The organism is Psychrosphaera algicola (assembly GCF_028401425.1).
Taxonomy (GTDB): Bacteria; Pseudomonadota; Gammaproteobacteria; order Enterobacterales; family Alteromonadaceae; genus Psychrosphaera; species Psychrosphaera algicola.
Map to the genome: position 1 here is coordinate 4,382,597 of NZ_JAQOMS010000002.1, position 57,671 is coordinate 4,440,267.

Annotated in this window: 50 protein-coding genes and 11 pseudogenes (2 of these 61 running past the window's edge); 43 read left to right on the forward strand and 18 right to left on the reverse strand. The window is 41.0% G+C overall.

The features are described 5' to 3' along the window. The 18 genes from PN838_RS24150 to PN838_RS24235 all read left to right on the forward strand — a co-directional run. Positions 1–271, forward strand: the 3' portion of a protein-coding gene (locus PN838_RS24150) for a hypothetical protein (RefSeq protein ID WP_272182290.1). Its footprint begins 242 nt before the window's first position; the window shows 271 of its 513 coding nt (coding positions 243–513); its start codon lies off the left edge, out of view; the stop codon is at positions 269–271. Between the two features lie 212 nt (positions 272–483). After that, a complete protein-coding gene (locus PN838_RS24155; protein ID WP_272182291.1) occupies positions 484–735 on the forward strand; it encodes a hypothetical protein in 252 nt (83 codons plus the stop codon). A 5-nt stretch (positions 736–740) separates the two neighbouring features. After that, positions 741–2,048: a TonB-dependent receptor domain-containing protein gene (locus tag PN838_RS24160; RefSeq protein ID WP_272182292.1), complete on the forward strand. Its 1,308-nt coding sequence runs from the start codon at positions 741–743 to the stop codon at positions 2,046–2,048. A gap of 87 nt (positions 2,049–2,135) precedes the next feature. Continuing rightward, positions 2,136–2,669 carry a hypothetical protein gene (locus tag PN838_RS24165; protein WP_272182293.1) on the forward strand — a complete coding sequence of 178 codons (534 nt, stop codon included), beginning with the start codon at positions 2,136–2,138 and terminating at the stop codon, positions 2,667–2,669. Beyond that, a complete protein-coding gene (locus PN838_RS24170; protein WP_272182294.1) occupies positions 2,650–3,726 on the forward strand; it encodes an Ig-like domain-containing protein in 1,077 nt (358 codons plus the stop codon). Before PN838_RS24165 ends, PN838_RS24170 begins: the two co-directional genes overlap by 20 nt. Beyond that, a complete protein-coding gene (locus PN838_RS24175) occupies positions 3,720–3,905 on the forward strand; it encodes a hypothetical protein (RefSeq protein WP_272182295.1) in 186 nt (61 codons plus the stop codon). Before PN838_RS24170 ends, PN838_RS24175 begins: the two co-directional genes overlap by 7 nt. Positions 3,906–3,964: 59 nt before the next feature. Beyond that, the gene (locus PN838_RS24180) at positions 3,965–4,972 is read left to right on the forward strand and encodes a family 16 glycosylhydrolase (RefSeq protein WP_272182296.1); all 1,008 of its coding nucleotides are present in this window, start codon (positions 3,965–3,967) and stop codon (positions 4,970–4,972) included. A 95-nt stretch (positions 4,973–5,067) separates the two neighbouring features. Then, on the forward strand, positions 5,068–5,799 hold the full coding sequence (locus PN838_RS24185; RefSeq protein ID WP_215964100.1) for a hypothetical protein: 732 nt from the start codon (positions 5,068–5,070) through the stop codon (positions 5,797–5,799). Positions 5,800–5,842: 43 nt separating this feature from the next. Next, complete coding sequence (locus PN838_RS24190; protein WP_272182297.1) at positions 5,843–6,553, forward strand: DUF6445 family protein; 711 nt, start codon at positions 5,843–5,845, stop codon at positions 6,551–6,553. A gap of 26 nt (positions 6,554–6,579) precedes the next feature. Then, positions 6,580–6,780, forward strand: a complete 201-nt coding sequence (locus PN838_RS24195) for a hypothetical protein (protein WP_272182298.1) — start codon at positions 6,580–6,582, stop codon at positions 6,778–6,780. Next, the gene (locus PN838_RS24200) at positions 6,781–7,062 is read left to right on the forward strand and encodes a hypothetical protein (RefSeq protein ID WP_272182299.1); all 282 of its coding nucleotides are present in this window, start codon (positions 6,781–6,783) and stop codon (positions 7,060–7,062) included. 51 nt (positions 7,063–7,113) lie between these two features. Continuing rightward, a complete protein-coding gene (locus PN838_RS24205) occupies positions 7,114–9,279 on the forward strand; it encodes an Ig-like domain-containing protein (RefSeq protein ID WP_272182300.1) in 2,166 nt (721 codons plus the stop codon). A gap of 63 nt (positions 9,280–9,342) precedes the next feature. After that, positions 9,343–10,842, forward strand: coding sequence for an FG-GAP repeat domain-containing protein (locus tag PN838_RS24210; RefSeq protein WP_272182301.1), 1,500 nt, complete (start codon positions 9,343–9,345; stop codon positions 10,840–10,842). An 11-nt stretch (positions 10,843–10,853) separates the two neighbouring features. Continuing rightward, positions 10,854–10,973, forward strand: a complete 120-nt coding sequence (locus PN838_RS24215) for a hypothetical protein (RefSeq protein ID WP_272182302.1) — start codon at positions 10,854–10,856, stop codon at positions 10,971–10,973. An 8-nt stretch (positions 10,974–10,981) separates the two neighbouring features. Further along, positions 10,982–11,230, forward strand: coding sequence for an ASPIC/UnbV domain-containing protein (locus PN838_RS24220; RefSeq protein ID WP_272182303.1), 249 nt, complete (start codon positions 10,982–10,984; stop codon positions 11,228–11,230). Position 11,231: 1 nt separating this feature from the next. Next, entirely contained in the window at positions 11,232–11,969 is a 738-nt protein-coding gene (locus PN838_RS24225; RefSeq protein ID WP_272182304.1) for an FG-GAP repeat domain-containing protein, read from the forward strand. Next, positions 11,966–12,208, forward strand: a complete 243-nt coding sequence (locus PN838_RS24230; protein ID WP_272182305.1) for a hypothetical protein — start codon at positions 11,966–11,968, stop codon at positions 12,206–12,208. Before PN838_RS24225 ends, PN838_RS24230 begins: the two co-directional genes overlap by 4 nt. Positions 12,209–12,234: 26 nt before the next feature. Beyond that, positions 12,235–13,128 (forward strand): CRTAC1 family protein, encoded by an 894-nt coding sequence (locus tag PN838_RS24235; RefSeq protein WP_272182306.1) that lies wholly within the window; start codon positions 12,235–12,237, stop codon positions 13,126–13,128. A 136-nt stretch (positions 13,129–13,264) separates the two neighbouring features. On the opposite strand, the pseudogene PN838_RS24240 reads toward PN838_RS24235, so the two are convergent. Both PN838_RS24240 and PN838_RS24245 read right to left on the reverse strand, forming a co-directional pair. Next, a pseudogene (locus tag PN838_RS24240) lies at positions 13,265–14,804 on the reverse strand (AbgT family transporter). Between the two features lie 230 nt (positions 14,805–15,034). Beyond that, a complete protein-coding gene (locus tag PN838_RS24245) occupies positions 15,035–15,943 on the reverse strand; it encodes a hydrogen peroxide-inducible genes activator (protein ID WP_272182307.1) in 909 nt (302 codons plus the stop codon). Positions 15,944–16,101: 158 nt separating this feature from the next. Between PN838_RS24245 and ahpC the strand changes: the two genes are divergently transcribed. Next, positions 16,102–16,611 carry an alkyl hydroperoxide reductase subunit C gene (gene ahpC / locus PN838_RS24250; protein WP_272182308.1) on the forward strand — a complete coding sequence of 170 codons (510 nt, stop codon included), beginning with the start codon at positions 16,102–16,104 and terminating at the stop codon, positions 16,609–16,611. 180 nt (positions 16,612–16,791) lie between these two features. Continuing rightward, a complete protein-coding gene (gene ahpF / locus PN838_RS24255; RefSeq protein ID WP_272182309.1) occupies positions 16,792–18,342 on the forward strand; it encodes an alkyl hydroperoxide reductase subunit F in 1,551 nt (516 codons plus the stop codon). Positions 18,343–18,435: 93 nt separating this feature from the next. On the opposite strand, the pseudogene PN838_RS24260 reads toward ahpF, so the two are convergent. Both PN838_RS24260 and PN838_RS26755 read right to left on the reverse strand, forming a co-directional pair. Further along, positions 18,436–19,375, reverse strand: a pseudogene (locus PN838_RS24260) (cation diffusion facilitator family transporter). A 64-nt stretch (positions 19,376–19,439) separates the two neighbouring features. Beyond that, positions 19,440–19,769 carry an FKBP-type peptidyl-prolyl cis-trans isomerase gene (locus PN838_RS26755; protein WP_334313442.1) on the reverse strand — a complete coding sequence of 110 codons (330 nt, stop codon included), beginning with the start codon at positions 19,767–19,769 and terminating at the stop codon, positions 19,440–19,442. A 488-nt stretch (positions 19,770–20,257) separates the two neighbouring features. Between PN838_RS26755 and PN838_RS24270 the strand changes: the two genes are divergently transcribed. The 7 genes and pseudogenes from PN838_RS24270 to PN838_RS24300 all read left to right on the forward strand — a co-directional run bounded on the left by PN838_RS24270 (position 20,258) and on the right by PN838_RS24300 (position 28,004). Next, a complete protein-coding gene (locus PN838_RS24270; RefSeq protein ID WP_272182310.1) occupies positions 20,258–22,381 on the forward strand; it encodes a TonB-dependent receptor plug domain-containing protein in 2,124 nt (707 codons plus the stop codon). A gap of 175 nt (positions 22,382–22,556) precedes the next feature. Then, positions 22,557–23,612: an HmuY family protein gene (locus PN838_RS24275; protein ID WP_272182311.1), complete on the forward strand. Its 1,056-nt coding sequence runs from the start codon at positions 22,557–22,559 to the stop codon at positions 23,610–23,612. Positions 23,613–24,007: 395 nt separating this feature from the next. Beyond that, a pseudogene (locus PN838_RS24280) lies at positions 24,008–25,144 on the forward strand (cobaltochelatase subunit CobN). After that, positions 25,138–25,860, forward strand: a complete 723-nt coding sequence (locus PN838_RS24285) for a cobaltochelatase subunit CobN (protein ID WP_272182702.1) — start codon at positions 25,138–25,140, stop codon at positions 25,858–25,860. The pseudogene PN838_RS24280 and the gene PN838_RS24285 overlap by 7 nt, the downstream one beginning before the upstream one ends. A gap of 44 nt (positions 25,861–25,904) precedes the next feature. Continuing rightward, a complete protein-coding gene (locus PN838_RS24290; RefSeq protein WP_272182703.1) occupies positions 25,905–26,837 on the forward strand; it encodes a cobaltochelatase subunit CobN in 933 nt (310 codons plus the stop codon). Beyond that, positions 26,824–27,096 (forward strand): cobaltochelatase subunit CobN, encoded by a 273-nt coding sequence (locus tag PN838_RS24295; RefSeq protein WP_272182312.1) that lies wholly within the window; start codon positions 26,824–26,826, stop codon positions 27,094–27,096. Before PN838_RS24290 ends, PN838_RS24295 begins: the two co-directional genes overlap by 14 nt. Beyond that, positions 27,081–28,004: a cobaltochelatase subunit CobN gene (locus PN838_RS24300; protein ID WP_272182313.1), complete on the forward strand. Its 924-nt coding sequence runs from the start codon at positions 27,081–27,083 to the stop codon at positions 28,002–28,004. Before PN838_RS24295 ends, PN838_RS24300 begins: the two co-directional genes overlap by 16 nt. 106 nt (positions 28,005–28,110) lie before the next feature. On the opposite strand, the gene PN838_RS24305 is transcribed toward PN838_RS24300, so the two are convergent. From PN838_RS24305 to PN838_RS26770, 5 genes are all read right to left on the reverse strand, one after another. Beyond that, positions 28,111–30,561 (reverse strand): DUF2339 domain-containing protein, encoded by a 2,451-nt coding sequence (locus PN838_RS24305; RefSeq protein WP_272182314.1) that lies wholly within the window; start codon positions 30,559–30,561, stop codon positions 28,111–28,113. A 22-nt stretch (positions 30,562–30,583) separates the two neighbouring features. Continuing rightward, on the reverse strand, positions 30,584–30,919 hold the full coding sequence (locus PN838_RS24310; RefSeq protein ID WP_272182315.1) for a hypothetical protein: 336 nt from the start codon (positions 30,917–30,919) through the stop codon (positions 30,584–30,586). A 91-nt stretch (positions 30,920–31,010) separates the two neighbouring features. Then, positions 31,011–31,241 (reverse strand): substrate-binding domain-containing protein, encoded by a 231-nt coding sequence (locus tag PN838_RS26760; protein ID WP_334313443.1) that lies wholly within the window; start codon positions 31,239–31,241, stop codon positions 31,011–31,013. Continuing rightward, complete coding sequence (locus PN838_RS26765) at positions 31,231–31,614, reverse strand: substrate-binding domain-containing protein (protein ID WP_334313444.1); 384 nt, start codon at positions 31,612–31,614, stop codon at positions 31,231–31,233. Before PN838_RS26765 ends, PN838_RS26760 begins: the two co-directional genes overlap by 11 nt. Before the next feature lie 213 nt (positions 31,615–31,827). Then, complete coding sequence (locus PN838_RS26770) at positions 31,828–32,022, reverse strand: LacI family DNA-binding transcriptional regulator (protein WP_334313445.1); 195 nt, start codon at positions 32,020–32,022, stop codon at positions 31,828–31,830. A gap of 214 nt (positions 32,023–32,236) precedes the next feature. Here PN838_RS26770 and PN838_RS24320 point away from each other — a divergent pair. The 6 genes and pseudogenes from PN838_RS24320 (at position 32,237) to PN838_RS24345 (ending at position 38,492) form a co-directional block, all read left to right on the forward strand. Further along, positions 32,237–33,281 (forward strand): annotated as a pseudogene (locus tag PN838_RS24320) (UDP-glucose--hexose-1-phosphate uridylyltransferase). After that, entirely contained in the window at positions 33,281–34,429 is a 1,149-nt protein-coding gene (gene galK / locus PN838_RS24325; RefSeq protein ID WP_272182316.1) for a galactokinase, read from the forward strand. Before PN838_RS24320 ends, galK begins: the two are co-directional and overlap by 1 nt. Positions 34,430–34,665: 236 nt before the next feature. Continuing rightward, positions 34,666–35,706, forward strand: a complete 1,041-nt coding sequence (gene galE / locus PN838_RS24330; RefSeq protein ID WP_215964117.1) for a UDP-glucose 4-epimerase GalE — start codon at positions 34,666–34,668, stop codon at positions 35,704–35,706. Then, on the forward strand, positions 35,690–36,562 hold the full coding sequence (locus PN838_RS24335) for an aldose epimerase family protein (RefSeq protein WP_272182317.1): 873 nt from the start codon (positions 35,690–35,692) through the stop codon (positions 36,560–36,562). The genes galE and PN838_RS24335 overlap by 17 nt, the downstream gene beginning before the upstream one ends. A gap of 298 nt (positions 36,563–36,860) precedes the next feature. After that, positions 36,861–37,345: pseudogene (locus PN838_RS24340) on the forward strand (acyl-CoA thioesterase). A 424-nt stretch (positions 37,346–37,769) separates the two neighbouring features. Then, a complete protein-coding gene (locus PN838_RS24345) occupies positions 37,770–38,492 on the forward strand; it encodes a cytochrome b/b6 domain-containing protein (protein WP_272182318.1) in 723 nt (240 codons plus the stop codon). Positions 38,493–38,602: 110 nt separating this feature from the next. Here PN838_RS24345 and PN838_RS27700 read toward each other — a convergent pair whose 3' ends face one another. From PN838_RS27700 to PN838_RS24360, 4 genes are all read right to left on the reverse strand, one after another. Then, entirely contained in the window at positions 38,603–38,737 is a 135-nt protein-coding gene (locus PN838_RS27700; RefSeq protein WP_370661131.1) for a cytochrome c, read from the reverse strand. 94 nt (positions 38,738–38,831) lie between these two features. Beyond that, complete coding sequence (locus tag PN838_RS27705; RefSeq protein WP_370661065.1) at positions 38,832–39,071, reverse strand: cytochrome c; 240 nt, start codon at positions 39,069–39,071, stop codon at positions 38,832–38,834. Between the two features lie 112 nt (positions 39,072–39,183). After that, positions 39,184–41,211, reverse strand: coding sequence for a winged helix-turn-helix domain-containing protein (locus PN838_RS24355; protein WP_272182319.1), 2,028 nt, complete (start codon positions 41,209–41,211; stop codon positions 39,184–39,186). Between the two features lie 258 nt (positions 41,212–41,469). Continuing rightward, positions 41,470–42,459, reverse strand: coding sequence for a hypothetical protein (locus tag PN838_RS24360; protein ID WP_272182320.1), 990 nt, complete (start codon positions 42,457–42,459; stop codon positions 41,470–41,472). 191 nt (positions 42,460–42,650) lie between these two features. On the opposite strand from PN838_RS24360, the pseudogene PN838_RS24365 reads away from it, so the two are divergent. Beyond that, positions 42,651–43,834 (forward strand): annotated as a pseudogene (locus PN838_RS24365) (acyl-CoA dehydrogenase). Between the two features lie 95 nt (positions 43,835–43,929). On the opposite strand, the pseudogene cysZ reads toward PN838_RS24365, so the two are convergent. Continuing rightward, a pseudogene (gene cysZ / locus PN838_RS24370) lies at positions 43,930–44,650 on the reverse strand (sulfate transporter CysZ). A 215-nt stretch (positions 44,651–44,865) separates the two neighbouring features. Between cysZ and PN838_RS24375 the strand changes: the two are divergent. Together PN838_RS24375 and zipA are read left to right on the forward strand one after the other, a co-directional pair. After that, positions 44,866–48,354: a chromosome segregation protein SMC gene (locus tag PN838_RS24375; RefSeq protein WP_272182321.1), complete on the forward strand. Its 3,489-nt coding sequence runs from the start codon at positions 44,866–44,868 to the stop codon at positions 48,352–48,354. A 15-nt stretch (positions 48,355–48,369) separates the two neighbouring features. After that, positions 48,370–49,497, forward strand: coding sequence for a cell division protein ZipA (gene zipA, locus PN838_RS24380; RefSeq protein ID WP_272182322.1), 1,128 nt, complete (start codon positions 48,370–48,372; stop codon positions 49,495–49,497). A 973-nt stretch (positions 49,498–50,470) separates the two neighbouring features. Here the strand turns inward: zipA and PN838_RS24385 are convergent. From PN838_RS24385 to flgA, 4 genes and pseudogenes are all read right to left on the reverse strand, one after another. Then, the gene (locus tag PN838_RS24385; protein ID WP_272182323.1) at positions 50,471–50,611 is read right to left on the reverse strand and encodes a hypothetical protein; all 141 of its coding nucleotides are present in this window, start codon (positions 50,609–50,611) and stop codon (positions 50,471–50,473) included. Then, a complete protein-coding gene (locus tag PN838_RS24390) occupies positions 50,602–50,910 on the reverse strand; it encodes a flagellar export chaperone FlgN (RefSeq protein ID WP_272182324.1) in 309 nt (102 codons plus the stop codon). Before PN838_RS24390 ends, PN838_RS24385 begins: the two co-directional genes overlap by 10 nt. Positions 50,911–50,912: 2 nt before the next feature. Then, positions 50,913–51,011: pseudogene (locus PN838_RS27710) on the reverse strand (flagellar biosynthesis anti-sigma factor FlgM); the annotation flags it as partial. 279 nt (positions 51,012–51,290) lie between these two features. Next, positions 51,291–52,001, reverse strand: a complete 711-nt coding sequence (gene flgA, locus PN838_RS24395; RefSeq protein ID WP_215964130.1) for a flagellar basal body P-ring formation chaperone FlgA — start codon at positions 51,999–52,001, stop codon at positions 51,291–51,293. Positions 52,002–52,229: 228 nt separating this feature from the next. On the opposite strand from flgA, the gene PN838_RS24400 reads away from it, so the two are divergent. The 7 genes and pseudogenes from PN838_RS24400 to PN838_RS24430 form a co-directional block, all read left to right on the forward strand. Beyond that, the gene (locus PN838_RS24400; RefSeq protein ID WP_215964131.1) at positions 52,230–53,159 is read left to right on the forward strand and encodes a chemotaxis protein CheV; all 930 of its coding nucleotides are present in this window, start codon (positions 52,230–52,232) and stop codon (positions 53,157–53,159) included. Positions 53,160–53,186: 27 nt separating this feature from the next. Then, entirely contained in the window at positions 53,187–54,026 is an 840-nt protein-coding gene (locus tag PN838_RS24405; RefSeq protein WP_272182325.1) for a CheR family methyltransferase, read from the forward strand. A 154-nt stretch (positions 54,027–54,180) separates the two neighbouring features. Beyond that, positions 54,181–54,580: pseudogene (gene flgB / locus PN838_RS24410) on the forward strand (flagellar basal body rod protein FlgB). Positions 54,581–54,582: 2 nt separating this feature from the next. Continuing rightward, positions 54,583–55,002: a flagellar basal body rod protein FlgC gene (gene flgC, locus PN838_RS24415; RefSeq protein ID WP_215964134.1), complete on the forward strand. Its 420-nt coding sequence runs from the start codon at positions 54,583–54,585 to the stop codon at positions 55,000–55,002. A gap of 11 nt (positions 55,003–55,013) precedes the next feature. Continuing rightward, on the forward strand, positions 55,014–55,697 hold the full coding sequence (locus PN838_RS24420) for a flagellar hook assembly protein FlgD (RefSeq protein WP_215964135.1): 684 nt from the start codon (positions 55,014–55,016) through the stop codon (positions 55,695–55,697). 75 nt (positions 55,698–55,772) lie between these two features. Next, positions 55,773–57,247, forward strand: a pseudogene (flgE, locus tag PN838_RS24425) (flagellar hook protein FlgE). A gap of 176 nt (positions 57,248–57,423) precedes the next feature. Then, positions 57,424–57,671, forward strand: a pseudogene (locus PN838_RS24430) (SulP family inorganic anion transporter) (it continues 1,318 nt past the right edge of the window).

Here is a 57,671-nt window from a genome sequence, read left to right on the forward strand (position 1 = left end):
TTACGTCACTGGCGTCGAATTTGGTATCAAAGCTTCAAAACGTGTTAAAGACGTTTATACCCAAAACCAAACTATCAACACGGGAACGGCAGTTGTTGATAACTCAAATCCAAATGTGTCATACGCTACAACAGGCATGGGCTCAATTGGTGTTGTTGATATGTTATCTGGTGAAGCTTTCCCATATGACAACTTTGGTGAAGGATTATTCAAAGATACCAGTGACTTTTATTTTGATGGCTGGCCAATGTTAGATGCGAAAAAGCATTAGCAGAGTTTGCTGGTCGTGACCCAGATACCGTTGGTATCGCGGTTAACCCACAGGGCACACGCGAAATTTCAACGGAAACGCAATCGGCTTATGTAAAACTAAACTTTGAAGGTTTTGACGGTCGTTTAACCGGTAACATTGGTGTTCGTTTTGTTAAAGATTCTAATGAATCAAGTGGTTATGGTGGTATCAATTACCATCGTCCACCTCATTTGGTTGACCCTTATAACCTACTTATCGAACGTGGTTTAGGTGACATTGAAGGCTCTGAAGCTTGCCCAGACGCACAAATGAACTTTAGACGCGACGGTGATGACAACGTAATGGATGTTTACGACACACGTTGGGCGCCACAAAATGAATCTGAGTTGGCAGGTTGCTTTGCATGGCAGCTAACTCACGGTTATAACTTCGACAATGACGATACAATCCCTTATGTAGACGGTGCTTGGGTTTTACTATAGGCGGTATGGATACAAACCGTTTAGTGTTTATTGATTACACAGGCGCTTCACCGGTGATCAATGACTTAGTTCCATTACCAAATACGGTAGTGGATATAAATGGTAATGAAGTTGATGCGCCTCGCTCTAAACACCGACATTTTGGTGCCGCAGGTGAAATTTGGCCATTCCTTGACCGTTCAACATCATTTGTCGGACCAAACGGTAACAAAGATAATTCTACTATCCGTTCAGCTGCAAATAGCGGTTCTGCAACACATACATTGTTATTGCCTAGCTTAAATCTTAACTATGCAATCAATGACGAAATGATCGTTCGTTTTGCGACATCAAAAACAATGACACGTCCAGAGTTTGATTTCTTAAATCCTCGTTTACAAATGAACGAAAATCCTTGGGGACCAACGGCATTAGGATCAGCGGGTAACGCTAATCTTAAACCGTTAAAATCAACAAACGTAGATATTTCATTTGAGTGGTATTTCAACGAGTCTGGTTTAGTGTCCGCTGCGGTATTCCACAAAGATATTGTCGATATGGTCGAAAATGTCGTAACACCATTCCATTATAAAGATGTCAGAACCGAATACGATTTACAAAGCGCAAACCTATTGTTGGATTATGACGAAACCCGTATGCCGGGTGAAGGTGAAATGCGCGGTGAACAAAATTGTATGCCACATCGTTATTATGCCGGATTCTCTGCGAGTGAATGGGAAATCGAATGTCATGTTGCCAATATCAACATCTACAAAAACGGTAATAGTACGGTTGTTTCTGGTCTTGAGCTAGGTTACACCCAAAACTACGACTTCCTTCCTGGGGCGCTTAGTGGATTAGGTTTAAGCATCAACTATACATATCAACATTCAGAAAAAGAAGCTGAAGAAATTGGGACATCAGGTGTATTCATGGATCCATTGCCAATGGATTACACACCAGAACACGCTTATAACGCCACTGTATTCTATGAGTTAGATGGGTTGTCGTTGCGTTGGGCACAGCGTTACACCGGAGTTCAATTATTGAATGATGGCTTAAATGGCGGTGCAGTTTGGCAAGACGAAACACATAGAAGTGACTTTAGCGCGAGTTATAACTTATCTAAAAACGTCAGCATGACGTTCAATATTACCAACGTACTAGAAGACACTCGACGTGAATTCTACACAAGTAATATGACGAGAACAGAAGATCAAGAAGTGTATATGAACGAAGGGAACGTCTTTGAAAATGACGTGACTGACGAACGTACACTCGCGATTAGCAATACTGGTCGCCAGTTCCGTTTAGGTATTCGTGCCAATTTCTAATCAGGCACAGATAAGTTAGTAACAAATTAAGTGTGTAGGTTGGGCGGAGCCTGACCTACCCAAAAAGAGACTTTTGGAGTCGAAGAGATGAATAAATTATTTAAGCAAGCATTGCTTAGCGCAATGATTTCTACCGCGGTTGCAAGCTGTGGTGTTGATGAAGGTTTGGATTACAATTTTTCAAGTAGCAAGCCTGTTACATTTGACGAAGCACCATTTAGCAAATCTTATCCAGAGCTGTCTGGTGTCGTTGAAATAGATTTACTTGAAGGGGCCATGGTAGATGGGAAAGCATTGTCAGTAGATTCTTATCCATCACCAATTTTTATCCGCGAATTTCAATTTGCGGCTGTAAACACCGCCTTTAATACCCCTCAAGGTGAAGGTAATCAAGGGAACAATAACGTTTCGCCATTTACTATGTCTGAGGACGGCACTAAGTTGGTATTGGATACCGATGCCTTTGACCAAGCCCTTCGCATGTGTGATGAAACTGATGTCCGTGGTGGTACGAATGACGATGGAACACCTGCGCCTGACGGCCTACGAGATTTCCCAACCTCGATTACCTACAACATTTCTTATATTGTCGATGTTGGCCATGAACTTGCGCCAAGGTGAAGAAGTTGATAGAAGAACTTTATCATTAACGGTAAATGCCATATCGGATCCAGTTACAAGCGTTCAAGCGTTTGACCTTTCTTTGGCGTCAGGTGCTGTAGAACCTATGTTATCTGCAACATCTCCAGCTTATGCCTGTAACTCAAATTTAACCTATTCAATCGCTGATACATCTGTTGCAACCGTCGATGCCGATGGCAACGTAACCGCTGCGAATCAGGGTGAAACGGTAATTACCGTAACCAGTGAAGAAGACTCGTCTCTATCCGCACAGGCAACCATTACGGTAACACCTGGATTCAATCTTGAGATTGTGAACCAAGACTATAACGAACTAGGCGCTCCACTAGGAACAAAAACGGTTCCAACATGTACATCAATCGGTGCCGAAGTTAAACCAAGCATAGTCAATGACACGCTATCTGGTGTTTATAGTTATGACTGGAGTGCGTCCGACCTAACGACGGAATTTGCTATGTCTGAAAGTGACGGTGAATTTGGTGCAACTGGTCGTTATACCAATACACTGGCGGTTGGCGAAAGTTCAACATTAACGGTTGGCTTAGATTCAGGATATACCGGCGCAACAAGTGCAAATGATGTTGCAGAGCAAAACATCACGGTTACCGCTGAAAGTAATTTGGCCTGTGATCCAGGAGAACCTGTTGATTCTAACTGGATCATTGACTTTAAGTTAGACGGTAATGTTGGGCCTAATTGGTGGGGCGGTACAACCGTTTCAGCAGATGCGCTGTCTGGCAATGCTATCGAGATCAGTGGTGGTCAAAACATCGACCCAGCAAATGGCGCTGGTCGCCTTATCGTTCAGGGCGCTTGGAATAATGATAAAAACTGGTATACCCAACGATTTGGTCGTCCAGACACGTCGACAGGCAAAAAATACAAATTTACAGTATGGGCTAAGTTGAGTGATGTACCTGCAGATGATATTGAGTTGTCTCATGTATCGATAAACTGGAACTACCCAGCTGGTATCACTGGGCCTATAGTTATGACCGTCGTTTGCCAAGCGCAGGTATTCAGTCAGCCGTGCTAAAAAGGACTACGGACTGGCAGTTAGTTGAGCTTATCGACAAGTTATCTGGTACACCGGTTTGGACAGTACCTGCGGAGTGGGATGCAAATGCCCCGGTATTCCCTGGCTTCAAAGTGACTGGTTTACCTGAAGGCCAAACATTGTTAATTGATGAACTATCGATAGTTGAAGTCAATTAGTTGAGTTTAAAACATGAAAAGCCACCTGCTTAGGTGGCTTTTTTATAAGGGGCAATTCTATGAAAAACCGATTATTTTGTTATCTAATTATTACCGCCAATTTAATGGCGATGGCATCTTGTTCGACGGCAACAAAACAAACATTTGAACATGCGCAACCGCAGAATAAAGGGCAAACGACACCGTTACCGACGTTAAAAAACACAGATAACACAAAGTGGCAATATGTTGCTTCACTTTCGGACGAGTTCAACTCAACGAAAGTAGATGAAGGCAAGTGGACAAATAGCCCGGAAGGCTGGGGTCCTTGGTCTTGGACAAAAGACAATGTAACGGTCGAGGACGGCAATTTAAATATTGCACTTACTTATGAAAAACACCAGGCCGTGCGCCGCGCTTACAAAGATGGAGGCAGAAAAGTCACGACTGATCTGTTTTATAAATCAGGGATCATTCGCTCCCATGAATACCAAACCTATGGATATTATGAAGCGAGGATGAAAGGTATTCCGACATTTCATGGTTCGAGTCCCGCGTTTTGGATCTACAGTTTAAATGACGAGATTTCAAAAATGGGATTAAAAGGAAAACATGAGGGCGAAGCTACCTATTCAGAGGTGGATATTGTTGAGTTACAACAGGCCGAATGGGACAAAAACGCGCCATTAGGCTATGACGGTGCCAACGTCATCGATATGAATTTACATACTCGAATTATTGAGAATGGCAAAGAAATATGGAAACGCCCAGGAAAATACCCAGAACTCACCCGGAATAAGATCCATGCAGACTTTGACGCAAGAGACGACTTCCACATTTACGGGGCTGAGGTGACGCCAGAGGTCATTCGCTGGTTTATTGACGGCGTACAGGTGGCAGAAAAACCAAATCTACACTGGCATTTACCGATGCACGTCACGTTATCTTTAGGTCTTAGGTATCCGCATGTTTCATACAATAATTGCCCAAATGGCTTTGTTCGATGCACTGTGCCTGAAAAAGCGACAGCAGAAGGTTACCCAAGTGCGATGCAAGTCGACTGGGTGCGCGTATACAAGAAAAAATAACTAACTAAGAATACTGGGTTCGGCAGTGGCACCTTGGTCTTTGCCGAACATCAGTCGCTCACAATTAATTAAACTTTGGTTAAGTTGAGGTGAATATGAATTTAATTAAAACAATCGCGACATTTATCTTAATGGTAAGCGCATTTTTATCGACGGCAAGTTGTGCACAGGACGATGAGATCGTCAACTTTGATTTAGACAACCTAATTATTGGCTTGGAAGAAAAGCCTGTTGTCAGAATTGAGTTATCACTGTCTAAGTTACGAGATTTATACGTTGCCGTACAAGAAGTTGAGAGCCGTAAAACAGTTAAGAGCACGATGAAACGGATTAAGAAGTCAGGAAACTATCATTTCTCTATTGATATCGATGATATTAAGCCGGGTAAATATCGTGTAAATGCTTATCTGGCACCAAAAGGCAAAAATTGGAATGACCGTCTTGGTGATACAAAGTTTAAAGTAATAACTGTAATTGACGCGCCTAAAGCACCAAAACCGTCGGTTTATTCGCAAAAAGATCTGATTAAAAAAGTAACTTGGCCAAAAACAATCATTGATGATTCTGAGGTGATATTAACCGCTAAATATGACATCACAGAAAATCGTGATCTGCATTTGAAGTTATTAGACAGCAGCAACTGGAAAGAACTCGGTGCATTAAAATATACCGTTAAAAAACCGGGAGAGATCTCAGTGCCGTTTAGTGATCTGGTGACTAATTTTCCAGCAGGGAAATACGTTTGGGTAGTCTATTTAACAGCTATTGATTCCGACGAAGCGCTAACTAAAAAGCAAGGCAAGCATTTTGTTATCGGCGCTAAATAGTGGCTTTTAACTAAGTTAAGTTCGAGAGCATTGGAAAATACGCATGTATGATATCAATCGAAAACAACGCCAAGTGGCCCAAAACATTGGTCATGAACAAACCCCAATTTTTGTCGTTGATGACGTTTTGTTAGACCCGTCGGCAGCGATAGCCAATGGCGTTACTGCTGATTATGGTACTAGCATGGTACAGGGCACCTATTATCCAGGAGTGCGTGCCAACGTGGGGGCTGAATATGGTATGGCGATATTGCAATTTGCAGCTCATATTTTATATCGGCATTTTCAGGTTCCAAAAGAGTTAACACTTTACCCAAGGAATGGCTGTTTTTCTTTGCTCACACAACGACCTGCAGACTTAAACTTACTTAGCTGTATTCCCCATTTTGATAATAACGAAACTTTTAGTTTTGCCATATTACATTATCTAAACCCTAGTGAATTTGGTGGCACGAGTTTTTATCGTCATAAACCAACAGGGTTTGAAAATGTTACACAGGCAAGGCGTAAACAATATTTACAGGCCGCACAACAACATATTAATCAACATGGAAACCCCAAACAGCAGTATGTTACAGGGACAGATCCGCATTTTGAGCTGATCCATACAGTAGATTACAAACCTAATAGGTTGGTTATTTACCCAGCGACCATTTTACATTCAGCTCATATTGAAAAACCAAACGTTGACGTTAACCCAGATCCTAAGTCAGGCAGGTTAACCGCCAATTTTTTTGTCGATTTTCAACCTTAATTCACAACAATTATAAGAATAAAAAAATGAACTTTAAAAACCTGAGTCAATTGATGGTTTCAACCCTCATATTGCTGCCACTTTACTTGTGTGCCGCTATTTATGATGGGCCCACTGATGACGCGACATTTACAGCGTTGTTAAAGCAAGTAAATGAAAAAAGTAGTGAACTTGATAAAAAAGTAGAAGAGGCTATCGCTGTCGGAGTTAATGTCGACTACGCCTAGGTGTCGCAAACAACGGTACGCTTGTTTAAAGACATATTTGCACCATGGGACAGAAATCACCCTGAAGTGGTTCAGCAAATGTATGACGCCGTGTATTTTTCCCGCTTCGATCCTGTTGGCCCAACAGGTTTGCCATTTGATGAGCTGCTCGATTGTATCGACGTTGTGGATTCGGCGATAGCGCAATTACAACAGCAGATCGATGGCAATATCACCCTCGCTACGCCGCCAGATTTCTCCACAAAAAAATCAAGCTCGAGGCACACATTACCAACTTGGTGATGACAAAGTATTTGCCAGTAAGTTTTTTGGCAACCAAATACGGAAGACATAATGCAGGCGTTTGGTCGAAGTGGCGAAGGGTATTTGTCGGTGCAACATTTGGAAACTGAAAACAAAATTAAAAATTGGAGCAAGTCGAGTTTACGAAGCAGTATTGCCGAGCAAACCGCACAAAATCGAGCGCCTATTCAGTATTTTTTGGGCCATATAGTCCCGCAGTCATTTTGGCTGCGAGAAGATTACCCTCAGGCATTTGACGGCTCTCGGATATTTACCGATTACGACATAGACAACCCAAATACCAAAGCGTGGTTAAACGTTTTGTTTGAGGAGCAATTGAGTTCGGCGATTGAACCTTTAGGGGATAACGAGCGTGTACATATGATTGCCAATGAGCCTATGTTTTCAATACGGGAAGGTGGAGTTGAGTCGGCCCGTGGCGTATCGGAATTTACCATGAATAAATACCAAGCGTGGCTAGAACATAAATACGATACGATAAGCCAGCTTAATGTCGTTTACCAAACAAGCTTTAATAATTTTTCTGAAGTTAAGAACACGTACATCCCGCCAATCTCCCTTAGTTTTCAAGGTGGACCTATTTGGTATGACTGGAATAAGTTTAATCTGGAACGTGGTAATCAATGGTTTCAGTTTTTACACGACGGTGTTCATAACGCTGACCCACATGCTAAAACCCATGTCAAAGTGATGGGCGAACGTTCAGTCCATACCCCTTATCAGGACGAAGGTTTGGATTTTGAATTTATCACTAACTTGGTTGATATGCCGGGATCGGATGCGCAAATGTCGTCATTTGCTGCTGAATGGGACCTACGTCATGAGCAAGATTGGCGTCAGCGGTACAGTCTTGAATGGCGTGCGCAAAGCATTATGCTCGATTTTATGAAATCCATAGCACCAGACAAACATATGTATGATTCAGAGTGGCATAATTTATCAGGGTCAAGATGGCGTGATTTTCATATGTCACCAGAATATGTGCGAGCGACATTTTATTTAGGGATCACGCACGGTTTAGGCTCAGTTACCACTTGGGTTTGGAACCGCAAAAGTGATGGAGCCATCGATACTCGCGCGGACTTCATCGGAACCAGTGTCACTCAGCCAATTCAACTCGACGCCTACGGCCGTGCTTGGAAAGAAATTAATGCACATGGTAATTTGGCACTGTCATTAACGCCAGTTGAGCGAGACTTTATGGTCTATTACAACAAGGATGCGGCAATTCAGGACCCCAAATATACCCTGTATATGTCAGAAATGTACGAGGCGCTTAAATTACAAAATGTGGCGGTAGGATTTGCAACGCCATCGACCCTTGATTCCTTAAACCCGAGTTCACAAACCTTGTTTTTGTCCGCCACTCGATTTATCTCGGACGAAGATTTGACTGGTCTTCAAGCCTTTGCACAACGCGGTGGCAATATAGTGCTAATGGATGATGACAATAATTTCACTAAAACTGAGTTGGGGCAAACAAGAACAAGTGGCCTTGATTTGGCTGTATATGCTCGCTTTCAACGAGATAACGTATTGGCCATGCTTGAAGAGTTACAGGTAAAGGTTTCGATGTTAGTTCCGCACAAGGACGTGGATATCGTGGTCAAAAATGCTGAACTTGAAGTTGTTCATGGCGTCCTGTTGAGTCAGGCATCTTTGACATCTGGCTCTGCAACTGCTGGTAACGAACAACGACGAGGTATTTCTCTCATCAATACCAGCCAACAAACCGTCAACGTTAAGCTGTTGTCTAGCATCGGCAAAGTATCCGGTATCGTCGATGTAATTACTGGCAATAACGTAGAAAATAACATCGAAATGCAACCGATGGACGTGCAATTACTGCAACTCGATTTACTCGAAGGTGTGAGTGATATAGAAGTGCATTCGATAGAAATACAATCGTCTGCTACTTCATTAACCGTTGGTGAAAAACTGACTTTGACCGCAGATATACTGCCTACAGACGCAACAGATAAAACCCTCCATTGGTCGTCTAGCAATTCAAATGTGGCAACGGTAGACAATAACGGGAACGTTACAGCAGTAGCGGCGGGTAACGTACAGATCACAGCGACATCACAACTGAGTTTAGTAGCGGACAACATAAGCTTAACGATTAATGAACAGGCCGTTGTAGACAAGCCTGAAAACCAAAATTCCAGTGGCGGGAGTCTGCCTTGGTTTTTTTAGTCGCCCTCATTTGGGTTCGTACGCTCAGACAATCATCTTCCCCATTATTTTTAGGAGCTTCAAATGATTAATGGTCAAAAACGCTTATTTTCAAGAGTATCGCTATTATCGACCCTAGCTATTCTCATGGCGTGCCAAACAGCAAATGGCAATCCAAAACCACTTTCAAATGAGCGAATTGTTTTTCAACAACTGCACTCGGATTTTAAGCGTGAAAATAAAAATTTAAGACAATGGGATGCGCCAGTTGTTGCCGATTTAGATCAAGACGGTTATCCCGACTTATTATTGAATGATCATGGTTTTGCCATCCGTGTTATGTGGAATAACCAAGGAAAATATGCCAAACCATATGATTTGATTATGGGAGATGTACACGGGATTTCAGTCGCCGATTTTGATCAAGACGGCTTAAATGAAATTATTCTGGCCCGAGGCGGCGGCTCTGGCAGCAATGCCAGAAACTCAAAAGTGTTTCGCATCGACAAAAATCGCCGTTTTAGTGAAGTTGCCGATTTTGATATTCCGCTTGAAAACATGCGGGGTCGTACGGTTAAGTTTGTTGATTTAAATAATAACGGCAAGCTCGATTTACTTAATTTTGCTTTTCCTGATCAAGCTAAAAAAGGCCAAAGCGAAAACTACATTTATAAAAACGACAATAATGGTCAGCTCCTGCTCATTAATCAATTACCCGCCATCAAGGTTGATGGGCAAAAGACACTTGTAACCGATTATAACAACGACGGCATAGCCGACATTCTTTTGTACGGGTTTGGTGCCGTAAAGCTGTATCAAGGGAAAGGGGATTTTAGTTATATCGACGTAACTAATAACGTTTTTGCCAAACCACTATTAAACGTAACATCGGTGGCCGAAATTGATTTTGATAATGATGGTGATTTTGATCTGTTTTTTACCCGAGGTAAAGAGTTTGACGGTGGCGATACCTTTTATGACGCGGCAAGCCAAGTATGGGGCTTTTTCGCAAAACGTGGTGAATTTCAATTTGAACATTTAGTGATGGGGGATATTTTTCAACTCGAAAACTTTCAATCACAATGGCCACATAAAAGCCTTTATATCGGCGAATCAGGTTATGAGTACGATTACTCGGGAGAAACCCATTCAGGTCGAGATGTCCGGTTAGTAAATAGTGACGCCCTTGGATTTCCTGATAAAAGAGATAAAAAAGGCGCTTATATTGGTTATGTCGGTAACCAGCAATGGCGAGTCGCCGCCAATATATTTTCGCCAATGACAGCCATTGTACGCGGCGTTAAATCTTATCCAGCACAAACGGTGAGCCTAGGCTTAAAAGACGTATTACTGCAAAATACCAATGGCGTATTTAAAGACGTCACAGCCGCCCAACAGATAATAGACGTTGAACATTCTATGGGCAGTGCCGTCGGGGACTTTAACAATGATGGTTACGCTGACATTCTTGTTGTACCAAGGGGCAATTTGGTCACGCCAATTAACTCAATTTTATTGATGAACCAAGGTAAAAACGTGGATTTGTTAAAAGCGCTACGCACAATATTGTCACACCTGAATTAGGGGCAATCGGAATGAGCGCACAGGTAGTGGATTACAATTTAGATGGGCAACTCGATGTGGTTGTTGGCAATGACCGCGGAAAATGGCACTTGTTTAAAAATCAGGTCAAGGGGCGGGAAATAACTTTGTAACGATAAATGTGGGCAAACATAACCAAGTTTCGCCATTAGGTGCGTTAGTGTCGATAAAAGCGTGTGGAGTTGAGCAAATACAAAAGGTCGGCGCAACAAGTGCAGCGTATTCACTCAGCTTTAATCCATTTGTACACTTTGGATTAGGAGCCTGTCAGGCAATCGAAGAAATTAAAGTCACGTGGAGTGACCAAACAGTGAAGTTGCAAGACGTTACAAACATTAAACTCAATTCAGTGATAAACGTTGGTAATTAACATGAAGACTATCTCAAAAGCGTGCCATAAAGTGGCTAGTTATTCCTTGGCAATCGTTCTTTCTGCTTATTTACTTAGTGGTTGCAGTTTGAATCCAATTGACGTAAATGACGACAAATCACCGGCTCAATTTGAGCCGATGAATCGCGATATTTTGCCAACCGGTGAGCGATACCGACGAAAATGGGACGGCCCTGTAGTCGTTGATTTAGACCAAGATGGTTTACAGGATCTAATCTTGACTGACCACGGTAACGAACTGAATGTTTATTGGAACTTAGGTGGGCGATATTCTCAACCTACAACCTTGCTAACACGAGATATCCACGGGGTTGTTGCAGCTGATTATGACAAAGATGGCAAGATAGAAATTGTTATCGCACAAGGCGGCGGCGATGGCAAAAACCCTAAGTTTCCTTTGTTGTTTGAGGTAAATGAGGGACGAAAAATTCTGAAACAAAATGATATGAAACATTTTGAATTTACCCGCGGTCGCGCGATCAATTTTATCGATGCCGACAATGACGGTACTTTAGAATTGATAACGACTGGTTTTCCTCTTAAATCTCAGAAAGCGGGTGCCAACCATCTTTATAAACTCGATAACAATGAGCAGTACCAATTTGTTAAATTGCTGCCTCAAGCTAAATGGCTAGGCTATCGTTTACAAACGGTTGATTACAATAACGATGGTTTTAAGGATCTGCTTTTTACGGTGGTGCTGACATTGTTGCGGTGACAAATAAAGGGAAACTGGATTTTGTCGATGATACTAAAGATGTATTAGGCGCGTTAAATCAAACAAATCATGTAAGTAGCATCAACGAAATAGACTTTGACAACGATGGGGACGACGATTTGTTCATAACTCGAGCGGAGCATCAATTTTCTCGTCAGCAATTTTATGATGCAAGCTCTAAACGTTTTGCTTTTTTACTTTTAAGAAACAAAAGCAACAGTTTGATCTGTCGATTATAGGCAATTTTGAATTAAAAAACCTACAAATGGCCTATCCAGACTTTGATGTATTTGTCGGAAAAAGTATGCGTAAACTTGAGTTCGAAAGTGACCGACATAGCCATAAAGATGTCACACTTACTCAACAACAAGCAACTGGCTGGCCCTCTAAACCAACTAAGAAAGGCATATACATTGGTTATTTAGGTGACAATACATGGCGATTGCTGGTGGATACGCGGGCACGAAATGCTGGCGTTATACTAAACGTAGAGAACAATCTTGGCTCTACTACAATTGCACCATATCCGCCAAAACTGTTTGAAAATAAAGGCGGCAGGTTTGTTGATGCCAGCGACAAACTAGGTAACGCAATTAATGAACAAACCACAAGTTCAGCGGTTGCTGATTTCAATAATGACGGTTGGCCCGACATGGTTGTGATTAAATACGGCAATATGGCGACAAAAAATAAGCAATTTTTATTGTTTAATGACAAAGGCATTAAGTTCACAACCTCCGAAGTGCATAACATTGTTTCCGATGAAATCGGGGCGACAGGCAATGGTGCGAATGTACTCGACTATGATAAAGATGGTGACATTGATCTTCTTTACGCAAATGAACGCGGGTTATGGCATCTGTTTAGCAATAACTTAGTTCAGGGGCAATCGACTCATTTTATTGGGTTTGTTGTGGGCCAATCTCCCGCTAAAAAAATCGACCAACTGGATGCAAAAGTGACTATTTGGGCATGTAATCAAATGCAACAAACGACGATAAGTAATGGCGGAAATGCATTTTCTCAAAGCTTAAATAATCAGGTTCATTTTGGGTTAGGGGAATGCAAAAGTGTGCAAAAAGTACGAGTTAAATGGCGCAATGGCGAACAAACAGAGTTGCATAATTTAACGGTAAACCAATACCATTTGGTTAAATAATCGAGAGTTAACAAGTAAATAGAATGAAAGGCCACTTATATTCAACTAAAACATTGAGTTAATAAGTGGCCAATGGCTATTCCTGATTATATTTTTAAGCCTAGAACGTTGCTCGTTAGCAAGTTCTAGTCACTATTTAGTTTGCAAGATATTCATAACTGGCTTGCAATCCAAGAGGAATTCCCGCTCCCCAGTACAGCATTAAAAATAGTGTCCAAACAATTAAGAAGCAGATCGAAAACGGCAACATCATTGCTGTTAACGTCCCAATACCGGCGCTGCTCACATACCTTTGACAAAATACCACCACGAGCGGGAAGTAAGGCATCAAAGGTGTGATGATATTGGTGCTAGAGTCACCGATACGATAGGCCGCCTGTGCTAGGTCTGGGGAAATACCTAATTGCATTAACATAGGGATAAAAATTGGTGCTAACAGTGCCCATTTTGCTGACGCAGAACCAACAAATAAATTAATAAAACCAGTCAAAAAGATGATCCCAGTAATCGTAATTCCTGATGGTAACGCCATTGATTTTAAAAATGCAGCACCTTTGACCGCTAACAATATGCCTAAATTTGACTGTCCAAAAGCGTAAATAAACTGAGCGATAAAAAACATGATCACAAGGTAATAGCCCATACCGGACATGGCTTTCGACATTCCTTCAATAAAATCTTTAGACGATTTAATTTTGCCAATGGCAACACCGTAAACTAGGCTAGTAATGAGAAACAATAAGAAAATAAACGGTACGATTGATTTCATTAATGGTGCAGAGAACGCGGTAAGCGAGCCGTCAGCTGCACGCCAAGCTGAATCTTGTGGATAGGCAGAGGCAAACAAAATTATGGCACCTATGATGATAGAAAATAATGCCCAACGTAGTGCTTTTTGTTCATTTGATTCCAATGGTTCCATAGTTGGAAGATCGGATAAATCACCATCGAGTTTATTGTTTGCCAGTTTCGGTTCGACAATTTTATCCGTAATAAACCAACCCAATAGAGTGACAACAACAGAAGACGCTGTCGTAAAATAATAGTTATTAAGAGGGTTTAATACCACTGTTGGGTCTAGCAATTGAGCACCCGCTTGGGAAATTCCCTGTAACATTGGATCAAGGGCAGATGGCACGAAGTTAGCTGAAAATCCGCCCGAAACCCCAGCAAATGCCGCTGCAATACCGGCTAATGGGTGTCTGCCTGCGGCATAAAATATGACGCCACCAAGTGGGATAACTAATACATAACCAGCATCAATAGCCGAATGACTGACGATACCAACAAGGATAACCATTGGGGTCAATAACTAAGGTCGCTGTTTTAGCCATAATTGCTCGTAAACCCGCGTTGATAAAGCCACTATATTCAGCAACACCAATACCTAACATGGCGACGAGAACCACGCCAACGGGGTGAAAATGAGAAAAGTTATTTACCATTGACGAAAAAAATTGGGTGATGGCATCACCACTTAATTGATTATTAATTATCAATTCTTTACCTGAACGGGGATCAATGGCATTAAAATCTATACCTGATAACACCCAAGATAGTGCCCATACGATGAAAAGTAGGGCGATAAATAGCACAGCGGGGTCGGGGAGTTTATTACCTACAACCTCGACTTTATCTAAAAATCGCTGAACAGTAGAGGGTTTAGATTGGTTCATTTCGACATCCTTTTTATTGTTATTTTCTCTTTAACTAATCTTAGTCAATACTATCTTGGTTTTTTCTATTGTACAGCGTTGGGCGATTAAAATTCGCATACAGATTGTATGCCTGCCTTAAGCTCATATTGTCTGTGGCGCGTTACCATTCGTCAGCATAAACGGTAGCACAACTTAGATAATATCGGGCTAAGACGCGAAGTGATTTTGTGATCTTAACCCTTTGAATTTTAGATTGGTGAGTCGGCCGTCTTCAATTGCGATTTGAAGATTTTGATTAATTCAGACACATCCTGCATTTTGACAAAATTTGGTCTAACGATAAAAGCCAAACGACGATGAGGGCTAGGTTCGTTTAAGTGCAAAGCCCGTAACTCAGACTGCGGGGTGATTAACTGATCAAGCGCCATTTGCGGAACTAAGGTGGTGCCCAATTTTCCCGCGACCATTTGAATTAAGGTATGTAGGCTTGCCGATTGAAAGTCACTGCGTTGTTTTACCGACTGTAACTGGCAGGCTTCAAGTGCATGGTCTTTTAAGCAATGGCCATCTTTGAGTAACATCAACTTATCCAATTCCATTTGACTGCTGGTGATTTCGTCAAGTTGTGTTGGGCATTCATCTTTGTGACTCACCCAATAAAAATCTTCCTGCCAAAATTCTAAGGTTAGCAATCCCTCAGTAGGATAAGGCAAGGCCAATACGGCAACGTCTATTTCGCCTCTGCGCACCATATCAACTAATACATGACTTTGGTCTTCAACTATTTGCAAACGAAAATCAGGGTAAAGCTCTCGAACTTTAGGCAGTACCTTAGGTAGCAAATACGGACCAATGGTCGGGATAACGCCCAATGACAACTCGGTGGATAATACAGACTTACTCAGTTGTGATAGTTGAACTAAGTCATCCATTTCACGTTTAATGTTCTGCGCTTTTTGTAAAAATAACTCGCCTTCTTTGGTCACAAGGACCTGTTTGTTATTGCGCTCGAATATTGCAACACCAAGTTGTTTTTCCAATTCACTTATTGCAGTACTTAATGCCGATTGTGAAACGCTGCACATTTCAGCTGCTTTTTTAAAATGCAGTGTTTGCCCTACAGCAAGCGCGTAGCGTATTTGTTTTAACGAAATCATCTTTTCTCTTTTGCACTTAATAAAATCTATAGTTCAATTTAATAGAACATAAACTTCAATTCAATCAAATTTTCTAATTTATATTCCTGCCCTAATATTACCCCATCGAAAGCAAACGTGCTTTCAACAAACCAAACTAGAAATGAAGGAAATTAACAATGGCTAAAATCGGTAAATCAATCCCAGACTTCTCAGCAACCGCTTTTCACAATGGCGATTTTGTACCAGTCACATCTGAAGACGTGAAAGGGAAGTGGGCAATCTTTTTATTCTACCCAGCGGACTTCACATTTGTATGTCCTACAGAGTTAGAAGACATGGCAAATCAATATGACGAATTACAAAAATTAGGCGTTGAGGTGTATTCAGTATCAACAGACACACACTTCTCACACAAAGCATGGCACGACTCAAGTGACGCGATTGGCAAAATTAAGTTTCCAATGCTAGGTGACCAAACTGGCCAAATTACTCGCGGCTTTGACGTCATGATTGAAGAAGATCACATGGCACACCGTGGCACATTCTTGGCTGACCCAGACGGCATCATTCAAGTTGCAGAAATTCACGCTGGTGGCATTGGCCGCTCGGCAAAAGACATGCTTCGCAAAGTGAAAGCTGCTCAGTATGTTCGTGAAAATGACGGTGAAGTATGCCCAGCAGCCTAGGAACAAGGTCAAGCAACATTAACTCCGAGTTTAGACCTAGTCGGTAAAATTTAAAGTCCGACGCGCTTAGAAACTCATATAAGTCAGGTGTAAACACCATATGAGTTTCTTCTTTTAGTTATCTAATGGGCATTGCAACAATCAGTGCCCATTAGTCTACCGCCATCAATGAGGTGAATTATGTTAAGTAATGAAATTTTAAACGCAGTAAAAAGTTACGCAGAAATGTTAGATAAAAAGGTCACCTTGGTATTACAAACAGGGCAACACGACAGTCGTGCTGAATTGGTGGCATTTTTATCCGGGCTTTGTTCAGTTTCAGACAAGCTAGAATTTGTTGAACAAGACGCTGGATTACGCAGCCCAATTACATTTGCGCTCCAAACCAACAATGAGTTTAACGGCGTCTATTTCTCGGGGATCCCAAGTGGCCACGAATTTAATTCGCTTATATTAGCTATTTTGCAATCGGCGGGCACAGCCATAAAGCTTGACGAAAGTTTAAAACAAATTATCGCTAATATTAATCAACCGCTGCATTTTGAAGTGTTTGTCTCTTTGAGCTGTCATAACTGTCCAGATGTTGTGCAGTCACTAAATCAATTTGCTTTGCTAAATCCAAATATCAGCAGTGAAATGATCGATGGCGGTTTGTTCCAATCCCTTGTGGAGTCTCGTAATATTCAGGGTGTACCGAGCGTTTATTTAAACGGCGACTTATTTGCCAATGGCAAGGTCGATACCTCAGTGTTAGTCGACAAGTTATTGGAAAAGTACCCAGATGCGGCCAAACAAAACGATGCTCCGCAATTGCCAGAACAAGACGTCACCGTAATCGGCGGCGGCCCAGCAGGGATTGCAGCAGCCATATACAGTGCTCGTAAAGGGCTTAAAGTAACACTAATTGCCGACCGTATAGGCGGACAGGTTAAAGATACTGTTGGTATTGAAAACCTTATTTCAGTGCCTAAAACAACTGGGCCTGAACTGACTAATAATTTACAGGCCCATTTAAACGACTACGACGTTACGGTTAAACAGCATGTTAGAGTTGAAAATATAGAACGTGGCAAGGTGAAACTCGTGCAGTTGAGTTCAGGTGAACAAATATCAACAAAATCGATAATCATTGCCACTGGTGCCAAATGGCGTGAACTGGGGGTTCCCGGTGAAAAAGAAAATATCGGAAATGGTGTCGCCTATTGCCCACATTGTGATGGACCGTTTTTCAAAGGTAAGGATGTTGCCGTCGTCGGTGGTGGCAACTCTGGTATTGAAGCGGCACTAGATTTAGCCGGCATGGTGAAACATGTGACCGTGTTTGAGTTTATGTCTGAGCTAAAAGCTGACAAAGTTTTGATTGATAAAGCTGAAGCCAAAAGCAATATAACCATTATCAAAAGTGCCGCAACAAAAGAAGTGGTTTCTGACAATGGTAAAGTGGTTGGTTTAGCCTACACAGACCGAAATACGGATGAAGAAAAATTACAGTCACTTGACGGCATTTTTGTTCAAATAGGCTTAGTACCAAACAGTGGGTTTTTGGCCGATATTGTCGACAGAACCAAACATGGTGAAATTATCATAGATGAACGTTGCCAAACATCTGAGGCCGGGATATTTGCCTGCGGAGATGTAACAACCGTACCATATAAACAAATTGTTATTGCGATGGGAGAGGGAGCTAAAGCGTCATTATCTGCCTTTGATTACCTGATTAGAGAATCGTAATAGGCATAACAATAAAGTGATTAAAAAGGTCAGCAACCTCAATAGGGTTATCTGACCTTTTTGCTTATGGGCTATATTTACGCTTTTATGAGCTTAGTTTTGATAGCAATTTTCCGACTCAGTTTCTGGGTCTAAACGTTTTTTGGTGATTTCTATAGTTGAGTGGTGAATTCCGTAGCGCTCCACTAGAAACGCTTTGATCGGGCTTAAATCTTGTTGATCACCAGAGGTATCAAGTTCGACATAGGCTTCTAAAAATATATTGGTATCGTCGAGTTGCCATACATGGATATGCCAGATTTTAACAACGGAATCTATGCCTTCCAGCTCAAGACAAAGTGTATCCACATCGATATTGGCAGGTACGCCTTGCATAAGTATGACCATACTTTGTTTTGCAAGTTGGTAACCTTGATAAATGACATAAAGTGAAATACCAATTGTTGCAATTAAATCAACAATATACCACTGATACAAAATAATAAGTGTGCCCGCTACCATGACGACAATAGAGGCAAAGGCATCTGATAAATTGTGAATAAAAGTGGCTTTAAGGTTAAGGTTGTTTTTTACACCTGACTTATAGGTGAGCTAAGGCAGTTGCAGCGTCAATTAAAAAAGCGACGGACGCGATCCCGACAATTATCCAGCCATCAATTGGCTGAGGATTAAAGTACTTACTAACGGCCTCAAAGATTAAATAGATCCCAACTAAAACAAGGGAAGTGCTATTGATCAAGGCCCCCAAGATTTCGGCTCTTCTAAAACCAAATGTCATCTTGTTGCTCGCTGGCAATCTTGCAATTCGCCTTGCAAAAATGGCTATTAAAATTGCCCCGGCATCGCTTAAGTTGTGCAGGGCGTCGGCAATTAATGACAAGCTCCCCGATAAAACACCGCCTATAATTTGCACTATAGTGAGTAGAATATTGATAAAAACCGCTAAGCTTAATTTTCCGTCGTGATTATGGTGATGGTGGCCATGAGAATGACCATGCGAATGTAAATGACTGTGACTGTGATCATGGGGCATTAAACTGACCTTAAGTGAAAATGAAGTTTCGGCTGAATAAATCCAACCGTTGAATTATTTTAGTTTAGCCATTGTTTATCGCACCACGTAAATTAATGACAAATAAAAATTGAGTCAAATTAACGTCGACTTGTGTAGCTTCGGGCATAGTTAACTTTTGTTCGTTAAACAATTTTAACGAGCCTAATATCAAAGAACATGACTGCATTAGGTCCAATTTTGCTGCGATTACCTTTCTTGCCCCAAGCCAATTCAGGGGGATAACAAACTCATATCGTGAACCAACCGACATTAACGGCAAACCAAGCTTTAGGCCTTCAATCGCTTCTTCTAAACTAAACTCATCGGCAAGTCCGGTCCGATAGGTATCGGCAATAACACTGCCATCCGCCAATAAAATACGTTGATTTACTCTTACCGAATCAAATAATGACGGTTTGTCGCCGTCACCTTGTTCTATGACTTTAAAATAAAACCCTTCTTCATGCCTAATAACATTTGCCTTATTCGCATATTTTTCGATGAAATTATCTGTCGCATTTCGGTTCGCTCCAGTAGAGCCTTTTGATTTTTTGTATTTTTGTTTCTAGCCATTAATAAAGCCTTTTACTGCTATCCCTTTGCCATCATATCTTACGGTCAATTCGATAATAAAGCTGATTTTTATTATTACGTTTTAATGTGATGTGGAATTAAATTTTTAAAACAAAAAATGTGCTACGGAAACACTATTAATCTAATTGATAATTATTCGCATTTGTATTGACATGTTAAAATCAATCAGTAAACTAATCGCAATTGAGAATGATTATCATTTAATGTTTGTGTGACGATTTATTTTTCGCGTTCAACAAAGATTAGAAGACAAAATGAACGAATAACATGTTGATAATAAAAAAGAACCTAGTCAAAAATCTAATTGTCATTAATACCAGCCTAAGTCTGATTTTGTCCCTAGGGGGATTAAGTGCTGCCGAACGTCCATCTGGTTCAGTTGGAATAAATACGGATGAAGCAGCAAATAACACTGCACTAGAAAATAAGAATGTGACAAGTGAGGACGATTTGCTTGCTGCTGTCAGCGTTGAAAATAACGCAACACCTTATGTTGAAACTCTGGTAATTACCGGCACCAGAACCGCAAAGCTGTTAAGTGACTCGCCTGTCTCTGTTGATGTCATAGAACGAGATACTTTGAAGTTAGTGACACAGGGCACATTGGCTCAAGCGCTAGAGTTTATTCCATCTGTTGTTTTGGAACGCAGCGTAAAAGACGGTTATACGGTCAAAATGCGCGGGTATGGCAGTAAACATATTGCCGTTTTACTCAATGGCCAACCGTTAATTTCACCTGCTAACGGGGCGGTTGATTTAGATCAGATCAGCGCACACAACATTGAACGAATAGAAGTCATTAAAGGCGCCGCGTCGGTGCTTTATGGCAGCTCAGCCATGGGTGGAGTCATTAATATTATTACCACTGAGGATGTTGAGCCGGTAACTCAAATTCGAACAGAAATTGGCATATATGATGCCAATGATGACGTTAGTGTTGATAACCTTTTACATACAACCACATTATCTAATATTGGCCATATGGATGATTGGCAACACCAAATATCGCTACAACATGTCTCTGATCCTGACTTTGATTTAACCCCAGCTGATGTACAACAAGATTCCGGTGAACTCACCAAAAACTTTGCTAAAGCTGCGATATCTAAATCTTTTTCAGTTGTTGATTTTAGTTTGTCTTATGACTTTCTAAACGAATCCAAAAACAAAATAACGGCTAAAGTTCCCGGCCAGTCGAATCTAATTTATTACGTTTCTGATGTTGAACAACATCAATTGGGGGCTGGGTTAAGTGCAATTGATAATCACTGGCATCTAAAATCTAGGTTTATAAGTCACGATGAAACGAGTGGCCGGTCGAACAGTATTCGAGACGCTCAAATTACCTTAGGTCAGCTTGAAGGATTGTACTCTCTGCAGCATGGGAAAGTACGACCTCAGTTTGACAGCGAATATGGCGGTGAAGTGGTATTTGGATTTGCCACAAATTTTGACAAACTTGATCAGGTTAAACCGGCTGATAACTCAATTGAAGTGGCAAATGAATCCAGAAGCAGTGTAGAGCTATATAGCCAATACAACTTCATCAAGTCGGATCATCAATATCTGTTGGGGATCAGGAGCCAATATGATTCTGATTTTGGTATGCATACCGCATTACGTTTGAGCGCGATGTTTGACGTAGAAGTTGCAGGACTGCCGTTAAAAGTAAGAGGCGGTTATGGGCAAGGTTATCGAGTCCCAGACTTAAAAGAACGTTACTACGTGTTTGACCATAGCAACTTAGGTTACAAGGTTCTCGGCAACGAAGATTTAAAGCCCGAACAATCAGATTCTTACAATTTGAGCGTTGATTATACAGGCGCGGTATTTAATCGTTCCGCAGACTTACAGTTATCTTTTGATTTACATCATTCAGAAACAAAAGACCTGATAGCGACGCGAGAAGATGCACAAATGTCTCAAGCGCAAAATCTCAGTATTTCACAATACAAAAACATAGAGAAATCAACAATCGAAGGGTTTGATATTAGTGCAGAGCTGCGTTTTCTCAATTGGAATAGCCAACTAAATTACAGCTATGTAGATGCCGTTGACCAAAGTGGCAAACGTCTTGAAGCCCGTCCGCGTCAACAAGTTAAAGCTAATATCGGGTACGACTTGCACTGGCTCGATGTTCAAACGCTACTTTATGCCGTTTATCAAGCAGATGAAGTCACGCCAGACGATTACGTCGATGCAGCGGTTGATGGGTTTACCACTCTCAACTTCTCGCTCAATCACACCATAACTTCCAATCTTCAATGGCATCTTTCGTTGCTTAATTTAACCGATGAGCACCGAGATAACCAACTGATAGATCTTGGGTATTTTGACCCAAGGCCTGTATCGAGCCGAACGATTAAAGTTGGTGTTAATTATCAGTTTTAACGGCTAAACCACTTTAGATAACCCATTAAAAAATTATAAAAAACACATAAATTTGAACAACAATTTTGTATAGGAACAAGATAGATATGAAACACTCTAATTCAAATACCCCGGCGATAAATAACACAAATTTAAAAAGATAGCTTCGCTTTCTCTAATTAGCATGGCGTTGTTAATGGCTGGGTGCAGTTCATCTGACGATGACGAACCAAACGTTGTAGAGGACGTTGTGGAAGATGAAGTTACGTCGACGCCATACGGTCCGTTTTCAACCGGGACAAGCAGCGCGCCTGTATTTGCCTACTTTGATTTAGACACTGGCACCGTATTAGAGCTTACGGAAGACCAAGCTAGCACAAATGAAGATTGGGATATTGCATTCAAGCGTACCAATATCTACCTAAATAACAATGGTACAACACCTGTTGGAATGTATTTTACTGGCAACAACAGTGAATATTACGACGCTGACGGTGCAGCAATTGTTGATACATTTGTTAATGCAAGTGCTGAAGCCGAACTGGCAGATTATGAAGCTGTATCGTTAGCTGATGTGCCAGCGGATGAAGAATTTGTAAGTGACGTAACCGAACGTATTTTGGATGGATTTTATAACTACGATACAACAACCCATGCTGTAACGGCTAAAGACGACAGTTTTTATATTGTCCAATCAGATGGCGTGTTTAGTAAATTTAGAGTGACTAATTTAACGCAGTCTGGCTTTGGAATGTCCGACGTCACTCTAAGTTTTGGCGTACAGGCGTCTGGAGAAACTGAGTTTTCGACAGAACAAGATTTAACCTTAGATTTGGCTATGTTATGTGCGTCTGAATCGGCGGTATATATTAACTTTGCAACGGCAATGGAAGTAACATCAACGGAAGACTACGATATCTCTATTCCATGTGCTGATGGTATTGGTTCGTATCAACTTGATTTAGCGGAAACATCAACGGCAATTCAAGATTTTACAAATTCCTTTACGGGTGTCGCCGTTGAAGCGGCTACTCATTATGGCTTCCAGCCAAATGAATACACAGTAAACGCATTTAAGACTAAAAACTGGTACGCCTATAACCTACAAGGTGGCCATCAATTATGGTCACAATATGGTGTTTATATCATCAAAACAGCAACTCAAAATTACAAAATGCAAATCACAAGTTATTACGATGCCGAAGGAAATTCTGGCAATTATAGCTTTGTCGCTGACCCACTTACGGAATAAGTAAGCTAGGTTACAACTGTCCTCCGGGACTAACTAAGTTGATTCAAACGGGACAAGTTAGGGCGTTATGTTATCTTCCGCGAGATAAAAAACGCCTTGATTTGATGAATATAAACTTAGTTAGCCCCATCCTTTATTGCCCGTTTTACAGGTTACACATGAAATATTCACTTTCATTTTTTAAAAACATTGCGCTATTTTACTTGACGTTGTCGTCAGTACAATCGTTTGCTGAACCACAAAATCGAGTCCAGCAAAACAGCCAGTCTGAGTTGCAGCAGGCACCACAGAAAGCACCACAGAAAGCGTCTAGGTTATTGATTATAAGCTCTTCACACAGTAATCCAGCCAAAGTAAAATTGTTAAAAAAGCAGGCTACTTCCAATAATGCCATGATGCTGAATTGGCAAGTGAGCCAAAAATCGCTGCGTTCTATTAAGTCTCCTGTAGAGTTTTTGGCCCTAATTAATCAATATCACGTTGTCCTGTTAGACAGTGTTTCAGTGGCGGAAGCCAATAAAAGTTTTTCACCCTATCTTCCTTTAATTAATCAGTCCAAGGCCAGAGTGGTTGGTTTAAAATGGCATCAGACTTTCCAACATAAAATAGGTGTGTCTGAATTACAAAGGCAAACTCTCGACCAATATTGGGATAACGGTGGCAGTAAAAATCTTGGCAATATGTTGCGTTATTTGTCTGTTAACGTGCTCGAAGATCCCGCTACACAATCCTTATCGGTCGCATCACCGGTGATATTTCCCGATAAAGGCATTTATCATCCAAAGTTACCAAACCTTATTGTTAGCGACTTAAAACAATATTTTGATTGGCAAGCACCAAAATCGAACCAAGCTAAAATTGCGTTATTGATGAATCGTTCAGCAATAGAAGTTGAACAAACAGAGTTAATAGACACAACGATTGCGCAATTAGAACAACGTGGTGTGCACGTTGTGCCGTTTTTCTTTGCGTTAAGTCGTGGTGAAAAACATTACGATGAGTTGTTATATATCGATGGCAATGCCGCCAATAAATTAACGGCAGATGTAGACCTAATTTTAAACTTTAGAAACATTCATTGGGCTAATCAACGTAAGGTTGAATTTGAACGTTTTGGCGTCCCTGTTATTCAGGCCATGACTTATTATGGCGGTGACCAAAAAGCCTGAGAACAAGACCCACAAGGTGTTGATGCCGGTATGATGGCATTTACTTTAGTTTTACCAGAAACCGCAGGGGTTACAGATCCTATGGTGGTGGCTGCAATGGACCGCCGCAGTGGCAATATTGACATTATTGATTATCAACTAGAGCATTTAGTAAATAAGGCCGTCAATTTAACTTCCTTAAAATACAAACCCGCACATGACAAAAAAATCACGGTTTTTGTTTGGGGCGACCAAGATGTCGGTGCGTCATTTTTAAATATTCCAACCAGTCTAAGTGAAATCACTAAAACACTAAATGCGCAGGGGTATGACATTCCCGCCACCGATGAGACATTTTTACACAAAGAGTTAAAAAAATTCTAGACCCATTTTATCGGCCAGAGCAACTTCAAGGTAAACAGCTACAAGCCTTTTTAGATGACGATCTTGCAGAGCTCATGCCGATAGAAAATTACTTAGCGTGGTTTAACAAATTGCCAACGGATCTTAAAAATAAAATTAATGACCATTGGGGTAAACCACAGGATAACTTTATGGCGATAAAACGCGATTCAGTTGACTATTTTATATTGCCTCGAATGCGTGTTGGTAACATGTTAGTGATGCGTCAACCGCCGCGTTCAGATAAAAAGAACGATGAAAGTGGTATTTTTCATCAGGGAATCGTACCTATCAATCACTTCTATTTGGCAGCCTACTTTTATGCCCGTGAGTTTTGGCAAGGCGACGCTATTGTTCATTTAGGCACACATGGTTCGCAGGAATATTTAGGTGGAAAAGAGCGTGGCTTATCGATTTATGATCAAGGCAATCTAGCGGTTTGGGATACGCCCGTGGTGTATCCGTTTATTGTCGACGATGTAGGTGAGGCGATGCAAACAAAACGACGTGGTCGTGCAACGGTCGTTTCTCATATGACACCGCCATTTGCCGCAGCTGGCTTGCAAGGTGATATTGTGGTTTTACATGAATTGATGCACCAATACAGCCAGTTAGATAATGGCGGTGTCAAACAAAAGACGGCGAAGCAGGTGGTAGAACAGTGCTTTACTTTAAATATCTGTAAGGATATCGCCTAGGAACAAGCCGATATTGAGAAAGACTTTGATGGATTTTTGACGATCTGCACAGCCATATGGAAGCCCTCGCAACCGCCAATCAACCACTGGGCTTACATACTTTTGGGCAGTTACCCGAGACTCGTTTGGTCGTTAGCACCTTAATCCAAATGTTGGGCAGTAAATTTACGGCCTTAGCACAGGAATATGAGCACGACGTCGTCGGATTACACGAGGGGCTGGGGCACAATTCCGATGCTGCCAAAACCGAGTCAAACGAGCATCTTATTGAAAATGTAGAAATTGAAAATCTACCTGGGTTTTACACTGTGTTAAACCACGTCGTGAACGGGGTAAGAGCAGTGAACGGGGTAAGAGCAGTGAACGCTGTGGACACTATGAACGCTGCGAACGGAGTGAATGGCGTAAACAGTAAAACCAACAACAAAAGTGAGTTACCAGAGGAATTAATAGAACACGTTAAACGTGGGCAAAGTCTTTACCAAGGATTAACACAGATAAGAGAACTGCAAAGTTTATCGGACTTTCTCGACGGACGATATATCCCAGTAAAAACCGGTGGCGATCCCATCCGTCACCCAGAGTCTCTGCCAACAGGTTTTAATCTGTACGGATTTGACCCAGCAAAAGTACCTACTAAAGCCGCATTTGAACAAGGTAAAGAACTGATCAATCAAATGATAAGTGACCACCAAGCCAAACATGGAAAATTTCCAGACAAGATGGCGTTTTCACTGTGGTCTATCGAAACCATGCGTCATTATGGGGTGTTAGAATCCCAAGCCTTATATGCTATGGGCGTTCGACCAATTTGGTCTGAAACCGGTCGCGTTCTTGGTTCTGAAGTGATCCCGTATTCAGAGCTTAAACGACCTCGTATTGATGTTGTTTTATCCGCCACGGGCTTATATCGAGATGCGTTCCCAAATGTTATGCAGCGCCTTAGCGAAAGCAGTGCAGCAAGTGGCGGAACTTAAAGAAGATAACAACCCGATATGGCAAAACAGTCAACGTGTTAAAGCCGAATTATTAGCACAGGGCGTCGAACAAGAAGATGCTGAATATTTGTCGACCGTTCGCGTATTTTCAAACCAGTCAGGTGATTATGGTTCGGGTGTTGATGGTCTGGCCTGGGCAAGTGACAAGTGGGAAAATGACAGCGTCATTGCCGACAATTATATGAACAAAATGGGATTTTATTTTGGCGCAGACAAGTCACGTTGGGGCAAAAAATAACGTCAAAAACCGGCGAGCCGATTAACCTATATGGCAAGCAGTTGTCAGGCACCGACATCGCCTTGTTCTCCCGTTCGTCAAATGTATTTGGCATGTTAAGTTCAGACGACCCATTTGAGTATTTTGGTGGCATAAGCTTAGCGGTTCGAAACCTAGACGGGGCAAGTCCCGACATGGTGGTATCGAATCTTCGTGATGCAAATAACGCGAAAGCAGAAGACGCCTCTCGCTTTTTAGCACGCGAGCTTAGAACGCGTATTTTCCATCCACGTTGGATTAAGGAAATGCAGAAAGAAGGTTACTCCGGTGCTGTGTCGTTAAGCAGTAGAATGGATAACTTTTTTGGTTGGCAAGTCGTTGACCCTAACTTGGTTAGAAGTGATCAGTGGGACGAATATCTAGACATCTATGTAGATGACAAACTCAATTTAGACCTAGATGAATGGTTTGAAAAAACCAATCCAGAAGCTCTCGCTCGTATGATGCAACGTATGTTAGAAGCGCAGCGTAAAGACTATTGGCAGGCAAATGACGAGCGCTTAGAAACGCTAGTCAAACGGTACAGTGAGTTTGTCGAAAAATATAATCTATTTGTCGATAATGAAAAGCTTAAACAACATGTTACCAAGTTAGCTGCTGGCTATGGGTTAGCCGCACCGCAGTTTTCTGCTGATGCATCGCAGGTAAAAACAGAACCAACTGATCTACAGCCACCAAAGGCAGCAGAAAGCAGCACAGGTGAAGTTGAGCAGGTCACAGGCCAAAAGCTTGAACTGCAACCGCAAGCGACGGAATCTGAACCAGACTATTCATATCTATTCAGTATCTTAGGCGTTGTTCTTATTATTTTAGGTGGCATGTATTACGAAGTGATCAAGGGCAAGATGTTAATGGCCCGCAAGCCATAAAACGTCATTTTTAATTTAAAAATGGCAGCGCCACATTGGTTGTTTAGTTTAAAGTTAATTTTTAACGAATATAACCAATGTGGACCTGTTTTATTTTGCGCTTATGTTAGGTCTCAGTTTCCGATCCATTAACACCGGTATTAGCGGGTTTGAGTTTTTGAAACAACCAACCAATTGCCACTAACGACAGTCCAAGTCCAATAAAGGACAACGCCCGATAAAGCCCCTGTAAATGTGACATGTCAATTAAAAACGCTTTGAGGATCACAAGTGCTAAACAACTAAAACCAACATTTCTAAGTGTGAGCCGCTGTTTGGTTTGGGCTACAAATATCATGATTGTCGACAGCACCAACCAAACAATGGAATAGGTATAAACCTCAGCTTGGGCAAAAGGTTGCTGGAGATACAAATACCCTTGATTAAATACGATTCTAATCTCGCCGTTTACAAACATAAATGCGCAGATCCCCATTATTACAAATATCGCTGTTTTGTAAGATTCACTTATTAATCCCAATTTATAATAGCTAAATAGCAGTCCGGCGGGTAATGCCCATAACACGATAAGCCAGTTTGCAGCAAAGCTTCCGACATATTGGTTTTCGACAAACGGGTTGTTTAAAACTGAAATATCGAGGTGTAAAAGTGTTACGCCAAAATAAAGGGCAGTTGCGGCGATAACATAGAGTTTTGTTAACCGATTGCCCGGCTCTATGGCAACGTCGCCACGACTAGATTCTGTATTTATTGGAGTGTTTGAAATAGTCGCACGCCAACGATAGACACCTGCTAGTATTAGCCAATTGAAGGCCAACACAGTTGATTCGACAAAGCTTAAGTTTGAAAAGTTTGGATAGTCGCCAATTAAGAAATAACTTGTTTCTGTTGTTAGCAACAGCGCAACAATATGAATAAATACCCCATGCAGCCAAGGTTTTAATCGCAGGGATTGATTGTATTTAGCCGTAAACCAAACTAAGCCTAAAATCAGCGGATATATAACAATTGTCCAATGAATATTTAATATGGTTTCGTCTTTATAATTTGCTAACCAAGGGGCAAATGTCAATCGCGTGGTAACAAGTAGAAGTGCGACCTTGGATAACCAATCTGGAATTTTAACCTGATATTTCCAGCTTAAGTAACTCATTGTTGCAATCTGCGACGCAATCGCTAGGGTTAAGGTACTGGCTTCTAATAACATAGTAAAACAAAGTGTAATCACCATGTTGGTTAATGTAAGATAAGTCAGTTTGTGTAAGGTTGAGTCGACTTTGGTTGCGACTAAACTGCTTATTGCGCCAATAATCAGCAGCTCTGCGGCCCATAGCGGATACAACACCGATTCCGCGGCAGAGGGTGCTGCAATATAGCTGATCCCAAATAAAGCCAATGGTGTGACAACGAGCAACAACAAATAGCTATGTCTTTTGGGGTGGCGTTTAATCATATAACCACAAAATAACATGCCCACTAACACCGCGATTTGAACATATAAAAACCGGCCCGAGAATGGAAACAAGTTGTCGTCAAAGTTAATGCCTTTTGGCCAAAGGCTAAACGAAATAAAGGCAATGAACAGCCCAAAATATGGCCAAGTATCTAAGGCGCTATGACGTGAAGCCGCGACAAAAAATACACTTACAACGACAATATTGGTCCAAATAATAAAGTCGCTTTTTGCATGTAACGCTAAAAATACAGAGACTAATAGGGTGGTTAATACAACTACCAACTGTTCGCGTCTTGGCATAAGCAGTTGCTTAATCGTTAACGCTCGATACAGCGTATGCTGCAGTTTCCAGCCGAGTATCGTGGCCAAAACATATAAGTACAAAGTGATAATAGAAAATAAAACAACAGGCCAGAAATCACTGTTTTTAGCCATTAACACAGCGACTACAAACCAACTAAAATGGCCAACACAGCTTTGCCACCACAACCATTTCTGTTTTACCGTTTCGGCAACCCATAGTGCTGATAGAGAAACAAAACCAATATAAGCAAGAAGTGCCGCAACATTGTTTGAACCGGTTGATACGAGTGCAGGAACTGCATATGCGCCAATCACGCCGATGCCCGCCAAAATCGGACCAAACCTCAGTGCAAGACCGGCGGCGGCCAGTGAAATTATGGCCAAAATAACAAATGCGATATTTGCAGGAATAAAGTGATAGAAATCAAACGAAACTAACGTCATCGCAAAACAGGTGATAAAACCGCCACTAGCAATTGCTGCGGAAATAATAGGCGATGTAATATGAAATTTGGCTTTGTTTCTATCAATATATTCAGCCAATCCAATTAAAGAAATACCAAACAAACTCCCCATTATGACCCGAATACTTGGCGGTAATAATCCCGCTTCGATTGAGTATTTTGCTAAAAAGATACCGCCAAAAGCCAATATGATGGCACCAAGCCAGAATAACCCATTGCCACTTAATAGTGTGTCGATACTGAATCCTGAAGCATCGTTATCCATGTTGGTTTGCTGTTTTGTTGTTTGCCCCGGTGTCGATGGCCTTGCTGCATCTGTTGCTGGTGACTGCACCGCCGCTTGATTTGAACGATCGTTATTTGCCCAGGATTCGTTTGAGTTGCTTCATGCTGCTGGCTTTTTCAATAGCTGGCGGAAGCTCAAAGCTCATAGCGGCGGGGGTTGGTTGTGCAGGCGTGTTATCGACTAAACCTTCGGTATTCTTTGTTGGTTTAGGCTCATCGCGATCTTTGGCCGCGAGTATCGCGGAAAGTTCCAGTTTTCGAATCTTATCGTTTTGAAGGTTAACTAGGTCATTTAACTTCGTTATTTCGATTAAAAGCCGTTTTACATTTTTCCGGTCTTTTAATACGACAATTAAGCCAATAAATAAAAATGTGTTAAATAAAAACTCGAACAATGCCGCATCCATACATAGTGATCCAAAAACCAATTTGAACCTGTAAGACTACCGATAATAAAGGACTACGTAAAGCAGCTGCTACTGAGCAATTAAACCTGAATTAGCGGCTTTTGTTACGAATTGTAGACTCTCGTGTCACTAAACTCGGGAGATATTTAAGACCTTCGGGGGCTGAATATTGCTCAGGTGACTCCCTATATTCAAGTGCCAATAACGCCGCATTTGCAGCCATATCTTCAATTGGATAATTTAATGTGGTCAATTTAGGCCGCGAATATCGAGACAGTAAAACATCATCAAACCCGATCACTGAAATGTCGCTAGGGAACACGAAAACCGTTATCTTCAAACGTAGAGATTGCGCCAATGGCCATGGCATCGTTGTAGACAAATAAAGCGGAAAACGGAATGTTTTGTGAGAGTAACTCTTGAGCGGCTATTTCACCACCTTGGAGGGTAGGCTCTTGTTTTGCGATTAATTTGTTTTCTAATGTAAAACCAGCATCTAGGATACCGTCTTTAAATCCTTGAAGGCGTAATAAAGGATCGTCAATTTCGTATTGGCTGGTAATACTGGCAAAAGAGTTATGCGCCATTGCTAATAAATGGCGTGCGGCAAGCTTTCCACCTTCCGCGTTATCAAGCCAGACACAACGGTGTTTAATCCGTTCGATAAATCGGTCAATGAGTATTAATCCCGGCACCCGTTTTGATAATTCAACAAGCTCGTCGTCACTTAATTTTTGCTGTGAATGACCACAGCATCACAACGTCGTTCCAATAATAAGTTTATTGCCTGACGTTCAGAACTTTCACTTATCAATCCCGTACTTAACAGGACTTGCATGTTTTTTCACGGGCAATTTTGTCAACACCGTGGGCGAGGGAAGCAAAAAATGGGTCAGTTAAATCAGGGATCACAACACCAATGGTGGTATTTTTTGAGTCACTAAAGCACGGGCATTGGCATTAGGCATGTAGCCAATTTCCTGCATGATTTTTAATACCCGGTTTCTGGTTTTTTCTCCGACCTTAGGGCCCTTATTTACAACCCGAGAAACGGTGGCGATGGACACGCCTGCTATTCTTGCGACATCTTTTATTGTGGACATTGAAAACTGATTTAAATCCGCTGGTTAACCCGATGCCGGCCATCATACCTCTAAGCCTTTCGTTATTGCAAAAAGTTTGTCTTGCGACACCAACGGTCAGTTAATTGTTATTGGAGATTTAAAAATTATTTTCAAAAGTTAATTGACGTTAAAAATGTAAACGTTTACCCTAGTTCCATATTCATCGTTAATAAAACCAAAACGAGTGTTAAAAATGGCTAATGAATTTGATCCAACTGAACATCCACATCGTCGTTATAATCCATTAATTAATGAGTGGGTGCTGGTTTCTCCACACCGTGCGAAACGTCCTTGGCAAGGCCAAGTTGAAACGTTAGACGAAGACCAAAAGCCGTCTTATGACGAAAAGTGCTTTTTGTGTTCAGGTAATACTCGTATTAATGGTGAAGTGAATGACAAATATGAAAAAACGTTTGTTTTTCAAAATGATTTTGCAGCCTTAAAAACAGATACACCGCAGTTAGAAACAAACGACCCATTATTTAAAATGGCAACAGAGCAGGGCGAAAGCCGTGTTATTTGTTTCTCGCCAGATCACAGTAAAACATTGCCTCAATTGTCAGTTGCAGAAATCGCCGAAGTTGTGAAAGCCTTAGCAGGACCAATGTGAAGATTTAGGTAAAACCTATAACTGGGTACAAGTGTTTGAAAACAAAGGTTCAATGATGGGATGTTCTAATCCACACCCACATGGACAGATTTGGGCGCAACAACAATTACCGACATTAGTTGAGAAAAAACATAATGCACAAGCCGAGTACTTAAAAGCACATGGCCGTAATTTATTAGCTGATTATGCTCAACGTGAAGTAGACGCTGACGAACGTGTCGTTGTCATAAATGATGACTGGGTTGTGGTTGTTCCGTATTGGGCTGGTTGGCCATTTGAAACGTTATTATTACCTAGATTCCCAATTCAACGCATGACTGAACTAACGGCCGAGCAGCAAGTTACGCTGGCGGATATTATTCAACAGATCACGATTCGTTATGACAATCTATTTAATTCGTCTTTCCCATATTCAATGGGGTGGCATGGTGCACCTTACGACGGTGAAGAACATGCTGAATGGACGTTACATGCAAGTTTCTTCCCACCACTTTTACGGTCAGCAACGGTTCGTAAGTTTATGGTTGGTTATGAAATGATGGCTGAATCGCAACGTGATTTAACTGCTGAACAAGCCGCAACACGTCTAAAAGACGTTTCTTCTGTACATTATAAGGCGGGCGCATAATGTCTCAACAAACAAACTTAACTGAAATTTTTCAACAGCAATACGGATACCAACCGGCAGTCATTTGTCATGGTCCTGGACGAGTTAACTTAATCGGTGATCACACTGATTACAACGATGGCTTTGTATTGCCAGCGGCTATTAACTTCGGGACTAACATCGCAGCGTCAACTCGTGATGACCAAACAGTGCGTGTGTTAGCGGTAGATTGTGACGGCGAAAGCGCTGAATTTTCGTTAACAGACATCAAATTTGATGAAGACAAAATGTGGTTGAATTATGTTGGTGGTACTTTGTTAGCACTGCTTAAATCCAACCCAGAAATTAAAGGTGCCGACCTCGTTGTCACTGGTAACGTACCTCAAGGTGCTGGACTAAGTTCTTCAGCCAGTTTTGAAATTGCGATTTTAAAAACATTCAGCGAATTATATCAGCTAGGTCTAGACGGCGTGAAAGCGGCGCTAATGGGGCAGCAAGCAGAAAACGAATTTGTAGGTTGTAACTGCGGCATTATGGATCAACTTATTTCTGCGATGGGTAAAGAAAGCAATGCGATGTTATTGGATTGCCGAAGCTTAACGTTTAAACATGCACCAATTCCAAAAAATATGGCATTGGTTATCATCAATTCTAATGTAAAACGTGGTCTTGTAGACAGTGAATACAACACGCGTAGAAAGCAGTGTGAAGCGGTAGCTGCGTATTTTAATAAGCCAGCGCTTCGTGATGTAAGCTTAGCAGAATTAGAAGCGGCGCAGTCAGATATTGAACCTGAATTATACCAACGTGCTAAACACGTGGTTACTGAGAACGACCGAACAGAAGCTGCCCTTGTTGCACTGCAAGCAAATGATATGGCGACAATGAGTGAATTAATGCGTAATTCACATTTATCGCTTAAAAACGATTTTGCGGTCACAACGCCAGAAATGGACTATTTAGTGGATATCGTTCATCAAGTTTTAGGTAACAAAGGTGGCGTTCGAATGACGGGCGGTGGTTTTGGTGGCTGTGTTGTCGCGCTTGCACCAAATGACCTAGTTGACGATATTAAAGCAACGATTTCTGAATTGTATCAATCACAATCGGGATTAGTTGCAGACGTTTATGTGTGTGTTGCCAAGGATGGTGCCTTCCATTCCAAATAGAAATAAAAATAAAAGTAACGGGGACAGGTGATTTGGTAAATTACACTAGCCTGTAATATCGCTAAATTGTCCCTGTTGATGTTTTGTGTGTGTGAGTTCTGGAGTATTGTGTTTATTGTAAAGCGTAGATGGATTTGCGTTGTTACTTTATTTGCCGTGCGTATCAATACTCCAGAATTTCACTTCAAAATCAACAAGGCCGGCTCTCGGCCTTTTTAATGTTAGATGAGTCCAACATGAAAATTCTAGTTACAGGTGGTGCCGGGTATATCGGTTCACATACCGTTTTATCTCTTCTTAATAAAAATTTCGACGTCGTTGTCTATGACAATTTATGTAATTCAAGTGAAGAATCACTCACTCGTGTTAAACAGCTTACTGGCAAAACAGTCGAGTTTATTGAAGGTGATATTCGCGATAAAGAAAAATTAAGTTCGGTGTTTACTGCACACAAGATCACGTCAGTTATCCATTTTGCGGCGTTAAAAGCGGTTGGTGAATCATCTCAAATTCCACTGAGTTATTATCAGAACAATGTGCATGGTTCTATTTGTTTATTAGAAGTCATGGAAAAATTTGGGGTACAGGACTTTATTTTCAGCAGTTCAGCCACAGTATATGGAGAGCAAAACACAGCGCCATATGTTGAAACAATGACATTAGGCCGGCCTTCAAGTCCTTATGGCACGAGTAAAGTCATGGTTGAAAATGTAATGGCAGATTTTGCGTTAGCAAATAATAAATTTAGAGGGGTATCTCTAAGATACTTTAACCCAATTGGCGCCCATGAAAGTGGTCAAATTGGCGAAGATCCAAAAGGTATTCCAAATAATTTATTGCCGTTTGTTGCACAAGTTGCTGTTGGTAAAAGAGATAAGCTAAATATATTTGGCGACGATTACCCAACTAAAGATGGGAGCTGCGAACGCGATTATTTACATGTAATGGATTTAGCTGAAGGCCACGTTGCTGCATTAAATTGGTTACATAAACACGATACCTTTGCGGGTGTTGAGGCGTTTAATTTGGGGACTGGACAAGGTATATCCGTGTTCCAAATTGTTAACGCATTTGAACAGGCGACCGGACAAACGATACCGTTTGACGTTGCGCCACGTAGGGCAGGCGATTTAGCGGCTTTTTGGGCAAATGCCGAAAAAGCGAATACAGAATTAGACTGGCAGGCCAAACGTAATTTAGACGACATGATGGTAGATACGTGGCGTTGGCAGTCTGGGAATCCAAACGGGTACAGAAAAGATGACGGAATTAGTTAAAACAGTATTGAAAAATGACATCGGTATGGAAGTGACTTTAGTCAATTTTGGCGCGAGGATCACTTCGGTAAAATACCCTGTCATTGATAAGTTGCAGGAAATGCTCGTCCGTTACGACACAACCAAAGAGTTTGTATCGGACCCATTTTATCTTGGCGCTACGTGTGGCCGAGTGTGTAATCGAATTGAAAATGCTAAATTTGAAATTGATGGGCAACAATATACGTTACCTGCTAATGATGGAGATAACTGCTTACACGGCGGTGATGACAACATTTCGTTGCAATATTGGCAGCTAGAGCAAGACAGTTTGACCGCGCAGTATGCTAAATTCACTTTAGATGTCAGCGACGGTCACAATGGTTTTCCTAGCAATGTGCAACTGGCGGTGACCTATCAACTTTCTGAAAACGGCGCGTTGACCATTGATTATTGGGGAATAACAGATAAAAAGACGCCTCTTAATTTAACCAACCACGCTTACTTTAATTTGGGTGAAAAGAGCTGTTTTGATCTGCAACTCAAGTTATCAGCAGATGGCTTTTTAGAACGCAGTTCTGCGGGTATTCCAACGGGTGAATTACTTAATATTGACGATATGGGCGTGGACTTTGCCGCAGGCCGTTCAATTGCCGAACTAATCGATTTAAATAAATTTGCTCAAGTAAAAAATGAAGAGGGCTTCGATACTTGCTTTGTTTTAAAACCTGAAAGTGAAATTAAAGCCGAACTTCGTTCTGTTAAAAATCGAGTTAAAATGACAGTGATGACGGATCAGCCATCGATTCAGCTTTATACCGGTAAGTTTTTAGATGATCCATTCAGGCCTTATCAGGGGGTTTGCTTAGAATGCTAGGATTATGTTGATGCCACAAATCAACCGCATTTTCCTAGTATTTTATTGTCACCTTAGTGAAGAGTATCAGCGTCAGATAGTTTATAAATTTAGCGCTTATTAACCGTCGTTGGAAACAATTGATTGGCAAATTGCAAACCAATATTGAACCGAAAAGTTTAAATATTGGTTTGGTTATTACTAAATTTACAGCAGTATGAAAAAACCAGTTGTTAGTTATAACTGTTGGAAATTGTTCATTTATAATTTATTAGTATATTCTTTTCAATATCTGAACCAAATTATGAAAGAGTGAGTGATGAGTCAATCACAACGTGATATTAAACTGAGATTTTTAGCTGAACCGCAAGATGTCAACTTTGGTGGCAAAGTGCATGGTGGTGCGGTAATGAAATGGATTGACCTTGCAGCTTATGCGTGTGCCGCTGGTTGGAGTGGTCGATACTGCGTTACCGCTTATGCTGGTGGCATTCGATTTGTGGCACCAATTCATGTGGGTTCATTAGTTGAAGTGGCGGCAAAGTGGTATACACAGGTACTTCCTCAATGCATATTGCAATTGAAGTAAATGCCTGTGATCCAAAGTCACTTAATCGCAGAACAACTACAACCTGTATCGTTATTATGGTGGCTGTTGACCAAAATGGTCAGCCAGAAAAAGTTCCGCAGTGGGAACCAGTAGAAGAAGAAGACATTGTTCAACGTGAATCTGCTATTCGATTAATGGATATGCGTAAAGAAATTGGCGAAGAAATGCAGTGTTTTCATAACAAAATTAGCTAAAAATTCTTCTAAATTCAGTTTTAAAAATCAACAGGTAAGTCTATGCCGGATTTACCTTGTTGAGCTTAATGTTTCACCATTAGCAAAGCAATATTTAGTAAGTTAATTTTACCTTAACAATATTGTTTAAATAATTGTGAATTCACGGATGAAAAATTATCAATCAGTGGTTGAGTCAATATTTGCTATCCGCTAGAATTTAAAGGTATGCAGCTTTAAATCGACGGTGGATTTAGTCCGGCGTTAGGAATGTATTTTGTACCATCTCCCTCGGTGGTTCCTTGCCGGTGGCTCGCTCGGGAACTACCACTCAACTCCATTTCCAGAACTATTATTTTTGCGACTACTCTTAACTTTCATTTAAAACCACTTCAGTTAAAATAAAGTCATTCTATTTAGCGTTTATTCGTTAATTTTTAACCTGTTGTTAAGGATACAAAATGGCACCTATAGCGTACTGATATGGGATCTACCAACACGATTATTCCACTGGCTATTAGTTTTGTCGTTTTCTGCGAGTTTTATTTTTGCAAAATTGGGTAGCGAGTTTATCGACTGGCATTTGCGAAGTGGATATGTCGTTTTGGCCCTTTTGACATTTCGCCTAATGTGGGGGATTGTTGGGACTCGCTATGCTTTATTTAAATCGCTAAATCTTAACCCTCAAGATATTTGGCGCTATGGACGGTCTTTAGTTAACCCAAAAGTAAACGATAATTTGACTAAAACATACGCAGGCCATAACCCGCTTGGGAGTTTGATGGTGGTATTTTTGTTATCTGCAATCGCCATGCAAGCTGTTAGTGGCTTGTTTATGGATGATGAGATATTTACCACAGGACCTTATTCAGGGGCGTTAGGTGACTCGGTAGATGCCGTTATGTCGACTATTCACCATAATCTAATTAATGTCATTCTCGTTGCTATTGGGTTTCATGTATTTGCGGCGTTTTATTATTTATTCCGCAAAAAGCAAAATTTAATCAAAGCGATGTTTACAGGCCGTAAACTCGAAGAAGGCATTGTGCAAGAACATCAAATTCAACACTCTAAGCTGGTTATTGCGCTCGTCGTCGTAATCGTTGCGGCCTTGTTTGTTTATTGGCTCGTTGTGTTAAACGCGCCTGTAATTGAAGAGTGGTATTAAATTTACCTAAGCAGACAAATGAAGTGCGGCATAGCTCGGGAGAGGTGAAATAAGTGGTACAAGATATTCATGTACCACTTAGTTTCTATCGACGTTTATGTAAACGACTATTAATCTTGTTTGTAGACGTCGTGACAACCTTTACAGCTTTTTCCAATTCCACCGATTGCCGATTTAATGGCGCTTGTGTCGCCAGACTTAGCTTTTTCAGCAAGTGTGCTTGACGCATTAATTAGAGCTTGAATTTTTTGTCAAAATCAGCTCTGTCTTCCCAGACTTTACCTAAAGCTTCTGTTTTAACATCAAACTTTCGCGTATCAACCGAGGTATAGTCGTCGATCATATTAGCAAGTTGGTTAATACGAGTTGCATTTTTTCAACAGTAGCAGCATCTACTGGGATCTTACCTTTGGCCATTGCACCTAATGAGCCCATATTACTCGCAATTAGCTGAAACATCGCTTGGCGCCATTCAACGGCTTTGTTTGCTTGTTTTTGAGAGCTTGCTGGCTCTGCTATAACACTTGCAGCTGACGCAGTTAATAAGGCGGTAATTACTAATTTTGATCCAAATTTCATCTGTTTATCCTATTTAGGTTTTAACAACGCTATTTATAACTAGACTTTATCTATTTGTAAATTCTACTAATACATTCAGGTTTTACCATAATAAATTGAACAATTGCACCACTTATTTTAGTAGCAACAATTCAGATGGTCCGTTGGCTTTTGCTACGGCGTATAGATAATTGTCGTCGATATCAGCGATGTCTTCATTAGGTTCAACGGGAGCGGGCCGTTTTTGACCGTCGATATATATCATATGCTCACCATTAGCCATTTTAAAATAGAGAATATTATCGTCTGCTAATAATTCAGTAACCCGAAAGTTTGTATTCAACAGCAAGGTTTGAAAGGGGCGTCTATGTTTCCAAATTCCTAACTTTGTCTGGTGTGAATAAATTAGGTTGTTATCGAACTGCGCAATATTCTTGGCGGTTGCAATATATTGTGGCGGCGCATCTAAGTCGAATGTATTTGCTTGCAGTACTTTATCAATGCCGTCGATCGTGGAATGTAAAAATAGTTTGTTTGAGATAAATCGAGGTTGATCGCCCTCTATGTATTGATAGTTATCGATATCCACCCGTTGTCCTATAATATTTGCTAAAACAATTTTGTGGTCTGACTCAATCGCCACTTGGTTACCAGTGGGATCTATTGACATATTTACTGCGGCAAATTGTTCGGGGATGTCTACGATTGGCTCGAACGACTTTTTATTGCTATTCCATGTCGATAACTGGGTAAACTCTGGGTTACGGGTGTCCTTAAACAATAAACCTAATTTTGGGTGTTTTTCTAAAAAGGTAATGTCAGAAGGCAGTTCAATTAATTTTTCACGAAAACGGCTATTCACCTCGATTTTAGACAAGGTACGAGTATTTTTGTTATCGCTGATCACCACAACGCCATTTTTTGTATGGATAGGTGAATGAAAGCCAGCGTATAAATTGTAATTTAGTTCGAGTTCTTGTTCGGCAACAAGTATGTCTTTCTCCCATGTAAATTTCATTAAGCTATTTTTAGTATGTTTGACGATGAGGTCCTTGCCATTCCAAGCAGCTGATTTGAGAAACTCAGTCGAGGTTATCTGCCAAGTTGTCTGCCAGTTACTTTCAATAGAGGTTTTAATTACATTTGTGGTTTGCCAATCGGAAGTGGCCAAAAGGAAAACTTCCGGCGAATTTTCATGGGTAATGATGTTGTAAATCGTTTGACCAGCTAGTTCTGGAAATTCGATGGCTTTACACGCTTGCCCAGTTAAATCAGCAAATGTGACCCGATTACCCGATGAACCTAGGCTGGCATTTGTTAGCAATAGTTTGTTTTGTTTATAGAGAGATAGGGAGTTGGCAATCGCTTTTTCATTGCATCGAAAAAGGTTAATCATACTTAATATTTCTAGCTCTGTTGACAACTCCACTTGTTTTACAAAGCAGTCATGCTGATTAACAGCCCGAAATAGGAGTTGATATTCAGATAACCAAACCGGCGAATATAATGAGCCATTATCCACCAACTTAATTTTTGTATCGTCGAGTCGATTTATTATTTTTAGCTCGGTAAATCCCCCACTTTTCTGGGGCGACGCATATGCGACGAGTTTTTGACTTGGACTAATCGCCACCTGCTGAATTAGCTTGGGTTCTGCTAACAATGTTTGTGAAGTTTTTAGTTGAGCAGGTAAGGTTAACTTTTGATTAAACCGGTCAGGCAAATAAACCGCTAACATAACAATCAGTGATGCGCCTATTATAAGGTTAGTAACTAAAGAGCGGGGTAGCTGAAAATCAAGCTTTGGTTTGTTTGATGTTTTAGCAATAGGACCGGTCAGAATATAACCCCGTTTATGCTTGTTTAGTATTTTAATTTCTAAACAGCCAACCGTTCGTAACTTAGTACGTAAGTTAGAAATGACCCGCGTAATTACGCCTTCACCAAGGTATCGATTGTTCCAAAATTGATGTAAATCTTCGTAAGTGACCAGTTTATCTTTGTTTTTGATGAGATGAAGAAATACGAGGGACTCTAAATTATCTAAGTTACATTTTACTTTACCGTTAACAATTAAATCGGCAGTGTGTAGACAATAGATACAATGTTTCTCTAGCTGAAAAGACGCGTCTTCGTCAATTAACATACAATTATCTTCCATGATTTTGTTATTGTTTTTGAAAACTAATTTAGATTTATAGTACAAAAAAACGTCAAGGTAAAAGGGATGGTTATAAGAATACGTTATGATAAATAGCATTTTTGCTTATACGGTTATCTAATTTAGATAACGGGATTGATATTAAAAGTGCTAAGGCGTTAGGGGTAAACTTACTCGGAATGGTGGGGTTAGTAGTGGCATAAAAAGTCCCGTTGCAAAATACAACAGGACATTTTTAAGCGATTTATCGCGATTCAGTTACGATTTTGATTTAGGGTCCGGCGGTTGAATTGAAGAAATGAACTCTAAGTCGGTGTTTTCTGCTTCGACTTCTGGTTTTGCTGGGACAACTGGTTTTGGTTGATCAGAATATCTAAACATTTCCGGTGTTGGGATCGACATCAATAATTCTTTAAATATCTCTTTTACCATCTTGGCAATAATTTCGTCGTCGAGCACAACGCCTTGGCTATTGATATGAGACACTTTGTTATGCAAGCCGTTGAGAGCTTGTTTGATACGCCAAATGGTTTTGTCACTTATCAGGCCAACTTTATACAAAATAACCGATGCTTCAATATGCTCTGAAATCGAGTTGAGGTAAGGAGATAAATATACCCAACCATCGTTTTTCACCAATGACTGGCATACATAAATTTCATTGTTGAGGCTTTGTAAGTATTTGTCGATGTGTTGCTTATCACGATCATTACGACACTTCATTTGCATTTTGTTGCCGCTTTCGATCTCTTTTCGCCAAATATCAAGAACATTGAAGAGCCTTATATCGTCAGGTAACTTATTATCAAAATTGATGATATCGATATAAAGGTTAACTTTTGTATTTAAAAAGTCATCTGACTGCGCAACTAAATTAACAAGCCCTTTGGCGTTAGAATCTAGTTCGAAGCTGCGTTTGGAATATTTCAACATCGCAGTATGGGCCTGCGCCGCTTTCTTTTGAGCTTCAGCCGAGGCTTTTAATTCATCTCGTGTGACTTTGAGTTGATGGATTTGAAAACGAATAGTAAAGATAAGTAACAATAACGTAAATGCTAAGATAACCGGCGTTAACCAGCCGCCAAAAAAGTCGCCGACTTGTCCAATTTGGCCCGCAGAAAGTTGTCCATACTCAAAAAATACGAACACGATAAGGCCTATCGATAGCGGCAGTAATATCCCTATATAGACTAAAAGCTTTCCAAATACTTTTTCATCTAACGTTCGTTGGTCTTGTTTTCCATTCATATTTTGCATACCTAATTATTAGTACTCATACTGTATTAACAACAAATTTGTATTTATTTTTGATAACCAAACGATAAGCTTATCTAATATGGGCTAATGGTCAATTAAAATAAACAAAATGATAGCAGTTAATATTAATCGGCGGCGTTTTTTACCGAGTAAAAAACACTCTATTTTGTAAGAGCGAGCAAATGAGCAATTTATTATCTAATAATTGGCAAGATATCTTAAAGCTGTCGGACCAACTTGGTGAAGATGAGCGGATCATTCAATCTATGGCGAACAATTTTTGTCAAAAAGAGTTAATGCCCACTATTATTCAAGCCAATAGAGAAGGTTATTTTGATCCGACGATAATGCGGAAATTTGGAGAAGCTGGTTTATTAGGGGCTACGATAAAAGGGTACGGCTGTTCAGGCATTAGTTATGTAAGTTATGGTTTAGTCGCCCGTGAAGTCGAGCGTGTGGACAGCGGCTATCGCAGTGCAATGAGCGTGCAGTCTTCTCTTGTAATGTACCCAATCGCCGAATTTGGCAGTGAAGCGCAAAAGCAAAAGTATTTGCCCAAACTGGCTACAGGAGAGTGGATTGGGTGTTTTGGCTTGACTGAGCCGAACTCAGGTTCTGATCCGGCATCGATGACCACTACCGCTAAAAAGGTTGCGGGAGGGTATGAACTTACTGGCGCAAAAATGTGGATCACTAATTCGCCAATCGCTGACGTATTTATTGTGTGGGCTAAAAACCAAGCGTGTGATAATAAAATTACTGGGTTTATTTTGGATAGAGGACTAAAGGGGCTATCTACGCCAAAGATTGAAGGTAAGTTGTCATTACGGGCATCCATTACTGGGGAGATCGTAATGGATAACGTTTTTGTACCAGACTCCGCGTTATTAGGGGATGTTAGAGGTCTTAAAGGGCCCTTTAGTTGTTTAAATATGGCACGATACGGAATTGCTTGGGGGCAATGGGTGCGGCTGAATTTTGTTGGCATGCGGCTCGGCAATATGGCTTACAACGCAAGCAGTTTAATCGACCACTGGCGCAAACCCAATTGTTTCAAACTAAACTGGCCGATATGCAAACCGATATTACATTGGGGCTTCAGGGCGCGTTAAGAGTAGGGGAGTTGTTGGATAATGGACAGGTAGAACCAAATGCTATTTCTTTGATCAAACGTAATAACTGCAGTAAAGCATTAGACATCGCACGTAAGTCGAGAGATATGCACGGTGGCAACGGGATTTCCGATGAATACCATATTATGCGCCATATGATAAATTTAGAGACTGTGAATACTTACGAAGGCACGTACGATGTGCATGGGCTTATCTTAGGGCGCTCGCAAACGGGGTTGCAAGCATTTACGTAGACGCTATGTTTGTGTAAATGCTGCGGCACTAGGTGTTTAAACGCATTATTTAAAATGAAATTCGGCGTTAGTTATACTAAAGCCGGATTAATTCACTAGGTTTGGCTTTTAAGTTCTTCCACCCACATTGCCGTAGCGCCGCAAATAGCAACGGGCATCACAATTAAATTTAATATTGGCACCATAGTAAAAATCGACACCGCCGCACCAAAACCAAAACAGGCACTTTTGTTTTGTCTCAATACATAGCGCATATGGTCAAATTCAACTTTATTATTGTCAAAGGCATAGTCACAATACTGAATAGCTAACGTCCAGGCGATAAACAAGAACCAGGCTATTTGCCCGATAATTGGAAAAAACCAACCGATTAGTAGAAACCCTATTAATCGCGGGATAAAGTAGGCAAGCTTTTGCCATTCCCGTAATAATGTATGGGGAATGGCTTTAATAACGGCCATTACAGAATCTTGCTGAGGGTTACGCCAGTCAGTTTTGCTCCACTCGTTCGGCTAAAACGCCGTTAAAAGGTGCGGCGAGCCAGTTTGCCACGGAACTAAAAACAAGACTAAAGACTAATAAAATCACAAATAGGGCGATAGGGAAAAGTAAAAATTCAATCCAACTTAACCAAGAAGGAATTTGTTCTCTTATCCATTGAATTTGTATCCCGATTTCGTCGAGTAGGTAAACCAAAGCAGTCGTAAATAAAACAAAATTAACCACTAAAGGAATAATTACAAAACGCTTAATGCCTTTTTGATTAAGAAGTGAAAAGCCTTTAAAAAAGAATCTGATACCGTCTGATGCTGTCATTTGAAACGCAAAACCGAAAATAAACTAAAGTAGCTAAAACAATATAAAAGTTACTGGGTAACCGCAAGGATTGAAATGTTACAAAATTCAATATTATCTGATAAAGTGCTTGGTTAATATTATCCGTTGGTAAAAACGCCCGCGGTCGTGTTTGAATTGTTTAAGAACAACAATAATTATTTCAACGATAACGACAAAAATTACAAAACCCCCATATGCGCTTAAAACATATTAAACTTGCAGGTTTTAAATCATTTGTAGACGCCACGACGGTGCCGTTTCCAGATCAAATGACCGCTATTGTGGGGCCAAATGGCTGTGGTAAATCTAATATCATTGACGCCGTGCGTTGGGTATTAGGCGAGTCTTCTGCTAAAAACCTTCGTGGTGATGCCATGATCGATGTCATCTTTAATGGTTCTACTAAGCGTAAACCTGTTTCCCAAGCCAGTGTTGAATTAGTCTTTGACAATACCGAGGGGCGAATTGAAGGCAATTTGGCTGACCGCGTTGAAATTTCCGTAAAACGCCAAGTTAATAAAGACGCTCAGTCCACCTATTTTTTGAATGGTACTAAATGTCGCCGCCGAGATATTACCGATATTTTCTTAGGAACAGGTCTAGGTCCTCGTTCTTACGCTATTATCGAGCAGGGCATGATCTCACGACTCATCGAATCTAAGCCTCAGGAGCTTCGAGTATTTATCGAAGAAGCGGCAGGTATTTCAAAATACAAAGAGCGTCGCCGGGAAACTGAAAACCGAATAAAACACACTCGCGAAAACTTACTCAGACTCGAAGATGTGCGGGAAGAGTTAGGCACCCAACTTGAAAAACTAAAGCGTCAGGCGGCGACCGCCAAACGATATAAAGAATTAAAAGCGCACGAACGTAAATTAAAGGCCGAGTTGTACGCGCTAAAGTGGCACAAATACAATGAACAACTTAATGTTTATGAAAAAGACCGACTAGAAAAAGAAGCACAGCTAGAAGCTTTTATCGCTGAGCAACGGGGCGGTGAACTGGGGATGTTGCAATACAAACAGCAACACCAAACATTGTCCGACAATATTCAAGCCGCGCAGCAACAGGATTTTCAATTAAGCAATCAAATCACTCGTGTCGAACAGCAAAAAGTATTTGCGACAGAAAACAGACAAAAACAAACCGAAGACTTTGCTCAGCTGAAGCAGGCTCTAGAAGATGCAGAACAACATATTGAAGTCGAACAGGAAAGCTTGTACACGCTCGAAGAGTCTTTGGCCTTTATAGAGCCTGAGCAAGCTATTGTCGATGAACAATTAGAAGAAGGTTTGGAAACTCTTGCAAATGCGGAGCACAAATTTGACAGCAGACAAACTGCATGGGAGAAGTTGCAAAAGTTAGCAGCCAATGCCGTACAAAACAGTCAGGTTGTTAAGACTAAAATTCAAGGCCATCAACAGCAAACCGCTCGATTGACCCAACGTCAAGCTGAAGTAACTAAAGAAATTCAAGATTTTGATCTTAAATCAATAGAACAAGAATTATCGGTGTGCAACGACGAATTAGCACTGTTAACCGAAAGTCTTGTGGAGTCCGCATCTGCCATTGACGAGCAACAAACGACCCTCAATAGCGCAGCGCAAAATAAAACGGAAACTGAGCAACAATATTTAGCCACCAATAATCAGTTGGTATCATTGCAAGCCAAGCTCGATGGCTTAAAGCAGTGGCAGATTGAGCATGAGTCACAATCCACTGGAAAAATAGCTGAGCTTTTGGCAGACAGCAATGTGGTCAATTCAGGTCCACTTTTAACGCAGCTAGAAGTTGAATCTAATTGGGCTTACGCTATTGAAAATTTGGTCAGTTATATGGGCTCGCCTATTTTAGTCGACCGCCTTCCTGAATCTCAAATAAATGGTCAGTTTGTTATTAATGACGTTCTCACTTCGGTACCTAATTCAATTGCGACTAAAGTGAAAGCCGGCAGTTTCCCGTCATGGTTTAATTCAATTGGTGTTGCTGAAACCACAGAGCAAGCGCTGGAGCTTGTTAAGAGTAACGAGTTTGAAAGTGCCGTTACAATACATGGGCAGTGGGTAGGCAAAAATTGGAGTTGTACAGGACCGAGTCAATCAACTAGCAATGACGGTTCTAGCGTTGAGAGTGGAGTTTTAAAAAGACTACAGCAGATCTCTGAGCTTACAATTGAAGTTGAATTACAAGAGCATGTTTTAGAGGACGTTAACCAAACGTTAATCGCAGCTCGCGAAATGCATAGGTCACAGGAGAATAATCTCCATGACTTACAAAAACAACGTCAATTGTTGGAACAAAAAAGTGCCGAGTCGCAAATGCAAGTTAAGTTGCTAGAACAGCAGCTTTCACAACATAAATTGTTGATTGCCAAATTACACAAAGAAGCTGAAACCATCGTTATCCAGCTAGAAGAAGAACAAACTCAGATCTGGGGTTTAGAACAAGAACTTGAATTAGTTGAAACGCAACACCTTGAACATGAAAGTCAGTTACTTGAACTTGAGAACGACAAACAAAGTCTGTCGGAACAAGTCAAACAGGCCAAGCATCAAGTGGATTTAGCGAAAACCCAAAAACATCAGCTTGAATTGAAATGTCAAAATATTCAATCTCAACTCGACGTTTCACGCACCAACATTCAGCGTGCTCATCAGCATCAGTCGCAATTGAAAGCTCGTTTTGTCGAACTTGAAACAAGCTTAACTAAAAGTGATGACCCAACCGCTGAATTGCAGATACAGTTAGAAGCGTTGCTCGAACAAAAAATCCTGCAGGAAGAACAATTACATATACTGCAAGCTGAACTAGCAGAGGTTGCGCAGAGTATTGCCGAATTGGAAAAGGGCCAGTCTGGCGTAATGGCTAAACTGGATAAAATGCGCAGTGAAATTGAATCGATAAAACTCGATAGTGAAGGCGCTCGGGTTAGAGCTCAAAACATGTTAGAAACGCTCAGTGACATGGATCAACCGCTGAAGCCTATTTTAGATGGGATGCCAGCCGAAGCCGAAGAGCAAAAATGGACTATTGAGTTAGAAAAAACCACTAATTCTATTTCTCGTTTGGGGGCTATAAATTTAGCCGCGATTGAAGAATATGACATACAAGCAGAACGAAAAGGCTACTTAGATGATCAGTTTAATGATTTGACCGCCGCGTTGGATACATTAGAGTCTGCAATTAAAAAGATTGATCGCGAATCCAGATCTAAGTTTAAGCAAACCTTTGAGCAAATAAACACGGATCTACAAATTTTATTTCCTAAGGTGTTTGGCGGTGGTACGGCTTATTTAGAACTAACCGCAGATGACATGTTAGATACAGGTGTTACCATAATGGCGCGACCACCTGGAAAGAAAAACTCGACAATTCACCTTCTTAGTGGTGGCGAAAAAGCGTTGACCGCATTATCATTGGTGTTTTCTATTTTCCGACTGAATCCGGCACCATTTTGTATGCTCGATGAAGTTGATGCGCCACTTGACGACGCGAACGTTAGTCGATTTTGTAAGTTGGTTAAAGAAATGTCAGAAACAGTACAATTTATTTTCATTAGTCATAATAAAGTTGCAATGGAAATGGCTACCCATCTAACCGGGGTCACTATGCAGGAGCCCGGTGTATCAAGACTTGTCGCGGTAGACATTCAGGAAGCAGTAAAAATGGCGGAAGCCTCATAAGGGTATTTTTATCACATGGCAGAAGAACTAAGATTAGCATTCATTCTTTTGGGATCGTTAGCCATCGGCGCGGTAATACTGCACGGTGTTTGGACGGTACGTAAAGCAGTTGGTGAAGAGCGGAAACGTAAATATGTTGACGACGTAGAGCCGCAAATTGAAGAAAACGAATTAAGCGAAGAAAACCAAGCGTTAAAGTTACAGCAAATGGAAATGGACTTTAATGAGTTGCAAGCTAAGAGTGGTAACAAAGGCTTGCCTGTTATGAATGTTGATGTGGATTCGATTTACCATAAAGCGCAAGAAAACCCGTCTGAAGAAAAAGCTGAGGATGTAGCCATAAGCACCGAAACGCTTACGTTTGAACCGCAAAATGAGCTGTTTCAAAATGTTGGTGATAAAACTGAGCAAACTACAGAGTTTACCACTAATTATGATGATTCTGACGATATCGTCCGTGCCGATCTGCGTCATGGTGAAGTAGACCCTGATGACCTAGAACCAAAGCTAGGTAATTGGTCAGACGTTACAGATGAACCTGCGCCAGCAAAACCTGTTTTCAAAGACATTTCTAAAATGGATGTCGACGAATCTGTGTCCTTTAACCAAACCCGACACGCTGATGGTGGGTCTATGCAATCTGGCACACCAACTCAGTCTGAGCCAAAATTCAAAACAGAGCCTTCATTCCAAGCGACTGACGCCCCTAAAACCGAGCCTGAACCGCCACAAGAAGTGCTGATGCTGTTTGTCGATAAGTCAGAAGGTGCTGTTATTGAAGGCGCGAGACTGTTGCCTCTACTTCTTACACTTGGCTTCAAATTTGGTGAAATGGAATTTTTCCACCGCCATGAACTAAATTCAGGGCAGGGCGAAATTTTGTTTAGTCTTGCTAACATGTTTAATCCAGGTACTTTTGATCCAGACAATATGGAGCAGTTCTCAACCCGTGGTTTAACTATTTTTATGACATTACCAAATGCCTTAGAACCACTACAAACGTTTAATATGATGCACAATGCAGCAAAGAAAATTGCCGAAGAATTTGGCGCTAAAGTGTTAGACGAACAACGCCGACCGCTTGATGTATCAATAGTTCGTGGATACGTAGAACGTATTAGGAAGTTTAAAGGTAAGTCTTAGGATAATTTGCCTTGCAGGCAGCTTTTCGACTACGTCGACCATACTGACGTGGTACTTGTGCCTTGCAGGCGGCTTTTCGCCTAAAGGCGAGTCACTTTTCTCAACAGCCGCTCTTGTTTCTAAGATCATGTAACCAAAAGAGCCGCTTTCGACCAAATCCCTAATCCTTATTTAAGATTTATATTATCGTCGGAGACGGAATGTACGTACATCCCTAGTTCGTCTGACGTACATCCATGTACTGACGAATTCCCTTCGTCCTTTAAGTGAACACATTCCTTGCAACGGCGTCCCTGCCGTTCACTTCGAGATATAAATCTCAACTAAGGGGATTTATACGAAGTAATATGCAGCCTGAACTTTAGGTGTGATAACGTATTGCTTTAGTGAAAATAATTATTCTAAATCAAAAGAAAAAAACGTCATCCCAAAAGAGCCTAAGCGATATTAGGGATCTCCAACCGAATGCAGAGGAAATTATAAATATCAGCAACTCTGACCCCACAGGTTTACAACCAAGTGCAGAGGAAGTTCATAATCCGCCTTCAATTGGCTCAAGTAATCAGAACGAAAAACGTCATCCCAAAAGAGCCACAGCGATATTAGGGATCTCCAACCGAATGCAGAGGAAATTTTAAATATCAGCAACTTTGACCCCACAGGTTTCCAACCAAGTGTAGAGGAATGTCATAATCCGCCTTCAATTGGCTCATAATTTCAGAAAGTAAAACGTCTTCCCAAAAGAGCCTAAGCGATATTAGGGATCTCCAACCGAGTGCTGAGGAAATTTTAAATATCAGTGACTCTGACCCCACAGGTCCTTAAATTAGCTCATAAGTTCAGCACAAAAAGCGTCATTCCAAAACAGGTACCGTAAAGGCGCGTGCGTTTTGGTTAACAGAATAAAGGGATATGAAACTGATGGTTTTGAATTTGGCCATATTACTGGCCGGGGGTATAGCAGCTGAAAGGTTTAGGCTTTGATTCCTTTACCTAAACTGCCGCCAGTCTTTTTCTGCCCATACGAGTCGTATGTTGAGTTTCGGCTTCCGCCAATTAATAGGCGCTTGACTTCGTCGATGGCGACTTGAGTTTGTGTTGCAGTTAAATACACAACTTCATTTTTTGTTGGCAAACTTCAAATGCTTCTACAATTTCATCTCTTAATGCAGACAATTCGTCGTTACCAGTAATATATGGCTTTAATTGCTCTGTATTGCATTGATTGTCAATTTCAGAAATAGCATTCAGTAGCTTTTCTTTTTCTGCAGCTACGCGCGACAATTGGTCACCGTCGCGTTTTTTCACAGCTTCTAATTCAGATGCCAATATCTCCATCATCGACTGAAGATTTAGTCGTTGTTGCAGTAAAACATTTTTCAAATGAGTAATTATTTCTGGTTGTTCTGCCATAGTTATAAATCAAATTCGAAAGCGGCCAATTTCGACGCTAAGCGTTCGTAATTGATACTATATGCACCTTCGGTAATTGCCTTTTTAATTTCTTCAACTTTTTCCGGTCGAAACCATCGCCGTCCGAAATCTTTTTTGTAATTCTTTCAATTGTTTTGCCTGCGGCGTAAGCGCGACAGAGTCCTTCTCAGCACCTCGCGACGTAGTCGTGTGCTTTACGGAATCGTGTTTAACTTCTTCTAAGTGTTGTTTTTTGCGTGGTACAAAGTGTTGTTACCTTGTAATCCACTATTTTTCACATCGTTTACCATGACTATACCCACCAAAAATATTTACTCATCATTGCTATCGGCTGCCAATAGGTAAACTTTAACACTATTTTATAAATTTACGTACACTTGTCTTAATTCTCCAACCGTGCCTTTAACAATACGGTCTGAAGAATTGTTTTTAACCTTAATTGACTCACCAAATGAACCACTCTCAATGGCGGTACCATTCGTTTTAATCATCATGTTAGATGACTGTGCCACAATCGATATGCTATCACCTTTACAAACCAGACAAACATCATTAGCACCGATTTGAAAGCCTCGATGTAAGTTACGGATCGCTCGGCCACCGATTAGTGCTTCGGTCGAAATCGCATTGCCGGTATCAACATTTCTTTTTTCTATAAGACTAAGGGTAATATGGTCTTCGGTTATGAGTTCGCCTTTTCCAACACTTTTTGTTGTTACTAACGCTTCAATATATTCTGTCACGCGGACTTGGACAAACATTTTCCAATACGCACCTGTTGCGTTGCAGCTGACCTTAACTGGAAATTGTCTGGTGAACTTACGACGATTCATCATTTCATACTCAAGTGGAACTTGGCATTGATTAACCCTAATTCGATTGTCCAATGGTATCGTTTTAACCTTAATATGTTCACTGTCATCTGGGTTAACCGTTTGATTTACATAACGAGTTACACCGTCAATAAGTTGTTTTTGAATTAAAGAATTTGACGTGGACGCCGATACACCCAATGTGGTGAATAAAAAGATTATGGTTAATACGTAAACTTTTGGGAAATTTTTCAACATATTCATCGCCTTTTTACTATGCTTTATCATATAGTTAACGAGCCAGTTTGATTTCATTCGACAAACCGTCAAATTGCTGGCGTTTTTTCATTTGTTTTGATGTTGGTATTAAGCTAAAACAAGACTAAAGTTATATTTAAAGGCTTAAAAACATCTATTTATCATTGTTTATTACGTTGTTCATTACAGAGTAAGCAATTTTCGTTCCTAGTTTATTGGAGAAGTTATATGGCGGGTATTCTTGACTCGGTTAATCAGAGAACCCAATTAGTTGGTCAAAACCGGCTGGAACTTTTACTTTTCAAGTTAAATGGTCGTCAACGTTATGGCATTAATGTTTTTAAAGTGCGTGAAGTTCTGCAATGCCCACCATTAACTGTGATGCCAAGATTAAATAGCTATGTGAAAGGAATTGCTCATATTCGAGGGCAGACCATCTCTGTTATTGATATGAGTTTAGCAACAGGTGGGCGTCCAATTAAAAAATTGGAAGACTGTTTTATTATTATCACTGAATACAATCGGACCATTCAGGGTTTTTTGGTGGATTCTGTTGAACGAATTGTAAACTTAAACTGGGGTTCTGTTATGCCCCCACCAAAAGGGTCGGGTCGCTTTAACTATTTAACGGCCGTGACTGAAATCGACAATGAATTGATCGAAATTTTGGATGTGGAAAAAATATTAGAAGAAATAGCGCCTTCAAGCACAATCGTTTCAGACGGTATTGTCACCGACACTGAGATGCAAAGTGATTTGGGAGACCGTATTATCCTAATTACTGATGACTCGTCTGTTGCGAGAAATCAGGTGAAACGGGCTTTAGAGGGGTTAGGGTTACCCATTGAAGCGAAGAAAAACGGTAAAGAAGCCCTCGATTATTTGGTTGAAGTCGCCGCGAGCTGTGAACATTCTGTCACTGAAAAAATTGGCCTACTGATCTCTGACGTAGAAATGCCAGAAATGGATGGTTATACCTTAACAGCCGAAGTTAAATCTCGGCCTAAGCTTGCCGATTTGCATGTTATACTTCATACCTCATTGAGCGGTGTTTTTAACCATGCAATGGTTGAAAAAGTCGGGGCTGATGATTTTATTGCGAAATTTAACCCTGATGAACTCGCTGGAGCGGTTCAAAAATGGCTACATACAGACTAACAATGGCATTTGAATGAGAAATCAGTTTTGAATAGTAATACTCTAGGTGATTCAGACTACCGCGTATTTTGTCAGTTTCTAGAGCAACAATGTGGCATTGTACTAGGCGATAGCAAATTGTATTTGGTGAAGAGTCGCCTTTCGCCCCTGATGACAAGGTTCCAAATTGGCACCTTGGCGGAGCTTGTCAGCAAAACGCTAAAACCGACAGAACGTCAATTACGAGCTGCGGTTGTTGATGCGATGACAACAAACGAAACCTTATGGTTTCGTGATACCTATCCTTATGAACTGTTAAAAAATAATTTATTGCCAGAGCTTGATAAAGGGCGTCCGATCAAAATTTGGTCTGCGGCCAGTTCGTCAGGTCAAGAACCATATTCCATTGGTATGACTATTGATGAATATCGTACATCGCCGTCGGTTTCGAGCAAAAGTATGTTTTCGGTTCTAGGAACGGATATTTCTAATACGATGTTAGATATCTGTAAAAATGCGGAATATGACAACTTGGCGCTGTCTCGTGGTTTGTCTCAAGAACGCCGCAGTAAATATTTTGCAGACAGCGGCAATGGCATGATGCAGGTCAGGGCTGATATTCGCCGCCTCGTTAATTTTAGACATTTAAATTTACTCGACAGTTACCAGTTGTTAGGTAAGTTTGATGTCATCTTTTGCCGCAATGTGCTTATTTATTTTTCCCCAGAGATTAAGTCTCAAATTATCAATAAGTTTGCAGCGCAATTGAATCCTAACGGTTATTTGGTTCTTGGCGCTTCTGAATCCATGTCCGGATTAAGCGACAAATTTGAAATGGTTCGTTGTAACCCAGGTATCGTTTACCGCAAAAAAGCTAGCCTTTTATAAGGCTAGTCTTCATTTATTTTTAATTAATCTTTAATTTTCAACGTTTTAATTGTTTTTCCCTCCCTAATTATTAAGTGTCATTTTTTCTTGGCCTTTATTTTGCATTTCTTTTCAACACAGATTTAAGAATACAAAGTGACGATTGGGAGCGAGTATGGCTATTAGTTTAGATAAAGCATTTGGTATACATCAATATGCTTTGTTAGCGAGGTCAGAGCGTGCAGAGATATTGTCTAGCAATATCGCTAACGCCGATACGCTAGAGCTATAAAGCAAAAGATGTTGATTTTGCGGACGCATTGCAAAATGCACAAAAGAAGCAAAGTCATACTATGTCGAAAACACATGACAAACATTTTGACTTGTCTATCAACGCTAATTCGCATGAAAAATTCCGCATCCCAAACCAACCTGATACCGGCGACGGTAATAGTGTCGACGTTCAGGTTGAACGTAATTTGTTTATGCAAAATTCCATCGAGTACCAAGCAAGTTTGCAATTCTTAAATGGCAAAATTAAAGGGTTGAAGTCAGCCCTTAGTGGAGGGCAATAACAATGAGTTTATATAATGTATTTGGTGTCTCAGGCACTGGTATGAGCGCTCAATCAGTACGATTGAACACAACAGCAAGTAATATTGCTAACGCCAATACGGTGTCGAGTAGTGTCGGTGAAACTTACCGCGCAAGGCATCCAGTTTTTGCCGCAGAAATGGATAAAGCACTTGGTGCTCAAACACAGTCTCCAGGCGTTAATGTGCTCGGCATTGTTGAAAGTGACGCTCCGCTAAACATTGAACATAACCCAAGTCATCCAATGGCAGATAGCGATGGTTATATTTACAAACCTAATGTCAACGTTGTTGAAGAAATGGCAAACATGATCTCAGCATCACGCTCTTACGAGACAAATGTGCAAGTTGCTGATGCAGCAAAGCAAATGTTGAGTAAAACATTACAAATGGGTCAACGTTAAGGTAATACACCATGATAGATAACACTATATCAAATTCGTTAACAGAAGATTTACGTTGGCAGGAAGAAAGCATTGTAACTAACGAAGTGAATGGCCAGATGGGTCAAGAAGACTTCTATACCTTGCTTACCACACAGCTATCGATGCAGGACCCGCTAAATCCAACATCTAATGAAGACATGATTTCTCAGATGACGCAATTCACAATGGCTGATGGGATCACAGGTCTAGGTGACAAAATGGATTCGTTGACAGCATCGATGACATCGAACCAAGCACTAGAAGCGTCTTCTTTAGTTGGCCGAAACGTATTGTTGAATAGTCCGATGGCCTATTCAGATGGCACAGGCTTTAAAGGACAGGTGCCTTTAGGTAGTTCAACTCAGAACGTATTGGTAGAAATTACTAGCTCTACGGGAGGTTCCGTTATCATTCCTTATGGTAGTCAACAATCTGGTTTAATGGACTTTGAATGGGATGGTAAAGATCTGGACGGCAATCCATGGCCTCCTGGACCATACGAAGTCAAAGTTACAGGTTTGCCAAATGGGGCGACTGAATCAGAAAGCTTCTCTGTTTTAAGCTATGGCAACGTAAGTTCGGTCACTTTAGGACAAAATGGCACGGGACTTGAATTGAATATACAAGGATTAGGCGCAATCAGATTGTCAGACATTTTGGCAGTAGGCGACTAGTTAACTAATTTAAACGATACATTTTCTTTTAAGAGCTGCATATCGCAGTTCAGAAAGTAACAATAGGAGAATCCTATGTCTTTTAATATTGCATTGAGTGGCTTAAAAGCAGCTCAAAAAGACCTAGATGTAACCGCGAACAACATTGCGAACGTAAACACTTATGGATTTAAAGAGTCTCGAGCAGAATTTGCCGACGTCTTTTCTTCCTCCATCTTCTCAAACTCGCGAACTGCAAACGGCGAAGGTGTGTTAATCAATGACGTAGCACAACAGTTTACTCAAGGTAGCCTATTGTTTACTTCAAACTCCCTAGATATGGCTGTATCTGGTGGTGGTTTTTTGCATTAACCAATGACTTATTGAGTCGCGACATAACGTATTCGCGTTCTGGAGCGTTCAAACTCGATGCAGATAATTACATTGTTAACTCGAACGGCAATTATTTGCAGGGCTTCCCTGTCAATGACGACGGTTCTGTTAAATCGGTTAGTTTGAGTACAACACGACCTGTACAAATTCCTGATACAGCAGGTGCGCCTCAGCAAACCTCTGCTATCGATATGACATTTAACTTAGACAGCAACGAAACTGCACTTGACCCAACAGCGTTTGACGCAACAGACACTTCTAGTTATACATCATCAACGTCTACGGTTATTTATGATTCACTTGGTAACAGCCGTATAGCGTCTGTTTATTATGTTAAGGCAAATACCCCAGCTATTTTAGACGCGAACGCGACACTAGATGCGACCTCTGCATCTGACGGTTTTGTTGGTGGACTAGCGGCTGTACCTGCAGCACAACAAAACAATTCTAATACTTGGATTATGTATGCAACAGTGACAGATGAAGACGGCAATACGTTACCTGTTGATCTAGAGCAAGATACCGCACTTGGTGTAACTGGTGTTGGTTTTGAATCGCGTTCAGGTCAACGAGGCATGTTATTGCAGTTTGACAGTGCTGGTGCTGCGGTTGAAGAAACGTTTCCAAACCCTAAATCTGAACGTTTAGGTTTAACGACAAGTGCTACGGCAATTGTTCCAGCGCCAGTCGCACCATTTGATGGGGCGAATGCAATTACCAATGGTGCCGATGCCGACCAAACGTTTAATATTAATATGTCTGGTTTATCACAGTTCTCATCGCCATTTGAAGTGTCTGGTTTAAGCCAAGACGGTAAGACTGTTGGTCGATTAACCGGCGTAACTATTGGTACAGACGGCCTTATTGAATCTAAATATTCAAATGGTGATTCAGTTCCAGTAACAAAAATAATGTTAGCGAGATTTGCCAACGAACAGGGGTTGACTCAAATAGGTAATACGTCGTGGACGGAAAGCCAAACCTCTGGCCAACCGCTTGCAGGTGAAGCCGACTCTGGCACATTCGGGCAAATTCGTTCAGGTACATTGGAGCAATCCAATACCAACCTAACTACTGAATTGGTTGACCTAATTACCGCACAGCGGAATTATCAAGCAAACTCACGTGCACTGGAAGTTAACTCAACAATCACTCAGGCTATCCTGCAGTTGCGTTAATTTTAGTCATCAGTGTTATTTAAAAGCCAATCTTAGATTGGCTTTTTTGTGCCTAAAATAAAAATTATAAGTCCAAAAGTTACATTGTTAATGAAGCATTTATGCAGTTCTGGTAGACTACCGCGCTTTCAATATTAGGGTAATTTCCTGCCCAAAATGTGCAATTTGGAGTTGTCATGTTTAATCTGATCACAAAAAGTGATTCTAATGTAAAAAATGATGTCCTGTCGGGGATCACCGTTGCGTTAGCGCTCGTGCCAGAAGCAGTGGCGTTTGCGTTTGTAGCAGGTGTGGATCCTATGGTCGGTTTATATGCCGCATTTATGATGGGCTTAATTACATCGGCAATCGGTGGCCGCCTAAGGCATGATTTCTGGTGCAACCGGTGCGATGGCTGTTGTTATGGTTGCGTTAGTTGCGCAAT

Bases quoted from the DNA above. Each gene is read 5' to 3' on its own strand.
- PN838_RS24165 (WP_272182293.1), top strand. From the start codon at position 2,136: ATGAATAAATTATTTAAGCAAGCATTGCTTAGCGCAATGATTTCTACC.
- PN838_RS24245 (WP_272182307.1), bottom strand. From the start codon at position 15,943: ATGATTTCGTTAAAACAAATACGCTACGCGCTTGCTGTAGGGCAAACA.
- PN838_RS24180 (WP_272182296.1), top strand. From the start codon at position 3,965: ATGAAAAACCGATTATTTTGTTATCTAATTATTACCGCCAATTTAATG.
- PN838_RS24390 (WP_272182324.1), bottom strand. From the start codon at position 50,910: ATGGCAGAACAACCAGAAATAATTACTCATTTGAAAAATGTTTTACTG.
- galK (WP_272182316.1), top strand. From the start codon at position 33,281: ATGTCTCAACAAACAAACTTAACTGAAATTTTTCAACAGCAATACGGA.
- PN838_RS24210 (WP_272182301.1), top strand. From the start codon at position 9,343: ATGATTAATGGTCAAAAACGCTTATTTTCAAGAGTATCGCTATTATCG.
- PN838_RS24160 (WP_272182292.1), top strand. From the start codon at position 741: ATGGATACAAACCGTTTAGTGTTTATTGATTACACAGGCGCTTCACCG.
- flgC (WP_215964134.1), top strand. From the start codon at position 54,583: ATGAGTTTATATAATGTATTTGGTGTCTCAGGCACTGGTATGAGCGCT.
- PN838_RS24225 (WP_272182304.1), top strand. From the start codon at position 11,232: ATGAAGACTATCTCAAAAGCGTGCCATAAAGTGGCTAGTTATTCCTTG.
- PN838_RS24195 (WP_272182298.1), top strand. From the start codon at position 6,580: ATGAACTTTAAAAACCTGAGTCAATTGATGGTTTCAACCCTCATATTG.
- PN838_RS24205 (WP_272182300.1), top strand. From the start codon at position 7,114: ATGCAGGCGTTTGGTCGAAGTGGCGAAGGGTATTTGTCGGTGCAACAT.
- PN838_RS24420 (WP_215964135.1), top strand. From the start codon at position 55,014: ATGATAGATAACACTATATCAAATTCGTTAACAGAAGATTTACGTTGG.
- PN838_RS24170 (WP_272182294.1), top strand. From the start codon at position 2,650: ATGAACTTGCGCCAAGGTGAAGAAGTTGATAGAAGAACTTTATCATTA.
- zipA (WP_272182322.1), top strand. From the start codon at position 48,370: ATGGCAGAAGAACTAAGATTAGCATTCATTCTTTTGGGATCGTTAGCC.
- PN838_RS24400 (WP_215964131.1), top strand. From the start codon at position 52,230: ATGGCGGGTATTCTTGACTCGGTTAATCAGAGAACCCAATTAGTTGGT.
- PN838_RS24375 (WP_272182321.1), top strand. From the start codon at position 44,866: ATGCGCTTAAAACATATTAAACTTGCAGGTTTTAAATCATTTGTAGAC.
- PN838_RS24270 (WP_272182310.1), top strand. From the start codon at position 20,258: ATGTTGATAATAAAAAAGAACCTAGTCAAAAATCTAATTGTCATTAAT.
- ahpF (WP_272182309.1), top strand. From the start codon at position 16,792: ATGTTAAGTAATGAAATTTTAAACGCAGTAAAAAGTTACGCAGAAATG.
- PN838_RS27705 (WP_370661065.1), bottom strand. From the start codon at position 39,071: ATGAAATTTGGATCAAAATTAGTAATTACCGCCTTATTAACTGCGTCA.
- flgA (WP_215964130.1), bottom strand. From the start codon at position 52,001: ATGTTGAAAAATTTCCCAAAAGTTTACGTATTAACCATAATCTTTTTA.
- ahpC (WP_272182308.1), top strand. From the start codon at position 16,102: ATGGCTAAAATCGGTAAATCAATCCCAGACTTCTCAGCAACCGCTTTT.
- PN838_RS24355 (WP_272182319.1), bottom strand. From the start codon at position 41,211: ATGGAAGATAATTGTATGTTAATTGACGAAGACGCGTCTTTTCAGCTA.
- PN838_RS24335 (WP_272182317.1), top strand. From the start codon at position 35,690: ATGACGGAATTAGTTAAAACAGTATTGAAAAATGACATCGGTATGGAA.
- PN838_RS24235 (WP_272182306.1), top strand. From the start codon at position 12,235: ATGGCCTATCCAGACTTTGATGTATTTGTCGGAAAAAGTATGCGTAAA.
- PN838_RS24275 (WP_272182311.1), top strand. From the start codon at position 22,557: ATGGCTGGGTGCAGTTCATCTGACGATGACGAACCAAACGTTGTAGAG.
- PN838_RS24310 (WP_272182315.1), bottom strand. From the start codon at position 30,919: ATGGATGCGGCATTGTTCGAGTTTTTATTTAACACATTTTTATTTATT.
- PN838_RS24190 (WP_272182297.1), top strand. From the start codon at position 5,843: ATGTATGATATCAATCGAAAACAACGCCAAGTGGCCCAAAACATTGGT.
- PN838_RS24215 (WP_272182302.1), top strand. From the start codon at position 10,854: ATGAGCGCACAGGTAGTGGATTACAATTTAGATGGGCAACTCGATGTG.
- galE (WP_215964117.1), top strand. From the start codon at position 34,666: ATGAAAATTCTAGTTACAGGTGGTGCCGGGTATATCGGTTCACATACC.
- PN838_RS24360 (WP_272182320.1), bottom strand. From the start codon at position 42,459: ATGAATGGAAAACAAGACCAACGAACGTTAGATGAAAAAGTATTTGGA.
- PN838_RS26770 (WP_334313445.1), bottom strand. From the start codon at position 32,022: ATGTCCACAATAAAAGATGTCGCAAGAATAGCAGGCGTGTCCATCGCC.
- PN838_RS24185 (WP_215964100.1), top strand. From the start codon at position 5,068: ATGAATTTAATTAAAACAATCGCGACATTTATCTTAATGGTAAGCGCA.